Annotated in this window: 52 protein-coding genes and 1 pseudogene (1 of these 53 only partly in view); 34 read left to right on the top strand and 19 right to left on the bottom strand. The window is 59.5% G+C overall.

The window, feature by feature from the left end; translation table 11 throughout:
• A partial coding sequence (locus MRS74_RS10665) for a ribbon-helix-helix domain-containing protein (RefSeq protein ID WP_254580273.1) occupies positions 1-317 on the bottom strand: 317 nt, incomplete at its 3' end.
• Positions 318-579: 262 nt separating this feature from the next.
• Positions 580-1,146: a DJ-1/PfpI family protein gene (locus MRS74_RS10670; RefSeq protein WP_254580274.1), complete on the bottom strand. Its 567-nt coding sequence runs from the start codon at positions 1,144-1,146 to the stop codon at positions 580-582.
• A 592-nt stretch (positions 1,147-1,738) separates the two neighbouring features.
• Here MRS74_RS10670 and MRS74_RS10675 point away from each other — a divergent pair.
• The 3 genes from MRS74_RS10675 (at position 1,739) to MRS74_RS10685 (ending at position 4,944) form a co-directional block, all read left to right on the top strand.
• A complete protein-coding gene (locus MRS74_RS10675) occupies positions 1,739-3,325 on the top strand; it encodes an ABC-F family ATPase (RefSeq protein WP_254580275.1) in 1,587 nt (528 codons plus the stop codon).
• Positions 3,326-3,563: 238 nt separating this feature from the next.
• A complete protein-coding gene (locus MRS74_RS10680; protein WP_254580276.1) occupies positions 3,564-4,430 on the top strand; it encodes a bifunctional methionine sulfoxide reductase B/A protein in 867 nt (288 codons plus the stop codon).
• Between the two features lie 307 nt (positions 4,431-4,737).
• Entirely contained in the window at positions 4,738-4,944 is a 207-nt protein-coding gene (locus MRS74_RS10685; RefSeq protein WP_020683157.1) for a cold-shock protein, read from the top strand.
• 515 nt (positions 4,945-5,459) lie between these two features.
• Here MRS74_RS10685 and MRS74_RS10690 read toward each other — a convergent pair.
• A complete protein-coding gene (locus tag MRS74_RS10690; protein ID WP_254580277.1) occupies positions 5,460-6,815 on the bottom strand; it encodes a uracil-xanthine permease family protein in 1,356 nt (451 codons plus the stop codon).
• A 508-nt stretch (positions 6,816-7,323) separates the two neighbouring features.
• On the opposite strand from MRS74_RS10690, the gene MRS74_RS10695 reads away from it, so the two are divergent.
• From MRS74_RS10695 to MRS74_RS10735, 9 genes are all read left to right on the top strand, one after another.
• Entirely contained in the window at positions 7,324-7,842 is a 519-nt protein-coding gene (locus MRS74_RS10695; protein WP_254580278.1) for an RNA methyltransferase, read from the top strand.
• A 711-nt stretch (positions 7,843-8,553) separates the two neighbouring features.
• Positions 8,554-10,158, top strand: a complete 1,605-nt coding sequence (locus MRS74_RS10700; protein ID WP_254580279.1) for an NAD(P)/FAD-dependent oxidoreductase — start codon at positions 8,554-8,556, stop codon at positions 10,156-10,158.
• 166 nt (positions 10,159-10,324) lie between these two features.
• A complete protein-coding gene (locus MRS74_RS10705) occupies positions 10,325-11,047 on the top strand; it encodes a pseudouridine synthase (RefSeq protein ID WP_254580280.1) in 723 nt (240 codons plus the stop codon).
• 71 nt (positions 11,048-11,118) lie between these two features.
• Entirely contained in the window at positions 11,119-12,081 is a 963-nt protein-coding gene (locus MRS74_RS10710; RefSeq protein WP_254580281.1) for a hypothetical protein, read from the top strand.
• Between the two features lie 151 nt (positions 12,082-12,232).
• On the top strand, positions 12,233-12,874 hold the full coding sequence (locus tag MRS74_RS10715; protein WP_254580282.1) for an alpha/beta fold hydrolase: 642 nt from the start codon (positions 12,233-12,235) through the stop codon (positions 12,872-12,874).
• Between the two features lie 48 nt (positions 12,875-12,922).
• Positions 12,923-13,192 carry a hypothetical protein gene (locus tag MRS74_RS10720; protein ID WP_254580283.1) on the top strand — a complete coding sequence of 90 codons (270 nt, stop codon included), beginning with the start codon at positions 12,923-12,925 and terminating at the stop codon, positions 13,190-13,192.
• 608 nt (positions 13,193-13,800) lie between these two features.
• Entirely contained in the window at positions 13,801-14,388 is a 588-nt protein-coding gene (locus MRS74_RS10725; RefSeq protein WP_254580284.1) for a DUF2726 domain-containing protein, read from the top strand.
• Between the two features lie 105 nt (positions 14,389-14,493).
• Entirely contained in the window at positions 14,494-15,036 is a 543-nt protein-coding gene (locus tag MRS74_RS10730) for a DinB family protein (RefSeq protein WP_254580285.1), read from the top strand.
• A 217-nt stretch (positions 15,037-15,253) separates the two neighbouring features.
• A complete protein-coding gene (locus MRS74_RS10735) occupies positions 15,254-16,087 on the top strand; it encodes a helix-turn-helix domain-containing protein (protein ID WP_254580286.1) in 834 nt (277 codons plus the stop codon).
• Here MRS74_RS10735 and MRS74_RS10740 read toward each other — a convergent pair.
• Positions 16,073-16,666, bottom strand: coding sequence for a LysE family translocator (locus tag MRS74_RS10740; RefSeq protein WP_254580287.1), 594 nt, complete (start codon positions 16,664-16,666; stop codon positions 16,073-16,075). The two genes, MRS74_RS10735 and MRS74_RS10740, sit on opposite strands and share 15 nt — an antisense overlap.
• Positions 16,667-17,361: 695 nt before the next feature.
• Between MRS74_RS10740 and MRS74_RS10745 the strand changes: the two genes are divergently transcribed.
• Both MRS74_RS10745 and MRS74_RS10750 read left to right on the top strand, forming a co-directional pair.
• Positions 17,362-17,637 (top strand): hypothetical protein, encoded by a 276-nt coding sequence (locus tag MRS74_RS10745; RefSeq protein ID WP_254580288.1) that lies wholly within the window; start codon positions 17,362-17,364, stop codon positions 17,635-17,637.
• Positions 17,638-18,001: 364 nt separating this feature from the next.
• On the top strand, positions 18,002-18,355 hold the full coding sequence (locus MRS74_RS10750; RefSeq protein ID WP_254580289.1) for a phasin family protein: 354 nt from the start codon (positions 18,002-18,004) through the stop codon (positions 18,353-18,355).
• A 539-nt stretch (positions 18,356-18,894) separates the two neighbouring features.
• Here the strand turns inward: MRS74_RS10750 and MRS74_RS10755 are convergent.
• Complete coding sequence (locus MRS74_RS10755) at positions 18,895-19,614, bottom strand: TraX family protein (RefSeq protein ID WP_306421986.1); 720 nt, start codon at positions 19,612-19,614, stop codon at positions 18,895-18,897.
• 311 nt (positions 19,615-19,925) lie between these two features.
• On the opposite strand from MRS74_RS10755, the gene MRS74_RS10760 reads away from it, so the two are divergent.
• Positions 19,926-20,378 (top strand): GNAT family N-acetyltransferase, encoded by a 453-nt coding sequence (locus MRS74_RS10760; RefSeq protein WP_254580290.1) that lies wholly within the window; start codon positions 19,926-19,928, stop codon positions 20,376-20,378.
• Positions 20,379-20,425: 47 nt separating this feature from the next.
• Positions 20,426-21,148, top strand: a complete 723-nt coding sequence (locus MRS74_RS10765; protein WP_254580291.1) for an NAD(P)-dependent oxidoreductase — start codon at positions 20,426-20,428, stop codon at positions 21,146-21,148.
• Positions 21,149-21,259: 111 nt separating this feature from the next.
• Here MRS74_RS10765 and MRS74_RS10770 read toward each other — a convergent pair whose 3' ends face one another.
• Positions 21,260-21,619, bottom strand: coding sequence for a rhodanese-like domain-containing protein (locus MRS74_RS10770; protein WP_254580292.1), 360 nt, complete (start codon positions 21,617-21,619; stop codon positions 21,260-21,262).
• A gap of 118 nt (positions 21,620-21,737) precedes the next feature.
• Here MRS74_RS10770 and MRS74_RS10775 point away from each other — a divergent pair, with 118 nt between their 5' ends.
• Positions 21,738-22,172, top strand: coding sequence for a MarR family winged helix-turn-helix transcriptional regulator (locus MRS74_RS10775; protein WP_254580293.1), 435 nt, complete (start codon positions 21,738-21,740; stop codon positions 22,170-22,172).
• Between the two features lie 346 nt (positions 22,173-22,518).
• Here the strand turns inward: MRS74_RS10775 and MRS74_RS10780 are convergent, their stop codons facing one another.
• Positions 22,519-23,532 carry an HD-GYP domain-containing protein gene (locus MRS74_RS10780; RefSeq protein WP_254580294.1) on the bottom strand — a complete coding sequence of 338 codons (1,014 nt, stop codon included), beginning with the start codon at positions 23,530-23,532 and terminating at the stop codon, positions 22,519-22,521.
• Between the two features lie 480 nt (positions 23,533-24,012).
• Between MRS74_RS10780 and MRS74_RS10785 the strand changes: the two genes are divergently transcribed.
• From MRS74_RS10785 to rarD, 3 genes are all read left to right on the top strand, one after another.
• Positions 24,013-25,467 carry a C13 family peptidase gene (locus MRS74_RS10785; protein ID WP_254580295.1) on the top strand — a complete coding sequence of 485 codons (1,455 nt, stop codon included), beginning with the start codon at positions 24,013-24,015 and terminating at the stop codon, positions 25,465-25,467.
• A gap of 117 nt (positions 25,468-25,584) precedes the next feature.
• Positions 25,585-27,111, top strand: coding sequence for an alkaline phosphatase D family protein (locus MRS74_RS10790; protein WP_254580296.1), 1,527 nt, complete (start codon positions 25,585-25,587; stop codon positions 27,109-27,111).
• A 240-nt stretch (positions 27,112-27,351) separates the two neighbouring features.
• Positions 27,352-28,248 (top strand): EamA family transporter RarD, encoded by an 897-nt coding sequence (gene rarD / locus MRS74_RS10795; protein WP_254580297.1) that lies wholly within the window; start codon positions 27,352-27,354, stop codon positions 28,246-28,248.
• 60 nt (positions 28,249-28,308) lie between these two features.
• Here the strand turns inward: rarD and MRS74_RS10800 are convergent, their stop codons facing one another.
• On the bottom strand, positions 28,309-29,013 hold the full coding sequence (locus MRS74_RS10800) for a winged helix-turn-helix transcriptional regulator (RefSeq protein ID WP_254580298.1): 705 nt from the start codon (positions 29,011-29,013) through the stop codon (positions 28,309-28,311).
• 464 nt (positions 29,014-29,477) lie between these two features.
• Here MRS74_RS10800 and MRS74_RS10805 point away from each other — a divergent pair, with 464 nt between their 5' ends.
• Positions 29,478-29,837, top strand: a complete 360-nt coding sequence (locus MRS74_RS10805; protein WP_254580299.1) for a group I truncated hemoglobin — start codon at positions 29,478-29,480, stop codon at positions 29,835-29,837.
• A gap of 406 nt (positions 29,838-30,243) precedes the next feature.
• Here MRS74_RS10805 and MRS74_RS10810 read toward each other — a convergent pair whose 3' ends face one another.
• The 7 genes from MRS74_RS10810 to MRS74_RS10840 form a co-directional block, all read right to left on the bottom strand.
• On the bottom strand, positions 30,244-33,150 hold the full coding sequence (locus MRS74_RS10810) for a valine--tRNA ligase (protein ID WP_254580300.1): 2,907 nt from the start codon (positions 33,148-33,150) through the stop codon (positions 30,244-30,246).
• Positions 33,151-33,312: 162 nt separating this feature from the next.
• The gene (locus tag MRS74_RS10815) at positions 33,313-34,506 is read right to left on the bottom strand and encodes an ABC transporter permease (RefSeq protein WP_254580301.1); all 1,194 of its coding nucleotides are present in this window, start codon (positions 34,504-34,506) and stop codon (positions 33,313-33,315) included.
• On the bottom strand, positions 34,506-35,717 hold the full coding sequence (locus MRS74_RS10820; protein WP_254580302.1) for an ABC transporter permease: 1,212 nt from the start codon (positions 35,715-35,717) through the stop codon (positions 34,506-34,508). Before MRS74_RS10820 ends, MRS74_RS10815 begins: the two co-directional genes overlap by 1 nt.
• On the bottom strand, positions 35,704-36,417 hold the full coding sequence (locus tag MRS74_RS10825; RefSeq protein ID WP_254580303.1) for an ABC transporter ATP-binding protein: 714 nt from the start codon (positions 36,415-36,417) through the stop codon (positions 35,704-35,706). The genes MRS74_RS10820 and MRS74_RS10825 overlap by 14 nt, the downstream gene beginning before the upstream one ends.
• The gene (locus tag MRS74_RS10830) at positions 36,414-37,544 is read right to left on the bottom strand and encodes an efflux RND transporter periplasmic adaptor subunit (protein ID WP_254580304.1); all 1,131 of its coding nucleotides are present in this window, start codon (positions 37,542-37,544) and stop codon (positions 36,414-36,416) included. The genes MRS74_RS10825 and MRS74_RS10830 overlap by 4 nt, the downstream gene beginning before the upstream one ends.
• 383 nt (positions 37,545-37,927) lie before the next feature.
• Entirely contained in the window at positions 37,928-38,362 is a 435-nt protein-coding gene (locus MRS74_RS10835; protein WP_254580305.1) for a DNA polymerase III subunit chi, read from the bottom strand.
• On the bottom strand, positions 38,352-39,860 hold the full coding sequence (locus MRS74_RS10840) for a leucyl aminopeptidase (RefSeq protein ID WP_254580306.1): 1,509 nt from the start codon (positions 39,858-39,860) through the stop codon (positions 38,352-38,354). Before MRS74_RS10840 ends, MRS74_RS10835 begins: the two co-directional genes overlap by 11 nt.
• Positions 39,861-40,098: 238 nt before the next feature.
• Here MRS74_RS10840 and lptF point away from each other — a divergent pair, with 238 nt between their 5' ends.
• A complete protein-coding gene (gene lptF, locus MRS74_RS10845) occupies positions 40,099-41,208 on the top strand; it encodes an LPS export ABC transporter permease LptF (RefSeq protein WP_254580307.1) in 1,110 nt (369 codons plus the stop codon).
• The gene (gene lptG / locus MRS74_RS10850) at positions 41,205-42,266 is read left to right on the top strand and encodes an LPS export ABC transporter permease LptG (protein WP_254580308.1); all 1,062 of its coding nucleotides are present in this window, start codon (positions 41,205-41,207) and stop codon (positions 42,264-42,266) included. The genes lptF and lptG overlap by 4 nt, the downstream gene beginning before the upstream one ends.
• A 64-nt stretch (positions 42,267-42,330) precedes the next feature.
• Here the strand turns inward: lptG and MRS74_RS10855 are convergent, their stop codons facing one another.
• The 3 genes from MRS74_RS10855 to gloA all read right to left on the bottom strand — a co-directional run bounded on the left by MRS74_RS10855 (position 42,331) and on the right by gloA (position 44,274).
• Positions 42,331-42,783, bottom strand: coding sequence for an RDD family protein (locus MRS74_RS10855; protein WP_254580309.1), 453 nt, complete (start codon positions 42,781-42,783; stop codon positions 42,331-42,333).
• A gap of 87 nt (positions 42,784-42,870) precedes the next feature.
• Positions 42,871-43,677 carry a tetratricopeptide repeat protein gene (locus MRS74_RS10860; protein ID WP_254580310.1) on the bottom strand — a complete coding sequence of 269 codons (807 nt, stop codon included), beginning with the start codon at positions 43,675-43,677 and terminating at the stop codon, positions 42,871-42,873.
• Positions 43,678-43,881: 204 nt separating this feature from the next.
• Positions 43,882-44,274, bottom strand: a complete 393-nt coding sequence (gene gloA, locus MRS74_RS10865; RefSeq protein WP_254580311.1) for a lactoylglutathione lyase — start codon at positions 44,272-44,274, stop codon at positions 43,882-43,884.
• A 184-nt stretch (positions 44,275-44,458) separates the two neighbouring features.
• Here gloA and MRS74_RS10870 point away from each other — a divergent pair, with 184 nt between their 5' ends.
• Together MRS74_RS10870 and fldB are read left to right on the top strand one after the other, a co-directional pair.
• Positions 44,459-44,785 carry a phasin family protein gene (locus MRS74_RS10870; protein ID WP_254580312.1) on the top strand — a complete coding sequence of 109 codons (327 nt, stop codon included), beginning with the start codon at positions 44,459-44,461 and terminating at the stop codon, positions 44,783-44,785.
• A gap of 113 nt (positions 44,786-44,898) precedes the next feature.
• Positions 44,899-45,426 (top strand): flavodoxin FldB, encoded by a 528-nt coding sequence (gene fldB, locus MRS74_RS10875; RefSeq protein WP_254580313.1) that lies wholly within the window; start codon positions 44,899-44,901, stop codon positions 45,424-45,426.
• Between the two features lie 40 nt (positions 45,427-45,466).
• On the opposite strand, the gene nhaD is transcribed toward fldB, so the two are convergent.
• Positions 45,467-46,939 carry a sodium:proton antiporter NhaD gene (gene nhaD, locus MRS74_RS10880; RefSeq protein WP_254580314.1) on the bottom strand — a complete coding sequence of 491 codons (1,473 nt, stop codon included), beginning with the start codon at positions 46,937-46,939 and terminating at the stop codon, positions 45,467-45,469.
• A 471-nt stretch (positions 46,940-47,410) separates the two neighbouring features.
• On the opposite strand from nhaD, the gene prfB reads away from it, so the two are divergent.
• From prfB to MRS74_RS10925, 9 genes and pseudogenes are all read left to right on the top strand, one after another.
• Positions 47,411-48,505 carry a peptide chain release factor 2 gene (gene prfB / locus MRS74_RS10885; protein ID WP_254580315.1) on the top strand — a complete coding sequence of 365 codons (1,095 nt, stop codon included), beginning with the start codon at positions 47,411-47,413 and terminating at the stop codon, positions 48,503-48,505.
• Positions 48,506-48,590: 85 nt separating this feature from the next.
• The gene (gene lysS, locus MRS74_RS10890; RefSeq protein WP_254580316.1) at positions 48,591-50,102 is read left to right on the top strand and encodes a lysine--tRNA ligase; all 1,512 of its coding nucleotides are present in this window, start codon (positions 48,591-48,593) and stop codon (positions 50,100-50,102) included.
• Positions 50,103-50,119: 17 nt separating this feature from the next.
• Entirely contained in the window at positions 50,120-50,581 is a 462-nt protein-coding gene (locus MRS74_RS10895; RefSeq protein ID WP_254580317.1) for a hypothetical protein, read from the top strand.
• Between the two features lie 35 nt (positions 50,582-50,616).
• Positions 50,617-51,306, top strand: coding sequence for a uracil-DNA glycosylase (gene ung, locus MRS74_RS10900; RefSeq protein ID WP_438362334.1), 690 nt, complete (start codon positions 50,617-50,619; stop codon positions 51,304-51,306).
• Between the two features lie 181 nt (positions 51,307-51,487).
• Complete coding sequence (locus tag MRS74_RS10905) at positions 51,488-52,201, top strand: GntR family transcriptional regulator (RefSeq protein WP_254580319.1); 714 nt, start codon at positions 51,488-51,490, stop codon at positions 52,199-52,201.
• A 527-nt stretch (positions 52,202-52,728) separates the two neighbouring features.
• Positions 52,729-53,104 (top strand): annotated as a pseudogene (locus MRS74_RS10910) (cytosine permease); the annotation flags it as partial.
• A gap of 189 nt (positions 53,105-53,293) precedes the next feature.
• Positions 53,294-54,442, top strand: a complete 1,149-nt coding sequence (locus MRS74_RS10915) for a cytosine permease (protein ID WP_254580394.1) — start codon at positions 53,294-53,296, stop codon at positions 54,440-54,442.
• Positions 54,443-54,728: 286 nt separating this feature from the next.
• A complete protein-coding gene (locus MRS74_RS10920; protein WP_254580320.1) occupies positions 54,729-55,475 on the top strand; it encodes an aspartate/glutamate racemase family protein in 747 nt (248 codons plus the stop codon).
• A 30-nt stretch (positions 55,476-55,505) separates the two neighbouring features.
• Positions 55,506-56,925 carry the 5' portion of an amidase gene (locus MRS74_RS10925; RefSeq protein ID WP_254580321.1) on the top strand. The gene runs 14 nt beyond the window's last position, so the window shows 1,420 of its 1,434 coding nt (coding positions 1-1,420); the start codon lies at positions 55,506-55,508; its stop codon lies off the right edge, out of view.

Raw genomic sequence — 56,925 nt, forward strand, 5'->3', positions numbered from 1 at the left:
CTGTCGGCATCGAGTTCACGCAGTGCGACTCTGGAATTGCGCGGGATGTCGCCGCTCATCTGCAACGCCAGGTAGCGCGTGGCGCAGACCCGCAGAAAAGACGTGAAGTTGCCCAGATCATGGCCGGCGTCAATAGACTCGTGGTACAGCCGGGTGATCATTTGCGGCACGTTCATGTCATCGCGCCGAGCCACTTCTTCCAGAATGCTCCAGAAACAATTTTCCAGCCGCACACTGGTGACCATGCCATCGATGCGCAGCGAGCGGGTGGAGCTGACCCAGAGCTGGGGATCAGCCTTGATAAATAGTTTGCACATGGTGACTCCTCAGGGATGGGCGCCGCTTAACGCAACACTCGGTTCAGCGTACACAGCGACCGCGAAGAAAAAAAGGCCGGGCGGGCTGGAGGTCCGCCCGGCAAGGGATGCCGCATTGGCGAAAAGCCAATGCGAGCCGGGTGATATGAAGGGCTTTCACAAAACTCGGCCTGACCTCAAAGAGCGGCACAGTTAGGAGCCTTTCCGCAGTAGATCAGTGTTAAGTCCGACAGCCTCCTAGACCGGGCGATCCGGGGCCGCGCTATTGCAGCAGCGTCATGAACTGGGCCAGCCAGGCCGGATGCGCCGGCCAGGCGGGCGCCGTCACCAGATTGCCGTCGGTCACGGCGGCATCGATGGCGATATCGGCGTATTCGCCGCCGGCCTGTTCAACTTCGGGGCGACAAGCCGGGTAGGCCGAGCAGGCGCGGCCCTTGATGACGCCGGCGGCGCTGAGCAGCTGTACACCGTGGCACACGGCGGCAACAGGCTTATTGGTACTGAAGAAATGCTGCACCATGGCCAGTACCGCAGGGTTCAGACGCAGGTATTCCGGTGCCCGGCCGCCAGGAATCACCAGCGCATCGTAGTCCTTTACATCAATGGCATCGAAAGTCGCATTGAGGGTGAAGTTGTGACCGCGCTTTTCGGTGTAGGTCTGGTCGCCCTCGAAGTCATGAATCGCCGTGGCGATAGTGTCGCCGGCTTTTTTACCCGGGCAGACGGCATCCACCTGGTGGCCGACCGCCAGCAACGTCTGGAAGGGCACCATGGTTTCGTAGTCTTCGGTGAAATCGCCGGTGATCATGAGAATTTTTTTATTGTTCATGGCTGTGATCCTGCAAACTGTTTAATGGAAACCCTGTTTTAGCAGTGCTGCGGTTGCAGGTGGTATTAGCTGAGTACTACAGAGTTCATGGCAACGGCGTGGCGGGCAAAAAACAGTGGTGTTCAGATTGTGCACAGCAGGGGCGTCTGTGGCTCTATTTATGGCGCTGACTTATGGAAAAAAGGGCGCCGAATCTCTGCTCACCTTTTGCAGGGCGTCGCCTTCGGCCCAGGGTACTGCGTTTCTATCAGCTCTATTACTCGGTACACACCATTGCTGACCACTGCGGGTATCGCCTGCGGTCAAGGTGGAAAGGGCCAGGCCGATGATGTTTTTTTGATCGCAAACGCATTGGTTGAACTGCCCGGTTGTGGCGCTGTTTGTTGTAGAGAGTGCGCCGAATTTTTGCTCAATTTTTGCAGAATTTTACTCCAGGCCCCAGTGTTGCTGGGCGAAATTTGATCGCAAACGCATTGGTTGAATTGCCCAGTTGTGGCATAATATGCGCCGAATTTCTGCTCACCTTTTGCAGGGCGTCGCCTTCGGGCCGCGGTACTGCGTTTCTATCAGCTCTATTACTCGGTATACACCATTGCTGACAACTGCGAATATCACCATGCAGTTTGGCGCCAAGCCGCTGTTTGAAAATGTCTCCGTCAAGTTTGGCGACGGCAACCGCTACGGCCTGATCGGCGCCAACGGCTGTGGCAAGTCCACCTTCATGAAAATCCTCGGTGGCGACCTGGATCCCTCCGGCGGCAACGTCTCCAAGGATGCCAACGAGCGCGTCGGCAAGCTGCGTCAGGATCAGTTCGCCTACGAAGAGTTCAGCGTGGTGGATACCGTGATCATGGGTCACGACGATCTGTGGAAGATCAAGGCGGCACGTGATGCGATCTATGCCAAGCCCGAAATGACCGAGGAAGACGGCATCATGGCCGGCCACCTGGAGGCTGATTTTGCCGAGATGGATGGCTATACGGCTGAGTCCCGCGCCGGCGAGCTGTTGCTGGGCGTCGGCATTCCGGTGGAGCAGCATTTCGGTCCCATGAGCGCAATTGCGCCGGGCTGGAAACTGCGCGTGCTGCTGGCCCAGGTGCTGTTTTCAGACCCGGACATCATGCTGCTCGACGAGCCGACCAACAACCTGGATATCAATACGATCCGCTGGCTGGAAACGGTGCTCAACGAGCGCAACTGCACCATGATCATCATTTCCCATGACCGTCACTTCCTGAACAGCGTCTGCACCCATATGGCCGACCTGGATTACGGCGAGCTGCGTCTGTACCCCGGCACCTACGACGAGTACATGACCGCCGCAACGCAGTTGCGTGAGCGTCAGTACTCCGACAATGCCAAGAAAAAGGCGCAGATTGCGGATCTCAAGGCGTTCGTCAGCCGCTTCTCGGCCAATGCGTCCAAATCCAAGCAGGCAACATCCCGTGCCAAGCAGATCGACAAAATCACGCTGGACGAGATCAAGCCTTCGAGCCGCCAGAGTCCCTACATCATTTTTGATCAGGACAAGAAGCTGCACCGTACCGCGCTGGAAGTTGAAGGTCTGGCAAAGCGCTTTGACGAAGAGCTGTTTTCCGGCCTGAACCTGCGTGTCGGCGTGGGTGAGCGCATCGCCATCATAGGCCCCAACGGTATCGGTAAATCCACCCTGCTGAAATGTCTGATGGGTGAGCTTGAGCCCAGCGCCGGCAAGATCAAGTGGTCTGAGAACAGCCAGCTGGGTTATTACGCTCAGGATCACGCGTCCGACTTCGAGAAGAAAGTCACGCTCATGGACTGGATGGCGCAGTGGGGCCAGAAAGGCGACGACGAACAGTCGATTCGCAGCATTCTGGGGCGTCTGCTGTTTTCCCAGAACGACATTAACAAGACGGTGAAAGTCATCTCCGGTGGTGAGCAGGGTCGCATGCTGTTCGGCAAGCTGATGTTGCAGCGCCCCAATATCATGCTGCTGGATGAGCCGACCAACCACCTGGACATGGAGTCCATCGAGTCGCTCAACCTGGCGCTGGAAAACTACCCCGGCACCCTGCTGTTTGTCAGCCATGACCGTGAGTTCGTGTCCTCGCTGGCCACCCGTATCATCGAACTGACGCCCACCGGCATCGTCGATTTTCACGGCAGCTACGAAGATTACCTGCGCAGCCAGGGCATCTGATAAACGTCGCTTGACCCACAGGGCTCGGACATTCCGCAGGGATGCCGGGCCCTGTTTCGTTGTGGCTCTGGTATTCTTGGCCGGACGCCGGGAACGACGGCGGACCGGGGTGGTCATCTGATGAGTGCCTGATAAGTGCCCGGGCGGATGCGGGGCACGCGAGAATTCAAGACGAGTGTGGCTGTGCCGCGGGTCATCAGGCCCGGGGCCAGCTCCCTTACAACCTGGAGGTAGCCTTATGACGTTCAACACACTGACACCCGAAGAGCAGCGCGTTATCCAGGACAAGGGCACGGAGCGTCCCTTTACTGGCAAGTTCAACGAGCACTTCGAGAATGGCCTCTATCTATGCAAGCAGTGTGATGCGCCGCTGTATCGTTCGGAACACAAGTTCCCATCCCACTGTGGCTGGCCGAGCTTTGATGACGAGATCGAGGGTGCCGTGGCACGCCATGTCGATGCCGACGGGCGCCGCACCGAAATCGTCTGCGCCCACTGCGGTGGTCACCTGGGGCACGTGTTCGAAGGCGAGATGCAGACCGCGAAAAACATTCGTCACTGCGTCAATTCCATCTCCATGAATTTTGTCAGCGCAGAAGAGCTGGCGCATGAAAGCGGCAGCGAGCTGAACAAGGCCTACTTTGCCGGCGGCTGCTTCTGGGGAGTAGAGCACCTGCTGCAGCAGGTGCCGGGCGTTGAATCCGTGGTGTCGGGCTATATGGGCGGGGCCTCGGAAAATCCCACCTACACCCAGGTCTGCAGCAAGACCACAGGTCACCTGGAAGTGGTTGAGGTCAGCTATGATGCCGGCAAAGTGAGCTACGAAACCCTGGCCAAGCTGTTCTTCGAGATCCACGACCCGACCCAGTTGGACGGGCAGGGGCCTGATCTGGGCTCGCAATACGCCTCCGCGGTCTTTGTTGCCGATGATCAGGAGCGCGAAACCATTGAGGGCCTGATCGATATCCTCAAGGACAAAGGCCATGAGGTCGTCACCCGGGTGCTGCCCATGGCGCCTTTCTGGCGCGCCGAGGAATACCACCAGGACTACTACGCCAAGACCGGAAAGGCGCCTTACTGCCACCGTTACGAAAAGAAATTCTGAGGTTCCGGCGCCTTTGATACGGGGGCCCGACTACGCCGGAGCTCTGGTCGGGCAGGCTTGCGCCGCGGTGAAAAGAGGCTGGGGGCGGGGCATTAAAGTGTGGGTTTTGAAATAAGCAGTTGACGCCGCTGTGTGGTCATGTACAATTCAGCCTTACCTGAAAGTACGACCTATATTTATGCACACATTTTCGATGTCCTGTTTTAGAACTTCGTCCTGTTTTTCATAAGTAAGCGCCACTTTTAGTCCAACGACCTTTTTTTATAAAGGTCATTAAATTACTCTTGAATTATCAGGAAATATTATTATGTCTACTACTACCGGCACCGTAAAATGGTTCAACGAAGCTAAAGGTTTTGGTTTCATCGAACAGGAATCTGGTCCTGACGTTTTCGCTCACTTCCGTGCGATCACTGGTTCTGGCTTCAAGACTCTGGTCGAAGGCCAGAAAGTTGAGTTCACAGTTACTCAGGGCCAGAAGGGTCCTCAGGCTGAGAACATCGTAATTCTGTAAATCACAGAATCACGACTGGCATCGTAGCGATATGATGTCACCCTCGACTCTCTGAGTTGAGCGATAAAAAAAGGCGAAACCTTCGGGGTTCGCCTTTTTTTGTGGGCGCAGGAAAATATTTGGTAATTGCTAACTGCTATCAGCACCGCTCACCCGGTTCGGCTGCGTACCAATCACTATTTACGAATTACAAATCACGACTTGTCATTGATAAATAGTGATTGGTCATTCGTCATTGGTAAGGCGATCACAAATCGCGACTAACGACCTGTCCCTCCATCGTTCGCGGGCCCGGTGCCGGTAACTGTGTAACCATTGGTCGCTCTATCTCCTCCTGTGGGAGCCCGCTCCGCGGGCGAATAACGCCAGAATTCCGCCCGGTTCGCCCGGAGACTGGACTCCTACGCTTTCACCGCACCATCTTCACCTGACGGCGGCATCGGTGTCACAGTCTGAGCCCGCACAGCAAAAAGCCCGCCGAGGCGGGCTTCTGTTCAGGCGTGTGCTCTTAAACGTCAGCTGCTCATCTTGAGTTCGATCTGCCTGCGTTCCTGTTCTTCGTCCGCCAGGGTCTTCTTCGGCAGTATCAGGTTGAGCACTATGGCGACAAAGGCTGCTACCACTATGGGCGATCCGCCCACGACCAGTTTCAGCATTTGGGGAAACTGCTCTATGGCGTCCGGTACCGCGTAGATGCCCATGCTCAGGGCCAGCGCCAGGCTGACGATGGTCACATTGCGCGACGACATCTCTTCCTTGGTGATCAGCTTGATGCCGGTCATGGTGATCATGCCGAACACAATGATGGTGGCACCGCCCAGCACCGGGAAGGGGATGGTGGTAATCAGGGCGCCAAACTTGGGAATAAAACCCGCCACCAGCATAAAGCCTGCCGCCAGTGCCAGTACGAAGCGGCTGATGACCTTGGTCATGGCAACGATGCCGACATTCTGACTGTAGGAGGCGGTGGGCAGCGCGCCGAAAAATGAACCTAGCAAGGTGCAGGCACCATTGCCGAGCAGGCCGCCGGACAGTTCCCGATCAGACAGTTCGCGATTCATGGCGCCCACAGTGGTGGCAGACAGATCGCCGATGGTCTGTACCGAGTTGATTACGCAGATGATGACCATGGAGATAATGGCCGCGGTATGAAACTCCAGCTCGAACTGCATGGGGCTCGGTGCCGTGAACCAGGGCGCGGCGGCGATGGGGCTGAAATCCACCAGGCCGCAGAACACAGACAGCACATAACCCACCGCGATGCCGCAGATAATGGAGGCCAGTTGCAGGAAGCCGCGGGCGAAGTGGGAGACACCCAGCACCACCAGCAGGGTAATGATGGCGATGCCCCAGTTCAGCAGCGAGCCGCGGCTGCTGCTGGCCACGCCGCCGGCCATATAGTTGATGGCGATGTCATACAGCGACAGGCCGATCACCAATACCACTGTGCCGGCCACCACCGGTGTGAACAGACCGCGAATGTGCCGGATAAAGAGCGCAACCAGCATCATGGCAAGGCCGCCTGCGACCTGGGCGCCAAGAATGCCGCTGATGCCGTACTGGGCGCCAATGGCAGTAAGAGTCGGCACATAGGCAAAGCCCACACCGAAGATGGCGGGCAGACGGGCGCCCATTCTGCCGATGCAATACAGCTGCAACAGGGTGGAGATGCCGGAGGCGATCAGGGCAATCTGAATCAGTGCCATTTTTTCGTCCAGGGATGCATTTACCGCACCCACGACGATAATGGGCACGGTAACGGTACCCATCATCATGGCCAGAATATGCTGTAGCGAAAGCGGCAGGGCCTTGAGCAGCGGTGGCCGGCCGTAGAAGTCGAACAGGGAAGTACTGCGGTTGCGCGTAGTCATGGCAAGAGCCCCATGAAGGTCATCGTGATCGAGAGTTAGTACGCCGGCGCGGCTTTAGCTGTTGCGCTGCGTGGTCGCTGCAAGTCGCGAGTGTCCACGGGGTCTGGGCGTCTGCTGACGTCTGTGCTGAGCTCTTTCATGCTGTTCCTCTGGAGTCAGGCACGGCCTTGGCCGTGCCATTTTTATTGTTTGCGTCCCCGCATCTTCGGGGCGCTTTGTCATGCCGCAGGTACGGGCAGGGTAGCCTGAGCCTGCGGCGTCCAAATGCCTCAGGGGCGTATTGTATACATTTTTGCTGTCTGAATTCCAAATTAAAAATTATGTTTTTGTAATTATATTTGTTTGTTATTGGGTACATTCATGTTTTTTGTGATCACCCTGGAGATTTGTCCCGGGGGCAGAGGCCCGTGCTACCGCGATTCTGACGCTCAGCGCAGGCTCTGGTAAACTGGCGGGCCTGTTGCGCCCGGGGTCGGGTGCGTGGATCAACCGCTGCTGCGAACTGACGATGACATACCCGAAACTCTGTATTGGCCTGAGTAATCCCAAGAGCCCCACCAACGTGGGGGCCGTCATGCGTGCGGCGGGCTGTTTCGGGGTGGATGCGGTCTTCTATACCGGCGAGCGCTATCCGCGGGCCCGAAAATTCAGTACCGATACCAAGCAGGCGAGCCGGAGCATTCCACTCAGCGGTGTGGACTCACTGCTGGATGCGGTGCCAGAGGGTGCGGCCATAGTGTGCGTGGAGTTGGTGGAGGGGGCGCAGCCACTGAATGCATTTCAGCACCCCGAAAATGCCTTTTACATTTTTGGGCCTGAAGACGGCACTCTGAGCCAGGCGCTGGTAAACCGCGCCCAGGCGGTGGTCTATATCCCCACGGTGGGTTGCCTGAACCTGGCGGCGACGGTCAATGTTGTGCTCTACGACCGGCTGGCAAAATCACGTGATTGTATCGCCGGCGATGAGCTGATACGTCGCAGTCGTGACAAGAACAATAGGGTGAAGGTAAGGGGCGGGCCCTTGTAAATAAAGAGATTGCATCTGGCCGGTGTAAATAAAGAGGTTATGACGCGGCCTCTTTATTCAGTCGGGTTACAGCAGAAGGTCAGGCATTCAGTTTATTGAACCTGACGGATCAGGAGCCAAAAATATTCTTGGATTCCTTTTTCGATTGCTTGGCTGCCTTTTTCTCCTTGGGAGACATGGCAGGTTTCTTTTTCGATTCCTTGGAACTGCTTCTTTCTTTGGTCATGTCGTGTGCTCCGGCGATCGATGGTTTTCAGGACAATGCGTTATGCATGTCCTGAGTGCTGTCAGGGTGCTGAAAAGTGACAGCTTCCGACACCTTGGCATTGGGTACACTGCAGATTCTGACTTCTGGAGAGAATGTGGGGCCGCTATTGGCAATAGATCAGGCCAGCGCCTGCGGTGAAGTCTAAGTACACCTTACCACGCCAGCATCACAAGACGGCGGATATAAAATCACCCTCTGGGCGGCCTGTACGTGCAGGCCTCTGAGCGGGCTGGCGCCGGGCCGTGCAACGGGCGACATCAAGGCCCGCAATGCAGTAAAATGCCGCCTTTACTATAACCAGGTAACTCCGAAGCCGCTGCTCCACCGTTGCGACCACAGCACCTCGCCTTGCAGCCGCCGGTTTTTCCGTGCCCGGGCCTGCAGCCGAGGCTGATGCCCAGCGGATTCGCTAGCGCGGCTTTTCTGCCGTTCGGGAAATGCACATGATTCGCCTGACCAATATCAAGCTGCCGCTGGATCACGACGACGCTGCGCTCAGAAGCGCCATTCTGGCCACGCTGGAAATCAGCCCGGAGCAGCTGCTGAACTTTGAGGTTCATCGGCGTGGCTATGATGCCCGCAAGAAAACCAGCATCGTGCTGATCTACACCCTGGATGTGCAGACAAGCCTGGATGCGGCCCTGCTGGAAAAGTTCGCCGGCCATCAGCTGATCAAGGCCACGCCGGACATGGCGTACCAATATGTTGCCGAGGCACCGGCGGCGCTTGCCGAGCGCCCGGTGGTGATTGGCTTTGGCCCCTGCGGCCTGCTGGCTGGCCTGGTACTGGCGCAGATGGGCTACAGGCCCATTATTCTTGAACGCGGCAAGGAAGTACGCGAGCGTACCAAGGATACCTTTGGCTTCTGGCGCAAGAAGGTGCTGAACACCGAGTCCAACGTGCAGTTTGGCGAGGGCGGCGCCGGCACCTTTTCCGACGGCAAGCTCTACAGCCAGATCAAGGACCCGAAACACTACGGGCGCAAGGTGCTGAGCGAGTTCGTTGCCGCCGGTGCGCCGGACGAAATCATGTATGTCAGCAAGCCCCATATAGGCACTTTCCGGCTGGTGTCCATGGTGGAGAAAATGCGCGCCAGCATAATCGAACTCGGCGGCGAAATTCGCTTCAGCGCCCGGGTCGATGACCTGCATATCGAGGATGGCCAGGTGACGGGCCTTACCCTGGCCGACGGCGAGCAGATCAAGTCCCGCCATATAGGCCTGGCGGTGGGGCACAGCGCCCGTGATACCTTCCAGATGCTGTATGACAAAAATGTCTATATGGAAGCCAAGCCGTTCTCGGTGGGATTCCGTATCGAGCACCAGCAGTCGCTGATCGACGAAGCCCGTTTTGGCGACAACGCCGGCAACGAAATCCTCGGCGCCGCCGACTACAAGCTGGTGCATCACTGCAAGAATGGTCGTTCCGTTTACAGTTTCTGCATGTGCCCGGGTGGCACAGTAGTGGCGGCGACCTCGGAAGAAAACCGCGTGGTGACCAACGGCATGAGCCAGTATTCGCGCAACGAGCGCAATGCCAACAGTGCCGTGGTGGTGGGCATAGATCCGTCCGATTACCCCGGTCATCCGCTGGCCGGCATAGACTTCCAGCGCCAGCTCGAAAGCCTGGCCTATGAGCTGGGCGGCGCCAACTACGACGCGCCGGCGCAGAAGGTAGGCGACTTCCTCAAGGGCGTTTCGTCGGAGCGGCTCGGCACAGTGGAGCCCTCGTTCAAGCCCGGTATCAAGCTGACGGACCTGTCCAGCGCACTGCCGGACTACTGTATCGAGGCCATCCGCGAGGCGATCCCGGCGTTCAACCGCAAGATCCGCGGCTTTGCACTGGAAGATGCCATTCTCACCGGCGTTGAAACCCGCACCTCGTCGCCCATCAACATCAAGCGCGGTGATGATCTGCAGAGCCTCAACACCCGCGGGCTTTATCCCGCGGGCGAGGGCGCAGGCTATGCCGGCGGCATCATGTCGGCGGCGATTGATGGCATTCGCATCGCCGAAGCCATGGCGCTCAGCATCAACGAAAGTCGTTAGCAGCCTGTCGGACTTGATCGATCGTCGCGAGGGGAAGGCCGTTTTGAGACATTTTTTTGGCCCTTTTGCGGCGAATAGTGGTTCTATTTAACAAAGAAGGGCATGAAAAATGACCACAATCGGCTTTTCCGCAGTAGATCAGTATTAAGTCCGGGAGGCTGCTAGGATGCAATCCAGGGTTGCGCGGCTCGACCGCTTTATCAGCGTGCAGACCGGCATCAACCGCAAGCATGTGCGGCTGATGCTGGCGCGCGGCAGGGTGCTTGTTGATGGCGTGCAGGCTAAGGATATACAGCAGCCCATTGGCGAGTTCAGCCGCGTGCTGCTCGACGGCCAGGTGCTGCAGGCCAATACCCCGCGCTATGTCATGCTGCACAAGCCCGTAGGGGTAGTGAGCGCCACCCGGGATGATGAGCACCGCACCGTGATCGACCTGCTGCAGGCCGACTACCGCCACGGCCTGCATATCGCCGGGCGCCTGGACCTGAATTCCTCCGGCCTGCTGCTGCTGACCAACGATGGCCGCTGGTCCCGCGGCCTCAGCGCGCCGGATTCCGGGGTCAGCAAAAGGTACCGGGTTACCCTGGCCAACCCCATAGACGAGGAATACATCCAGGCCTTCGCCGATGGCATCTATTTCGATTACGAAGGCATCTGCACCCGGCCCGCGGGCCTGCGGATACTCGGCGAACGGCTGGCTGAAGTCACCCTGACCGAAGGTCGATACCATCAGATCAAGCGCATGTTTGGCCGCTTTCGCAATCCGGTGCTGGAATTGCACCGCTGCGCCATCGGCAATCTGACACTGGATGCGGATCTTTTACCGGGGCAAAGCCGTGAACTGACGGCATGGGAAGTCGCGTGCATCGGGGCGTCCATCGGGGACTAGCGCTCGAAGATATTTTTGCCGCAAGAGAATTTGGCGGCATACCCCTCATTTTTGTTTTTCTGGAGACCCCTGTGGTGACCTTAACAACCTTTTTCCGCGAGCTGGGCCGCGAGATTTACAGCGTATCGACCACGCTGTTCAGACTCATGATACCGGTGATTCTGGTGGTCAAGCTGCTGGAGGAACTGGGCGGTGTTGAGCTGCTGGCCGCCGTGCTGGGGCCGCTCATGGGCATGATAGGCCTGCCCGACAGCATGGGGCTAGTGTGGGCGGCGACCCTGTCGGCCAACATCTATGCCGGCATGCTGGTGTTTTTTACCCAGTCGCAGCAGGAAGCGTTAAGTGTTGCCCAGGTCACGGTGCTGGCGGGCCTGCTGCTGACGGCCCACGGCCTGCCGATTGAAGCACGCATTGCCCAGAAAGCCGGCGTGCGCCTGGGCGCCACCCTGCTGGTGCGTATCGGTGGCGGCCTGTTGTTTGCCGCACTGCTGAACCTGATTTACACCCAGGGTGGCTGGCTGCAGAACCCCAACGAACTCTACTGGCAGCCGGACCCTGTGGATAACAGCCTGGGTGGCTGGGCGCTGGCGCAGGTCAAGAGTCTGCTGATGATTCAGCTGGTCATCATCCTGCTGCTCAGCGGCCTGAAGGTACTGCGTCTGCTGGGTATCGAGCGGCTGATGACCTGGCTGCTGCAACCGCTGTTGCGCCTGCTGGGTATCGGTCGCGAAGCCACCTCCATTACCATTATCGGCGTCACTCTGGGGCTGTCTTTTGGCGGCGCGCTGCTGATCCGCGAAGCTCAGGCCGGCCATGTGTCCAGGCGGGATGTGTTTGCCTCCATGGCGTTTCTGGGGCTCTGTCACAGCCTTATCGAGGACAGCCTGCTGGTGATGCTGCTGGGTGCGCACCTGTCCGGCGTGCTCTGGCTGCGCCTGGCGTTCTCGCTCATCACCATTGCCCTGATGACCCGCTGGATGGACAGGCGCAGTACGGCTTTTCATCAGCGCTACCTGGTGCATCCACCCGGTTAATGCCCTGGCTGTTGAAATCCTGGGCGCTGGTCCTCAGGCCTTAGGTGAAAAGAGGGCGCGTCAGTATTGGCCTGGTTTAGGCTTCCTGTTTTCGCACTCTAAGCCGCGCAGTGATATAAACGGCTCTTAGCAGCCGCCAGCGCAACTGAACATGAATGATGAAATCACCATACTGGTGCACGGCTTTAACAGGGGCCGGCGGGATATGGCCTACCTCGAGGCAGGCCTGCGCCGCGCAGGCTGGCAAACCCGTGCCCTGAGTCTGCCGACCCTGTTTGGCGACATGAATGACTGTGTCGCCGCCATGGCGACTCAACTGGATGACATCACCGGCCGCTACCGCCGCGTGCATTATGTTGCCCACAGCCTCGGTGGGCTTATTACCCTGAATTTTATCCGTGAGACCCGGCCGCAGAATGTCGGGCACTGCGTCTTTATCGCTACGCCCCACGGCGGCTCGCCCCTGGCGCAGCTCGCCAGCCGGATCCCAGGCTATGCCCGTATTTTCAAGCCTGTCGCCGAGCTGATGCCCACCGCTGCCTATGATAACTGTCATGCGCAGTCCGACCTGAGCCTGGGGGTGATAGCGGGTTGTCGTAACAGCGCCCTGCTGGGAAAGCTGTTCCTGTCTGGCCAGAGCGATGGCCGCGTTGAAGTGGCATCGGCCTGCGCAGGCGCTGCCCGTGAAACCATCCTGCTGCCCTATGGCCACCAGGACATTCATCACCGGCCTGAAACCTGTGCGCAGGTACTGGCGTTTCTGAGTCATGGCCGTTTTAGTCGCCGCGATTGAAGCCGCCTCGAAGCGACGCAGTACCCCAATGCAGGAGCACGGAGATGCATGAACGCAGAAATCAGTTTTGATGACAGCCAGAGCGGCCGCCTGGATGAGGCCGAGGTGCTGGAGCTGTACCGCGCCAACGGATGGTCCGCCGCCGACAAGCCCGCCGCGCTGATGGCGGGGCCATCGAGTTTTACCGGGCACTGGGGTTTGAGCGTGCCGGGAAAACCGAGCCTATGTGGATTTATGCGGGAACGGATCATTAGGGCCACGCCATCAGCCGGCCTTCGGCTTCACTGCGCGCCGGAATTCTGCTCCGGACGCAGCTAAGAGGACATCCATGTCCTCAAGCTGCGGCTCGACAGTCCCTGTCTTGTCCCTTCGGGTCTGAGCGGAGCATAATTCCGGTGCTCGTCGGCTGCTGAGGGGGATAGAGGGCCGTGCTGATAGTTCTGTAGTGATTCAATGGCTGTTAGATTGCGCGCCCCTGGGGGCCAATGCACTGCATAACCTCAGTGCTCGCCGGCATATGGCCATGGATGGCCGGTAGCCAGAAAATGCAGGAGCAATTTTCTGCTCATAAGGAGGATTGGAGCCGTTCTGGTATTTCAGCTGTTTTTACATGTACATTGCCAGGCTGGATCAGGTGGGAAAATTGTGGGAGCCCGGTCTCCGGGCGAATTGAGGTCTGCACGGTATTATTCGCCCACAGAGTGGGCTCCTACCGGTAGCCAGGAAATGCAGGAGCCATTTTCTGCTTAAGGGGGATCGGAGCTGTTCTGCAATCACGTTAGCAAATGGGATTTAGACTACGGTTTAGTCGTTGAAATTGCTGGGCCTGCTTGGCTTGTACGCCGTATGGATTCGGAGCAAACTGGGTGACTGTCGTGCCAGCCAAACGGCTGATGGACTTATCATCGATACACAGGGATTGAGCTATGGAAGTTCTTGTTCTTGTAGTGCTGCTGGTTCTGGTAGTCGTGTTTTTCCTGAAATTCCTCGCCCGCAATCGCACCAGTTCGGCGCCTGCCGACCAGCTGCAATACCGCCGCCGACCGGCACTCTTTACTCCCGCCGAGCGTTCCTTCGCCGGCGTACTGGATCAGGTACTGGATGCCCGCTACCGCGTCTATGGCAAGGTGCGCGTCGCCGATCTCATTGAGCCGTTGCCCGCCAAAGACCGGCGCATCTGGCAAAAAGCCTTCAACCGCATCAGCGCCAAGCATTTCGATTTCGTCATCTGCAACAGCAGCGACCTGGTGCCCGTCGTGGTGATCGAGCTGGATGACAGGAGTCATCAGAAGGCCAAAAGTCAACAGCGCGACGAGATGCTGCAGCAGATCTGCCAGCAGGTGCAGCTGCCGCTGATCCGGGTGCCGGCACAGAAGGGCTACAAGCTGGCGGAGGTTGAAGACTACCTTAAGCCGTTGCGGGATTTTGAAAGTACAGTCGACTTCGAAACGACGGGGCAGGCCGCGCCGCTGCGGGCCGTGCGGGATGATACTGGCTGGGCGGCGGGGGTGTGAGCGAGGCTTTTCCGTGCTGTACTCGAGTCGTGAAGGGGCTGCCTTTGAAAGTGCTCAGCAGCCTGGCTTTCCAGCAAGGCTGATAATAAATGAAAAAGGATTATCATGGCGCTCAAGCAACACCTTGAACTACTGGCTTCATACAACGCCTGGATGAACGCGAAAGTCTGCGAGGCGGCGGCGCGACTCGATGCGCGGGAGCTTGTCAGGGATAGCGGCGCCTTTTTCGGCTCCGTGCTCGGAACCCTGAATCACCTCGTGGTCGGCGATACCATCTGGCTGCAGCGGTTCGCGACACACCCGGCATGCGGCCTTTCACTGCGCGAAGTCGCCGACTTGCCGAGGCCTGAGTCCCTTGATCAGCAGTTGTTTGCAGATCTGCAAGCTCTGACAACGCACAGAGCCTGGCTGGATGCGCAGATCATCCAATGGATAGCGTCGCTTGCGGAAAGCGATCTGGAGTTTGTACTCCATTACCGCAATACCAGGGGCATTGCGGCAAACAAACGGTATGACAGCCTGCTGCTCCACTTTTTCAATCATCAGACCCACCACCGGGGCCAGGTTTCGACCCTGTTGCACCAGGCCGGGGAGGACATCGGAGTGACGGATCTGCTGGCGTTGATTCCGGATGAAGCCGCGTTATGACTTTGGGGTTCGGTCCGGCGCCGTCGAATCAGGCCCCGGATGCCATTCGGGGAACGAAACCGGGTGACCCTTTCCCGGCGCTGGAATTGTACAACAGGGTCGTCCATCCCATTCGGCGGGTCATCAGCTGGCTTGAACAGGCTGCAGACCGATATCGATGCGGCAATGGCGCTTCAGCATCGAGCCTTGCAACAAAACGCGCAGGTGCATTGGCGAAATGACAGACTCAAGCAAACCCCTGTTCTGGCGGGACTCGCGGATGCCGCACCTGGAGCTGCGAAAGGTGGGTGACGGACGCAAGGCCTGCTATGCGCCGCACAGCCATACCCACTGGTCCCTGGGCGCCATCACCGAGGGCACGAGCACCTTTTGCTACCGTGAAGACCAGCATCAGGTCGGTGCCGGGACCCTCGTGCTGATGAATCCAGACTGGGTCCACGCCTGCAATCCTATCGACAACCAGCCCTGGGCCTACTTGATGCTCTACGTCGACACCGGCTGGCTGACGCAGCTGCGCTACGAAGCTGGGCTGCTGGATGCGCCCCGCTGGCAGGATATCGCCACGCCTGTCATTACGGATGCCGGCTTGTATGAGGGCTACGTTCGCATGGTGGACCGTCTGCTGGATCCGCAGCGGGAGCTGTTGGAAAAGCAGACGCAAGTGGTCGCCTACCTGTCCAGCTTGATGCACGCGCTGGCCGGGCAAACGCTGCAGCCGCTGCCGAGGGCACCGAAAGTCCTGCAGGCAGTGGCGGCTCACCTGGACGAGCGCGCGACAGAGGACGTGTCCCTGGATACCTTGTGTGATCGCTCGGGCCTCAGTCCCGGTCATCTCATCCGGGCTTTCAAGCAGCATTTTGGGCTCACGCCGCACGCTTATCAGATCAACCGTCGGATACAGTTCGGCCAGCAGGAGCTGAAAGGTGGCAGGCCCATCGTAGAGGCCGCGCTGAATGCGGGCTTTAATGACCAGCCGCATTTTCAGCGCACCTTCAAGCGGCTGGTTGCCGCGACGCCGGATCAGTACCGCAAGTCCCTAGTCAAAAAGTAGATAGGCACAGCTGGCCGCGAGCAATGCTGCCAGTACCCGGTTGATCGTTGTCAGTAGCGCCGGCCTGTCGAGGTACTGGCGCAGAAAGGCGCCGGCGTAGACCCAGCTCCCCAGGGATAACCAGCAGATGGGTAAATAGAGCGCGGCGAATACCGTGAGCTGCCCCAGGTCGTGACCGCTGACGTATGCCCCGATGCCCGCGGCTGAAGCCAGCCAGGCCTTGGGATTGAGCCATTGCATCAAGGCGCCGGTCATGAAGCCCGGTGCCGTTCCGCGTTCTCCTTCCGGCAGGCGACCGTCGTCCCGGACCAGCCTGAAACTCAGGTAAAGCAAAAAGGCGACACCGCCCCAGCGCAGTGCCACGTCCAGTCCCGGCATGAGCGCCAGCACCGAATAGAGCCCAAGCCCCACGGCAACGAACAGGGCGATAAAGCCCAGGGTGGCGCCGGTGACGAAGACCAGCCCCCGGGCAATCGGGTAGCGGGTACCGCAGCTCAGGCATACCAGGTTTACGGGGCCCGGTGAAATGGATGCCGCCAGGGCAAAGGCCGACATCGGCAAGATCATGGAAAGGCTCATCGTCATACTCCTGGGTGATAATGGCTGAAGTTTGCAATGTCGGTTGTTCAAGATATTGAAGAAAATTGCGGTGCTGCCGCGGATCCGCGTGTCGGCACACAAAGGCCGCAAGCGAGCCGAGGCTGGGGAATACCTGTAATCGTTGCGGGAACTCGCCGTGGATGAAGGTGCAGAAGCGACTGGAGGGGCTGCACCATTGCGGGGGAGCCCTATAGGGAAGCGGCGGGCAGGGGACGAGCTGACTCTTTCCCGCGTCGGTGACATAGCGTCGAGCACTGTAGGAGCCGCGCCCCGCGGCGAAGCTTGCGGTCCAGGCTCCAGGTGACGGGCAGTCCCTGAGTCGGATGCGCCCGAGTGATTTGATGGTTCGTATTGCGCCTTGCTGGCGCGTTGCAAAGAAAGCACGCCCCAAAAGCCGGCCTGCGGCTTCACTGCGCGTCGTGATCATTCTTCGGGCGCCGCAACGGCACATCCCTGTGCCGATACGGCGGCTCGGCATCCATGCCTCGCCCCTGTCGGGCCTGATCGAAGAATACGATGCTCGTCGGCTTAGAGGGGGGAAAGGGCCGTGCTGATAGTTCTGTAATGATTCAATGGCTCTGCGCAGACTGTCAGGTTGCGCGCCCTGGTGGCCAATTCACTGCATAACCTCAGTGCTCGCCGGCAGATGGCCATGGCCGGCCGGTCGCCAGAAAATGCAGGAGCAGTTTTCTGCTGTGATGTACGCTTTTGACTTAAAAATATTAAAACGCTGGGATCAGAGCTCGTTATTGGTGAGGACTGTTGAAACCTTTGATGCGGTGGTGGTCGTCGTCGTAGGAGTCGTCGCGCCCCGCGACGAAGCCTTTCGCTGTGCTCTGACATCATTGTATGGGCTGCTGGCCTTCAAGGTGAAGAGCCGGCACATCCTGTGCCTAATCTGCGGCTCGACAGTCCCTGTCTTCGCCCCTGCGGGCCTGATCGCACAATGACGCAGTGCTCGCCGGCTTCATAAGGGGGAATGGAAGTCGCTCTGCCACTTGGCGGAGTGGTGTAGAGCACGGATTAGGGCTCTGCACCGCCGGCTGGGATCGTTAGAGACAGCGAGATCCGCTGCATTTAGGATAGATCGAGAATAGGCGGTGTTGGCCCGTTGCAGCCACGTAACGTGACAGCCATCCAGACGCTAGTCCGAATTATTCTGTGGTGCACAAAACCAATAATTTAACATTATATATTTAATTACAGTCAGTTATCATGAATATAAAGGCGTAATAGATTTAATTTGTTGCACTGCAGCATGGCGAGGTATACACTCCTTAACATCAACTACTTTTAACTAACAGGTACACAAACATGTTCAAGAATCTTCCTACTGCTGACTTCTCTGCTTTTGGCGCTCCTGTTCAGAAGCTGATCGACCTGAACACCGCTACAATGACGAAGGCATTCGAGCTTCAGAAAGCGGCTATTGAGAAGCAAATTGCTCAGTCACAGGCTGATTTCAAAGCTGTTTCTGAAATCAAAAACCCTGAAGCTCTGACTGCTTTTTTTACTGCGAAATCTGAAGAAGCCAAGAAGAGCCTTGAGACTTTTCAGGCTGATGCTCAAGTAGCTGCAGAAAGCACCAAGGCTTACTTTACTGAAGTTCAGGCTATCCTGACTGAAAGCAAAGACGTTGTCGTTAAAGCGACCAAAAAATCAGCTTAATGTAAGCTGCTTTTAAAAAAAGCCCCCGACAGCAATGTCGGGGGCTTTTTTGTACCTGATTGTTACGACGAAGAGTCGGTGTGATCGGCCAATGCCAGCAGTGCGATGACACGCACAGTAATCGAAGGGGTAATAATGTATGGCCGGACGACGATGTGACTTGGACAGCCTGCAGTGGTCGCCTGTTGCTCCACTGTGCGTGGAACAAGGGGAATAGTTCGCACATAGGATCGGCGTACCCATCGAGTAACCGCAATCGCAGAGAGACAGAAAACGGGTGTTCGCCTGCGTCGAGGATGGTGCGTGGGTCTGCATTCCCGGCAGCAGAAGCCCGGCGGATCCTGCGGGGGCCGACGGCCGGGGGTCAGGTATTGCCTTTTGCCCCTCGGATTAAAGACGAAAGTAAAAGGCCTGATGCTGCTATCCCTGAATTTGATAGGCTATAAGCCCCCGCGAAGTCGCTTAACACCCGGTCCTCGATTACTGGGATTGATCATCATTAATCACAAATATCCCTCACCAGAATCCGCTACCCCACGCTACCCCCAACCATCCACCCCACTACGAATTAGCCAGATCAGTCCCAGATGCAGCGGGTAGTAGGCGTAGAAGGCCCAGCGCAGGCGGGGTAGCTGCAGATTGAGGCGCGTGGCGGCGAGGATCAGCGGTATGGCGGCCAGCGCCCAGTGGTTGCCGTTGCTGAGCCAGAGGCTCGCGCAGGCGAGCAGGGTGGCAACGGCGGCGGGCGCTGAAGGTCTTTTGCAGTAGAACCAGACGGCCACACCGAGGCTGAGCCCCAGCCAGCTGTATTCGACCAGGCTGCCCGCCACCATGAACAGCACGCCAGCGGTCACCCGGTCGTTGCGCTCGATCAGGTACAGGATAGCGGTCAGTGCCAGCAGTGAAAACAGCACGTTCAGCGGCCACCAGCCGGCGTGCTGCAGGTCTCCCAGGGCGATGAAGGGCACCGATGCAAGGGCACCGAATACCGCCAGGCGCTGCATCGTGCGCGGGTAGGTGCCGCGCTCAAGCTGGCCTGGGCGGGCCAGGTTGTAGGCCAGCACGAACACGAAGATCGGCAGGGCAAGGCGGCCGAGTTCGAACAGAGCCGGCACTGTGCCGTTGAACAGGAAGCGGTTGAGGTGATCCCCCGTCATAAGAATCAGCGCGAGCCACTTCAGGGCTTCGATCGTACCACCCGCCATGACAAGGAGCGGCAGGGAAAAGTTGCGGCTGTGCTGTATGGCGCCGTCAGTCATTGTCTTTTCGGGGCCCTTAAGTTTTAACTCTGAGCTCATTTCAACCCTGGCTACGGCGTCTGTGTCTGTGGGATGAAACAGTAGCAGTTTTGGTATTCGGGCGTCTGGCCTGTCCGCGATTCTTTGAGTAATTTCAGCACCTTCGACAATGTCTGGGCCCAGGGCGACTATGCCGAGCTGATCAGACCCGCGCATTTGGGCTTCAGTCTGTGCAAATGACGAGTGGGCTGTTACGTTCAGGCTGGTGTTTGCTCAGGTCGTGATCTATCTCCTTGGTATCGCCACCTGAACTCAAAACGACAGGAGCCTGTATGGATATTGCGGTAACAGCGCTGCAACCCGGTGACAGGGACCAGTGGGAGTCTCTTTTCAACAGCTACGCGGACTTTTACAAGATGCCAATGAGTGCCGAGATCCGGGACCGGGTCTGGGCATGGATAGCGTCCGGCGAGATGAAGTTTTTTGGCATTATGGCCAAGGACTCCCAGGGCAAGGCGCTGGGGTTCATGCACTTTCGCGAAATGCCCTCACCGTTACGAGGCGCGATGGTGGGTTTTCTGGATGATCTCTATGTCTGTCCGGCAGCAAGAGGCAAAGGCGTGGTGGATGCGCTGTTTGACGGCCTCAATGATGCGGCAGCTGCACAGGGCTGGCCCTTTGTTCGCTGGGTCACCGCCGAGAATAATTACCGCGGGCGGGGCCTGTATGACAAACTCGCCGAAAAAACGCACTGGGTGACCTATCAGAAGCATACCGCGATATAGCAGATTTGATTAATGGGTTGCTCGATCAGGGATCAGAGGGAGCAAGGATGAATGTTTTGGTAATTGGCGCCAGCGGTGCCACGGGGCGCTTGCTGGTGGCGCAGTTGTTGGATCAGGGAATAAGGGTCAGGGCGATAGTGCGCTCGGCCAATGCGTTGCCTGAGGATATCCGGCAACACGCACTCTGCAGCCTGATCGAGGCCAGCGTGCACGATATCGACGTCGCTGAGATGGCGCAGCATCTTCAGGGTTGCGATGCGGTGGCACTGTGCCTGGGGCACAATCTGGCCTTCAAGGGCATATTCGGGCAGCCGCGCATGCTGGTGCGGGATACGGTACGCACCCTGTGTCAGGCGATCAGGCAGAACGGCACTGCGGCGCCGGTGCGGCTGATTTTGATGAATACCAGCGGCAACTCGAATCGTGATCTGGCGGAGAAAACCTCCTTTGGCCAGACGTGTGTTATCACGCTGCTGCGGCTGCTGTTGCCGCCCCATCTGGATAACGAAAGGGCCGCGGATTATCTGCGTACCGAGGTGGGTCAGTCTGACAGCCACATTGAATGGGCGGCGGTGCGCCCCGATCGCCTGAGCGATGAAGATCAGGTCACTCAATATGACCTCCATGCGTCCCCCATTCGAGATCCCATTTTCGATTCCGGCAGCAGCAGCCGCATCAATGTGGCACACCTGATGGCGGAACTGGCCAGCAGCGATAGCCTGTGGCGCGAGTGGAAGGGAAAGATGCCGGTTATTTACAACTCACCCTGAGGTCGCTTTCAGCTTTCAGCTTTCAGCTTTCAGCTTTCAGCTTTCAGCTTTCAGCTTTCAGCTTTTGCCGTTGCCTTGCATCTTGCCCCTCGCTTTCTCCTGCCCGCAGTTTTAAACCGCTGATTTCTCCATCGGATAACCGGCTTCCAGCCAGGCCTGCTTGCCTTCGACGAATTCCATCACGTTGCGATAGCCCGCAGCGGCTAGGGTGCGGGCGGCGATGCTGGAATTCTGGCATTCGGTGCTGGCGCAGTACACCACCATGGTGGCGTCCTTGTCGGGCAGTGCGCTGGGGGCGAGCAGGCGGATTTCGTCATGGGGCAGGTTGATGGCGCCGGGCAGGTGTTCGGCGTCGTAGTAGCGTGCAGGCAGGGCTTCGACGATCAGTGTCGCCTCGCCGGCATCCAGGCGTGCCTTGAGGGCGTCACGCGTAATGGTGCTGTAGCTGAGTTCGTTCATGGGCTTGTTCATGGGTTAGTCCCCCGCTGGGTTATAGAGTGCTTTAGTCTTATTGGTTGTAATTGCAACCTGATTTAATGCTAGGCCCTAATAGTTGTAGATGCAACCGGATGTGACTAGACTTGTTTTCATGAAGCCACGACTGCGCGAACAAACCGTCACGACCTGGGCCCGGCTGGTACGCACCGAAACGACGCTGATCGACCAGGTGCAAAGAGCGCTGAAGGCCGCAAAACTGCCGCCCCTGGGCTGGTACGATGTACTGCTGGAGCTGCGGCGCGCGCCGGGCGGAGAGCTGCGCCAGTATGAAATTGGTGCACAGACCCTGCTGACGAAGTACAACCTTTCCCGCCTGGTGGATCGCCTGCAGCGCGAAGCTCTGGTTGAGCGTCATGCCTGTGCCGAAGATGGCCGCGGCAATCTTGTGCGCATTACGACGGCGGGTACTGAGTTGCTGCAGCGCATGTGGCCGGTCTATGGCGCCGTGCTCGAGCAGCAGTTTGAGAGCCGGCTGAGTGCCGATGACATACTGGCGCTGGAAAACATCCTGAAAAAATTGGGCTAGCGTCCCCTGCGCCTTGCGACGGGGCACTGATCAGGCCAGGGGGGGATTGGGCCTAGAGTGTAAGTCGAACACTGGCGTCATTCGATCTCAGACAGACAACAGGGTAATAACCCATTCACCGCACGGCACCTGGAACCAGCCAGTGCATGCCGCGCCGCGCCCTGTTCCGAGCAGGTTTATCCAGGTGGCCGATATCCCTTTACGCGCACCGGCAAGCGGGTGGAGCTGACGATTCGCAGTGCGCTGGAGGGGCGGCCGGTGAAAAACCTGGGTGTGCAGGCCAACCCCGAGGCGCTGGAACTGTAACGGGACTGCCTGTACTGCTGCCTGAAAGTGGGTCGCAGTATCAGTCGTTATAGGCACTGAATTCGGTGCCGGTGATTTCTCCGCTTTTAACCAGATAGCGGGCCGTGGCGAATACGTCTGGGTGAAACTTATGGGCTTCGTGCTCCATGATGGCGATTGCATCGTTAAAGCTGTGGGCCCTGCGATAGGGGCGCACACCGGCAATCGCCTCCAGGCAGTCGGCCACAGTGACGATGGCGACGCCCAGTGGAATTTCATCTTTCTGCAGGCCGTAGGGGTAACCGGAACCATCCTGGCTTTCATGGTGCAGTAGTACAATATCCTTCACCAGTTTTTCGCAATTGACGCCCGCCAGTATCCTGTGCCCTTTTTCCGGGTGTTGTTTTATGAATTCCCATTCATAGGGTTCCAGCTTGCTGGGCTTGTTCAGTATCTCGATCGGGACTGAAATCTTGCCGATATCATGCAGGCTGGAGCCAAGCGAAATCAGGTCGGTGGTCTTCTGATCCAGTGTCATCAGTTCTGCGATTCGGATCGAAAGCCGTGTCGTACGTGACATGTGTCCGTTGGTATAAGGGTCCCGCTGCTCTATGGCACAGGTGAGGGCGCTGGCGGTCTCATGAAACATGGCGACCTGTGACTGCTGGTAGAGAAGGACGTCTGTCTGGTCAATGAACTCCGCCAGTCTGAATTTTGTGCCGTTGGCCGAAAAGAGGCGGGGTGAAATGATGACGTGCCGTTGTGCGCCGGATTTGGTCAGCAATCGAGAGCTGTAGCGCTCCGTTACGTCTAGCGATAAACGGCTATGCAGGTCGGGTCGAAAATCCACGGCGATCAGGTCACTGGCATTCATGCCATAAAGCTCTTCACGCCTGTAACCAGCCATAAGGGCAAAATTGTGGCTGCAGGCAACAATTTTTCCTTCACAGGTTAGCGCGAAGGAGCCAAAGAGGAATGACAGGCAGTTGATGATGCCTTCGGCACCCTCGCAGGCGAACACGTTCTGCAAAAATTTTTCGAGCTGATCTGAAGTCCGTTCAGTAAGTGCTTCCATTCGGTACTCGTGAATTGGGTGGTGATTGACTGCCCGTATTCGACACATCAGCGTCAGTAAGCAGTTCAGGGCGCTGCGGAGCAGACAGCCGCGTTCGTAGGTATTGTAGCTGTGACCTGCCCCAAAGGCGGTTTCATTAGTATCGGGATAACGATGATTGTACGAGATAGGCGGATCGGCGGCTATCAGGACAGGCGTGAACATGCGATTTCATCCCGCGCGAGCCCGTGTCGCCTTCCGGTTCGCTGCCTGCGCGCCAGAGCCTGCCAGCAGCCGCTATTCAGGTTAAACTGTGGGTAACTCTGAGCAATCCCCCCGACAGGCGGCAAGACAATGAACGATCCCTGGAATGAGGGCCGGAATCAACCCCTGGGTGATCTGCGGCAGAGCCCGCCTGATGTATCCCCTGCTGATCCGCCTGATGAACCTTTAACCTCATGCCTGAGCGCCCCGCAACAGCCGGCGCCGGATCGTGCGCACATGCCCGGATTCTTTGCGTCACTGGTGCATAATCTGGGTGCCGGTTATCGGCTGGCGACGGGGAGGGCACTGGCAGTCGAGGATGTGTCCTGCACGCTGGGGCAGATTGTGGCACTGGTGCTGATACTGCTGCTGCTCAATGCCGGCACCAGCCTTGTCACGACCGAGGCACCGGTGCAGTTCGATGCCTACGGGCTAAATTACCTGGGGGCGAGCAGCCTGTTCAGCCTGCTGATGCTGATGCTGGTCAGCCGGCTGGCCGGCAGCAGTGCGGCCCGGTTTATACCGATGCTGATCGCCTTTGTCAGTGCCTCGGTGCTGATTGATCTGGTGTCGCAGTTGCTGTGGCTGGCACAGCAGTATTTCACCCTGTCGGCGACTCAGGCCTGGGGGCTCTTCGCGGTGCCGCTGTTGTGGCAATGGCTGGTGGTGGTGCGTTTGCTGCGCGGGTTTGCCGGTGCGGGGCCGCTGCGTTCGAGCATGCTGGGGGCGCTTTACAGTCTGGCGCTGTTCGCCAGCTTCTGGATTCTGCCCCGCGCCGAGCTCTGGTATACCGATGAAGCCGCCGATCAGGTGGCGCAGGCCCCTGGGGTTGAGCTGGATGTGGAGGCTGTTTTTTATGCCCAGCCCCGCCTGATGCGGCAGAGTCTGGCGGCGCTCGAACCACAGCGTCCCGGGGTGACGGATCTGTATCTGCTGGCGCTGGGGGGCTTCGGGCTTGAGGATGTGTTCCTGAAAGAAGTGGAGTTTGTGCGCGCGCAGTTCGATCGCCAGTACGATACCGTCGGCCGCTCCCTGATACTGGCCAACAATCCTGCCAGGGTGAGTCAGTATCCCCTGGCCAGCCGGCCCAATCTTGCCCAGGGACTGCAGGGCGTGGCACAGAAAATGGATACGGCCGAGGATGTGCTCTTTTTGTTCATGACCTCCCACGGCAGTCGTGATCATCGTTTTTCGCTGGAATTCGGCACCATCGAGCTGAATGACCTGACACCGCAGCAGGTACGCCAGGCGCTGGATGATGCCGGTATCCGCTGGCGTGTGATTCTGGTGTCGAGCTGCTTTTCCGGTGGCTTTATAGAGGCGTTGCAGAGCCCTGAAACCCTGGTGATTACTGCTGCGGCGGCGGATCGAACCTCCTTTGGCTGTGGTGTCGACAGCGACTTCACCTACTTCGGTACCGCCTACTTCAAGCAGGCGCTGCCCCGGCAGCCACGCTTTATCCAGGCGTTCGATCTCGCCAATAGCTGGGTGAGCGACAGGGAACAGCAGGAGGACATCGGCGCCTCGCAGCCGCAAATCTTTGTCGGTGATAGCATCGCGAAAAAGCTGGACAGCCTCTATCGTGAACCCAAACTGCAAATGGCCTTTAGCCTCGCCGTGCCAGGTGAATTATCGGCCTGTGAAGACAGCCGCACTCAAGTCGAAAGTCCAAGTGACGCCTGCCAGCCCTGAGGCGATTACCGCAGGGCTTTTCGATTGACCGATCGGTCAAAAAACATTCATCTGGCTGTTGTCTGGCCTTCATCTAAGCGGCCTATCCTCATCGATTTGCACCCCAAGGGCAGATAGATGAAAAGACGTAATTTTCTGCAGGGCTCGGCCCTGTTCGGTTGTGGCCTGCTGCTGAACGCGGCCCGGGCATCCGCGGCAGACTCGCGGCCTTTGCTGGAACAGGGCATTCAGATTGGTGATGTACTGAGTGATAGCGCCATCGTCTGGGGGCGCAGCGACCGCCCGGCGCGGATGTGGGTTGAGTGGGCCAGCCGTGAAGACTTTTCCAACGCTGTGGCCGTACGGGGCCCCTGGGCGCTGCCCCAGGGGGACTTTACCAGCCAGGTCGAACTGGTTGGCCTGCCCGCCGGGGAACGCATCTTTGTGCGCCTGGGCTACCGCGATGCTGAAGACCACACTATGTCTGACTGGGTCAACGGCAGCTTCATGACGGCACCGCTGCTGGCAGCACCGGTGCGTTTTCTCTGGTCCGGCGATACGGCGGGGCAGGGGTTTGGCATTAATCCCGAATTTGGCGGCATGAAAATCTACCGCACCATGGCGGATCAGGCGCCGGACTTCTTTGTTCACAGCGGCGATACCATCTATGCCGACGGCCCAATCCCTGAGTCGATTGAGGTGGAAGACGGCAAGCTGTGGAAGAATCTGGTGACGCCGGAAGTCAGCAAGGTGGCTGAAACCCTGAATGAGTTCCGTGGCCGCTACCGTTACAACCTGCTGGACGAAAACGTGCGCCACTTCAACAGTCAGGTTGCCCAGCTGTGGCAGTGGGATGATCACGAGGTCGTGAACAACTATTCGGCCGCCAAGGATCTGTCGGGCGATGAGCGCTATCAGGTCAAGAGTGTGGGCCTGCTGCAGGCACGGGCCAGCCGCGCCTTTTTCGATTACGCACCGCTGCGCCAGACCGGCCCCCAGGGCAGTGATCGTATCTACCGGGCGTTGCCCTTTGGTCCGTTGCTCGACCGCTTCATGCTGGATCTGCGCTCCTACCGGGGCCGCAACAGCGCCAACATGCAGGTGGCCGCGGGTGCCGATACGGTTTTGCTGGGGCAGGATCAGCTGCAATGGCTGCTGGACGAACTGAAAGCCTCAAAGGCGACCTGGAAAGCGGTGTTCTGTGACATGCCCCTGGGCTTGCAGGTGGCGGACGGCGACAACTGGGAAGCCGTGGCCAACGGCGACAACGGTGAAGCCCGCGGCCGCGAGCTGGAAATCGCCTGGTTGCTGAAGGAGATCAAGGCCGCCGGTATCGAAAACGTGGTCTGGTTTACCGCCGATGTACATTACACGGCCGCGCACTACTATGATCCTGCCAAGGCGCGCCAGAATGACTTCTCGCCGTTCTGGGAGTTTGTATCCGGGCCACTAAATGCCGGTTCCTTCGGGCCCAACGCCCAGGACGATACCTTCGGTTTGCAGGTGAAATACCAGAAAGCACCGGAAAAGCCCAATATGTCGCCCTTTGCCGGGCTGCAGTTTTTCGGCCAGGTCGATATAGACCCCAAGAGCCGCGCCATGACCGTGACCCTGAAGGACCTTGAGAACAAGTCGCTCTTTACCCAGGTACTGATACCGGCCTGAAGCTTGAAGCCTTAAGCCTTAAGTGAAAGACGCGAAAGACGGCCCCGGTTCATCCCCGGGGCCGTTACTGTCTCGAGGGCGTCGCGCCCGGCTGGCCGGTCCGGCGCCGGCTCTTGTCCGCACACTGGTCCGTTATGTCTGCCGTGTCTTTCGGTGTGCAAAATGCGCTTGTCCGTAGCGATATCCTGATACACTATCGCGTCATTCCGTGCACAAACTGTTACGCATATTGAGAGATTTATGGACGAAAACACGCGCAAAGGTGTGATTTACGCACTCACGGCCTATACGCTCTGGGCCATAGCGCCGGTCTATTTCAAGCAGATGCAGCATATAGCCGCCCCCGAGATACTGGCGCACCGTATTGTCTGGTCCTTTGTGCTCACGCTGGGGCTTATTGCGCTGTTTAACAAGCGTGACTTGCTGATAGCAACCCTGCGCAACGGCCGTGCGCGCTGGGCGCTGCTGGCATCCACCACCCTGATTGCGCTGAACTGGGGGGTGTTTATCTGGGCGGTGAACAACAACTACATGCTCAGCGCGAGCCTGGGGTATTACATTAACCCGCTGATCAACATTCTGCTGGGCATGCTGTTTTTCCGTGAGCGGCTGGACCGGGTGAGCACTCTGGCAGCGGGGCTGTGCGTCGCCGCCGTGGTCTTCGAGCTGGTGCAGTTTGGCAGTCTGCCCTGGATTGCACTGGTGCTGGCCTGCAGCTTTGCCTTCTATGGCCTGGTGCGCAAGAAGCTGGGCGTCGACAGTTTCACCGGCATGGCGCTGGAAACCGGCTTGCTGCTGCCGGTGGCCATGGGCTATCTGCTGTTCACGACCAGCCCCACCTCGGATCTGACGGCCAACCCTGCCTGGACCAACCTGTTGCTGTTTGCCGCCGGCCCCATCACCATGGTGCCGCTGATGTGCTTTGCGGCGGCGGCCAATCGTATCAGTCTCACGGCGCTGGGATTTTTCCAGTACATAGGCCCCACGGGCATGTTCCTGCTGGCGGTGTTTGTCTACGATGAACCTCTGAGCCCGGAAAAGCTGGTGACCTTTGGCCTGATCTGGACGGCGCTGGCCATCCTGACGTTCGACTCGCTGTACAAACTGCGCCGCCGGCGACTGATCGCGCCGACCTGAGTCTGGCTATCGTCAGCAGCTTTGTGGGCGCTGCAAGGCATCGAAACAGTGGCTATCCTTCTAGGCGTTCCAGGTCAGTTCCGGCAGTTTGTCCAGGGAACCAAGTGTTGCCAGCGGGCTGGACTTCAGCCAGTCCTGGAGTTTGCGGGCAAGGTCCGGATTGCCCAGGACCTTGATATCACCTTTCTTGACGGCGTCATTGAAACTGTATTCGCAGATCCAGACGGCAGTCATGGTTTTCAGGGAACACTTGATCAGGCAGTCAACCTCGTAGCCGTTATCGGTCAGGCAGAGATCAATTTCATTGTTTTCGCACACCAGCCACCAATGACGTGCGCCTTCTGGTGCATCGCTGTATTCAAACTCGATCACTATTCGGTGGGCGGGGAAAACTGCGGAATCCACGGTGCGGCGCATATCCCACATGAGCAGGCCGGCATCCAGATCCTCGCTCTCCAGACTGGAGCGACTCCAGCGATGTCCCCAGACGCCAAGCAGTTCAATAATGGGGCGCAACTCCAGCCCTGCCGCGGTCAGGCTGTAGTCATGGTCGCCCTTTTGCCCATCCATTTTTATGATTCCGGCTTTCAGCATGGTCTTGAGACGTGCCGAGAGTAAAGTCGGTGACATAAGCGGAACACCTTTTTGCAGCTCACTGAAACGCGAGCTGCCGGCGAGTAACTCACGGGCAATCAGCAAGGTCCAGCGTTCACACAGCAGCTGGGTGGCCTGGGCTAACGGACAAAACTGGCCATAGGATTTCATGCTTTTTGCTCCATTTTTTTCATTCTGTGCGGCTGTTTAATGCCCGCTACAGATTCTGTAGTACTTGAGCGGCATGACCGGTGCTAGGCTTGAGCAATATAGCATTTAATAGTAATCCGGCGTGTTAATGGATGACGCCGGGATGCGTCATCATTGGCCGCAGGTCAATGCGAAGCCCGCAAAAAACGGGCGCTTGTCTGCGTATAGGCGCCAGTTATTGTGAAAATCTCGGACAGTTCCTTAGGGAAAACGATCTGTCCACCCGGTTTTATAGTGGCCCCTAGGAGGCTGTCCGAGAATGCTGGCCGTCGCGAGAGCCGGCTGATTTGAGCGGGTTTTTGTGCTTTTTAAAGGCGAATAGTGGTTCTATTTAACGCAAAACAGCACAAAAAACAGCCAAATTCAGGTGGTTCGCAGTAGGTTGAGTATTGTCGGGCAGTCTCCTGGCTTAACGGAGCAGCAATATGAGCGATCTACTTTTTGACAGATTAGGTGGCATAGAAGGCGCAACCCGAATAGCCCATGATCTCGTTGATAATCATTTGAATAATAAGACTATTTCGACCAGATTTACTGATTCTGATATTCCTGCGCTGAAAAATGCCGCAGCCACTTTTCTGATTGCCGGTACCGGCGGGCCTGATGTCTATAAGGGGAAAGACATGCTGGCGGCCCACAAGGGCATGAATATATCCGCGCTGGAGTTCATGGCGGTGCTGGATGATGCACTGGAGGCGCTTGAAAAAAATAATGTCGGCCAGCCCGAGCAGGCAGAAGTGCTGTTCGCGCTTTACAGCATGCGCTCCCAGGTTGTGCTCGTTTGACCGCCCAGGCAAGCACCCGGTTGGCAGATCACAGCCGAGGCACCTGCTAGCAGCCTGTCGGGCTTGGCCGGTCGTAGCGAGGGAACGTCCGTTTTGAGGCAGTTTTTGAGCTCTTTTGAGGCGAATAGTGGTTCTATTTAACACTTGGAACGAAGTGGAAAGAACCGCTTTAGCGGGGTCGCAGACCGAGGAGCCTGCGACGAGTAAAAAAGAGCGCGAAAAATGACCAAAATCGGCTTTTCCGCAGTAGATCAGTGTTAAGTCCGACAGGCTGCTAAAACGCAGGTTTCAGGCCCAGGCTGCCCATGGCCTTGCCATGCATTGAGACGAAAAAGCCCGCGCTCCTTCTGGAGCGCGGGCTTTTTTACAGCCGGCTGATTGCTACTTAGCAGTCAGTAATCACCACTCAGAGTGCTTCGATCTTGGCGTACTGTTCGCTCAGCTTGTCAAAGGCGGACTGGGACTCGGCGATTTTTTCGCGTTCTTTGGCTACGACTTCATCCGGCGCGTTGGCGACGAATTTGGCGTTGGACAGCTTGCCTTCAACCCGCTTGATTTCGCCCTGCAGGCGGTCGAGTTCCTTCTGCAGACGGGTGAGTTCCGCGTCCTTGTCGATCAGGCCGGCCATGGGTACCAGCACTTCCATTTCGCCGACCAGCGCGGTGGCAGCCATGGGCACGTCGTCGCCGGGGTTGAGCCAGGTGACACCGCTGAGCTTGGCCAGCTTCTTCAGGAAGGAGGCGTTGTCGGACAGGCGGCGCTGGTCTTCGCTGCTGCCGTTGGTGAAGAGGACGTCCAGGTCTTTGGACGGCGGAATCTTCATTTCGCCGCGGATGTTGCGGATGCCGGTGATCACGCCCTGCAGCCATTCGATATCGGCTTCGGCCTGGGTGTCGATCTTGGCGTCTTCAGCCACCGGGTAGGGCTGCAGCATGATGGTGTCGCCTTCGGTGCCGGCCAGGGTCTTGATGGACTGCCAGATTTCCTCGGTGATGTAGGGCATCAGCGGGTGCGCCAGGCGCAGCACGGCTTCGAGTACGCGCACCAGGGTGCGGCGGGTGCCGCGCTTGCGCTTGTCTATATCGCTCGTCGCTCCCGGCGTCCCGCCTCCCGCGACGTTAGCACCTCCCTGTGCGTCATCCTCCCACAGCACGGGCTTGGACAGTTCCAGATACCAGTCACAGTACTGGTTCCAGATGAAGTCGTAGATCGTCTGGGCGGCCAGGTCGAAACGGTAGTCGTCCAGCTGCCGGGTGACCGTGGCTTCGGTGCGCTGCAGCGCGCTGATAATCCAGCGATCGGCCAGCGACAGCTCGACGGCATTGCCCGTCTGACCGCAGTCCTGCTCTTCGGTGTTCATCAGCACGTAGCGGGCCGCGTTCCAGATCTTGTTGCAGAAGTTGCGATAGCCTTCGAGGCGCTTCATGTCCCAGTTGATGTCACGGCCGGTGGACGCCAGTGCCGCCAGGGTGAAGCGCAGGGCGTCGGTGCCGTGGGCGGAGATGCCTTCGGGGAACTGCTTTTCGGTGCGCTTGCCGATTTTCTCGGCCTGCTGAGGCTGCATCAGGTTGCCGCAGCGCTTTTCCAGCAGCTCGGGCAGGCCGATGCCGTCGATCATGTCCAGCGGGTCCAGCACGTTGCCCTTGGACTTGGACATCTTGTCGCCGCTCTCGTCGCGGATCAGGCCCGTGACGTAAACGGTCTTGAACGGCACCTGGGGCTTGCCGTCCTCATCTTTCATGAAGTGCATGGTCATCATGATCATGCGCGCCACCCAGAAGAAAATGATGTCGAAACCCGTCACCAGGGTGTCGGTGGGGTGGAAGGTCTTGAGGCGTTCGGTGGCCTCGGGCCAGCCCAGGGTGCCGAAGGTCCAGAGCGCGGAGCTGAACCAGGTGTCCAGCACGTCGTCGTCCTGGCGCAGCACGAGTTCCAGGTCCAGGTTGTACTTTTCCCGTGCCGCCGCGGCGGAGGTGGCCACATAGACATTGCCGGCATTGTCGTACCAGGCCGGAATGCGGTGGCCCCACCACAGCTGGCGCGAAATGCACCAGTCCTGAATGTCGCGCATCCAGGAGAAGTACATGTTTTCGTACTGCTTGGGCACGAACTTGATGTCGCCGTTTTCCACCGCCTCGATGGCGGGCTTGGCCAGGGTCTTGGCATCGCAGAACCACTGGTCGGTGAGCATGGGCTCGATGACCACGCCGCCACGGTCGCCGTAGGGCACGGTCATGGCGTTCTCTTCGATCTTTTCCAGCAGCCCCAGGGCTTCAAAGTCGTCGACGACGCTTCGGCGAGCCGCAAAGCGCTCCATGCCGTGGTATTTTTCGGGCAGGGTCGGGTCGATGTCGTCGTTGACGCTGCCGTCTGCATTGAACACCTGGGCCTGGTCGCGGATATCGGCGTTGAGGGTCAGGATATTGATCAGCGGCAGCTTCTGGCGCTTGCCGACCTCGTTGTCGTTGAAGTCGTGGGCCGGGGTGATCTTGACGCAGCCGGTGCCTTTTTCCATGTTGGCGTAGTCGTCGGCAACGATGGGGATACGGCGCCTCACCAGCGGCAGCTCAACGAACTTGCCGATCAGCGCCTGGTAACGCTCGTCTGCCGGGTTTACCGCCACGCCACTGTCGCCGAGCATGGTTTCGGGGCGGGTGGTGCCCACCACTATGTAGTTCTTGCCATCCAGGGTGGTGGCGCCGTCGGCCAGCGGGTAGCGCAGGTACCACATCTTGCCCTTGATCTCGCGGTTCTCGACTTCAAGATCGGAGATGGCGGTATGCAGTTTGGGGTCCCAGTTGACCAGGCGCTTGCCGCGATAGATCAGCTTGTCGTCGTACAGGCGGATAAAGACTTCCTGCACGGCGTGGTAAAAGCCGGAATCCATGGTGAAGCGCTCGGTCGGCCAGTCGACCGAGTTGCCCAGGCGACGCATCTGTTCGGTAATGGTGCCACCGGACTGCTCTTTCCATTCCCACACTTTTTCGATAAAGGGTTCACGGCCCAGGTCGTAACGGCTTTCGCCGGTTTCGGCCGCCAGCTTGCGCTCCACCACCATCTGGGTGGCGATGCCGGCATGGTCGGTGCCCACCTGCCACAGGGTGTTGCGACCCTGCATGCGACGGTAGCGGGTCAGCGCATCCATGATGGTGTGCTGGAAGGCATGGCCCATGTGCAGGCTGCCGGTGACGTTGGGCGGCGGAATCATGATGCTGTAGGCATCACCCTGGCCGGAAGGCGCGAAGTAGTTGCGCTCTTCCCAGGTCTTGTACCAGGATTTTTCGATTTCGTGCGGCTGGTAAGTCTTGTCCATTACGATTGGCGTCTCTGGAATTCTTGGGAGTCGCTGGATCCGGTTCGCAACCGGGTCAGGCTCGCTGGCATCTGAAAGAATCGGCCGATTATACCCGCTGACCCCGGATCAAGGTAGGGCGTATCGGCGATCCCCGGCACAAGCGGTGATCGCGGCCTGGCGCTATTCCTGCTGCAGTGCATCAACCGGGTTCAGCCCGGCGGCGCGCCAGGCCGGGGATACGCCGGCCAGCAATCCGACGACGGCTGCGAGCAGCAGAGCCAGCAGCAGGTAAAAGGGACTCAGGCTGATCGGCAGGGCGGGAATGGCCAGCGCCAGCACGCCCAGCAGCAGGGCCATGAGCAAGAGTCCGAACAGGCCGCCGGCCAGGGCCAGCAGCAGTGCTTCGGACAGAAACAGCAGCAGAATCTGTCGCCTTGTTGCCCCGAGCGCACGCAGCAGGCCAATCTCGGCGGTGCGCTCCTGTACCGTGGTGACCATGATGGTGACGATGCCGATGGCGCCCACCAGCAGCGAGATGCCACCCAGTGCCCCGACCGCCACGGTCAGCAGACTCAGAATGCGGTTCAGGCTGCTAAGCATTTCATCCTGGGTGGTGAGGCTGAAGTCCTCCACCCCGTGGCGCTGTATCAGACGCTGGCGGATGCGCTCGGCCACCTGCTGGGCGCTGGAGCCGGCACGGTAGGTGATATCGATCTCCATCAGGCCGGGGCGATTGAACAGCGACAGGGCGCGGTCGATCGGGATATAGACGATATCGTCGAGGTCGAAACCGAGCATTTGCCCCTTGCTGGCCATGACGCCGACCACCCGATAGCGTTCGCCGCCGACCCGGATAAAGCGACCGAGCGCACCGGCATCGCCGAACAGTTCGCGTTTTACCCTGGACCCGAGCACGGCCAGCGGCTGGGAGTTGCCACTGATGACCGGCAGGAAGTGACCCTGGGCGATGCCAAAACGCCAGGCCGCGGCCATTTCGCCATTGCCGCCGATGATATCGGTGTGACGCACGCGCCGGCCAAACTCGATCGCGCCGCTGCCCTGTACCACGGGTACGACCCGCTCGACGAACGGCAGCGAGCGCAGGCTGTCGGCATCGTCCAGCGACAGCGGCCTTGTACTGGAGAGCAGGCCGCCGATACCGCCTGTCTGGGTTTTGCCCGGGTTGACGGCGACGATGCGACTGCCGAACTGGGAAAAATTATCCAGTACATAGAGCTGCAGGCCGGCGCCAAGGGTCGTCAGCAGGCTGACGGCGGCGATCCCCACGGCAATGCCCAGGATGGTTAAAAAACTGCGCAGCCGGGCGGTCAGCAGGGCCCGGGTGACCAGGCGCAGGACATCGGCCGTGCGCATCAGCGTGCCAGGCCCTGCAGTGCCAGCACCGGCGGCATGCGCGCAGCACGCGACGCCGGTAACCAGGCGAATACCAGGGCCGTTGCAATGGCGATACCCAGGGCCGCGCCCAGGGCCCAGATCGACACCACAAAGGGCAGCAGCGGAAAGAACCAGTGGCCCAGCGCAAGCAGGCCATAGCCCGTGACAGCGCCGAGCACCGAACCGACCAGGGCCAGCTGCAGGGCTTCGCTGATAAACAGCAGTCGCACGGTGCGGGCGCTGGCGCCCAGCGCCTTGAGCAGGCCAATTTCGCGGGTACGCTGGCTGACGCTGATCAGGGTGATGTTCATGATCAGAATGCCGGCCACCAGCAGGCTGATGGCGGCGATGGCCCCGACGCCCAGCGTCAGCAGCTGCAGAATGTCATCGAAGGCGCCGAGCAGGGCATCCTGGGTGATCAGAGTGACATCCCGCTCGCCGCCGTGGCGCTGCTGCATCAACGCCTGAATATCGTTGCGCGCCTGGGGCATCGGGCTGCCGGGCCGGATCTGCAGAAAAACGCGGAACATGCCCTGGGTATTGAAGATCTGCTGCGCGGCGGCAACCGGAATCAGGATGCCATCGCTCAGGTCCAGTCCCAGGGATTCGCCGCGATCATCCAGAATGCCGATCACCCGAAAACGCCGGTCACCGATGCGCAGCCAGGCGCCCAGGGCCTTCTGGTGGCCAAAGAGCTCGCGGCGGGTGTTTGACCCGATGACGGCGACAGGTTCCGCCCGCTGCAGCGGTATCACCGGCAGCGCCTGACCCTGCCTGACCACCAGCTCGCGCAGGCGGAAAAAGACCGCACTGGTCCCCACCGTCAGCAGCTCGCGGCTGCGTCCGCCGACGTGGGTCTGGGCATTGCCGACGATCAGCGGCGCGACACGCTGCACCGAACCGAGGCGTTCCAGCGCTAGCGCATCCTCGAGGGTAATATCACGGGTACCTTCGCCGGTCAGCGGCGGGATGCCGCCGCTGGTTTCTTTGCGCCCAGGCAGCATGATCAGTACGTCGCTGCCCAGCAGCGAGAATTCGTTCAGCACGAACTGGCGTGCGCCCTCGCCAAGTCCGGTCAGCAGCAGCACGGCGGCAACGCCCACCGCCATGGCCAGCAGGCTCATCAGCGTTCTGAAGCGCTGGCGCAGGAGCAGACGCAGATTGAACTGCAGCAGGTCAGCGGTGCGCATGGCGGCTATCCGCTGAAGGGGGCTGGGTGGCGCCGCTGTCGTCGATAATCCGCCCGTCCTCCATGCGCAGACGGCGCGCGGCACGTTGTCCGATGGCGGGATCATGGGTGACAACCAGCAGGGTGATGCCCTGGTTGTTGAGTTCCTCGAGCAAGGCTATGACCTCGGCACCGGAGTGACTGTCGAGGTTGCCGGTCGGCTCGTCGGCCAGCAATAGCGCGGGCTTGCGGATCACGGCCCGGGCGATGGCGACGCGCTGGCGCTGGCCGCCCGACAGCTGACGCGGCAGGTGGCTGGCGCGGCTGTCGAGATCCAGGCGCTTGATGATCTGGTCGACCATCGGTCGGCGTTCGGCGGGCGCCATGCCGGCGAGTACCAGCGGCAGTTCAATATTTTCCCGTGCGCTGAGGCGCTCAAGCAGGTGATAGGCCTGAAACACGAAGCCAATGCGGCGGTTGCGCTCGGCGGCGCGGGCCTCTTCGTTGAGCGCGTTCATCTCCCGCCCGGCCAGGAAGTAGCGGCCACTGTCGGGTGTGTCGAGCAGCCCGATCATGTTCAGCAGGGTCGACTTGCCGGAGCCGGACGGCCCCATGACCGACAGGTATTCGCCGGCCTCGATAGCCAGATCCACCTGATCCAGCGCCTTTACCGGCTGATCCCCCAGCTGATAGGTCTTGCTCAGATCCACGAGGCGGATCATTCGGGGATGACCTCTGCGCCGTCGCCCACCCCCTCGCGATCTAGGCTCTGCAGGATACGTTGTCCGGGTTCGAGGCCATCCGTCACCTCGGTCCAGTTCCAGTTGGACAGTCCCGGCGTTACCTTTTGCTCGACCAGGGTCCCGCTCTGGGGGTCATACCGCAGTACCCGGTTGCCATCGAGCAGGGTTTCGGTGGGGATGCGCGTGGCCAGGGCGTGCTGATCCAGGATGATTTCAACATCGGCGCTATAGCCCACCAGAAGGTTGGCGTTTTCGGGCACCGGGGCAAAGAGCACGTCGATATCCACGGTGCGGGCCTGCTTCTCGACTTCTGTCACGAAGGCCGCGATGCGGCTTATCCGGCCCGGGAATACCTGGTCGCGAAAGGCATCCAGCGAGATGCGGGCAGGCTGGCCGACGGACAGGCGGGCCGCCTCGATTTCATCGATGGGGGCTCGTACATAGAGACAGCTGTCGTCGATAAGGTCCACGGCCGGCGGTGTTGGAATACCGGGTGGGGAGGGCGTCACGAACTCGCCGGGCTCGCCATTGATCTGGGCCACGATGCCGGCGAAGGGGGCCCGCAGGCGGGTTTCGTCCAGCATGATCTGTTGCAGGCGCAGGGCGGCGCTGGCCTGGTCGGTGGTTGCGCTGGCCTGGTCACAGCTGAGTTTGCCAAGGTGTGCTTCGGTTTCGCGCTGATCAAGCAGTTCGGCTGATGCCAGCTTGCGCTGGGCCAGAGGCTGGGTGCGCAGGTATTCCCGGTTCGCCAGTGCTGCATTATCGCAGCTGCGCTGCTGCTCGACCTGCCGGGCCCGCAGTGTGGCGCTGGCCTGTTGAACCCGAACATCGAGATCCTGATGCCAGAGTTCCAGCAGCACCTGACCGGCCTTGACCCTGTCCCCCTCGCTGACCAGCAGCCGTTCGACGCGTCCACCCTGGGGCATGGACAGGCGCGAGCGCCGACAGGCCCGAATGGTGCCAGCTCGGCTGTTGGCGGCGATCAGTTCCACCGTGCCGCGCTCGACATCAAACAGCGCCACGGGCACGGGATCTTCGCGCTGATACCAATAGATGCCTGCGGCAATAAGCAGCAGCAGCGGTATCAGCAGCAGGCTTTTCTTCATCGTGATCCGACACTCCTGTTGATTGCCTCTCAGTATAGGGAGGCTTCAATCAAAGCAGGGAATTGGGTGAAGTTCGTTGATGTGGGGCAGGGAATGGGTGCGGTTGGGTGTGGGAGCCCGGTCCCCGGGCGAATTGTCTGGGCGGTTTGAAGAGGACCTTTGGGCTATTCGCTCACAGAGTGAGCTCCCACAAGGGTCTCGATGGGTTAGGAGGCTGTCCGAGAATGCTGGCCGTAGCGAGAGCCGGCTGATTTGAGCGGGTTTTTGCGGTGTTTTAAGGCGAATAGTGGTTCTATTTAACGAAAAACAGCACAAAAAACAGCCAAACTCAGGTGGCTCGCAGTAGGTTGAGTGTTGTCGGATAGCCTCCTGGTGGCGTGCCGCTATCCCCGCATATCGGTGCGGTGCAGTTCCAGTCCGTTTTGCTGGCACAGACGGTAGTTGCTGCGGCTGGCCTCGAGTATGGCATCGTCCTGTACCACGATTTCAACGATACGCTTGAACTGCAGCGCCTCGGCGGGAAGCTCCAGCCCAAGGTTAACGTAGACATCGCGGTGCGCGGGCAGCTCAGGGCCCCAGCCGATGGTGATCGGTGCCTCGGGCGTTACGCCCTGCAGGGCATGGGGCACGAAGCTGTCCGGGCGCCAGGACCACAGCTGTGCGTCGAGCCGGGCTGCGCGGATTTCATCCGGCACCTGCACAAACACCTGCAGCCCGAGGCCGAGAATTTTCTCGCTCAGGCGGCAGAAAAACTGCTGGCGGCTGTCCTCGTCGGACGCCGCCAGTATGTAGAAGTCAGCGCGGTTTTTAGTGCTCATGCTCGCTGTCTTCGATCTGGTCCAGCAGGTACTGGCTCAGTAGCGGTACGCAGCGCCCGGTGGCGCCCTTGTCCTTGCCCTTGCTGTTCCAGGCCACGCCGGCGATATCCAGGTGAGCCCAACGCAGCTTCTTGGTGAAGCGGGACAGGAAGCAGGCTGCGGTAATAGTGCCGCCCGCGGGGCCCCCGATGTTGGCAATATCGGCGAAGTTGGAGTCCAGCTGTTCCTGGTACTCGTCCCACAGCGGCAGGCGCCAGGCGCGGTCGGCAGCGAATTCGCCGGCTTCCAGCAGTTCGTTGGCCAGGGCGTCGTCATTGGCCAGCAGACCCGAGGCGTGGTTGCCCAGAGCGACGATACAGGCGCCGGTGAGGGTGGCGATATCCACCACGGTTTTGGGCTTGAAACGCTCGGAGTAGGTCAGGGCGTCGCACAGCACCAGGCGGCCTTCGGCATCGGTATTGAGGACTTCAACGGTCTGGCCCGACATGGTGGTGATGACGTCACCCGGCTTGGTGGCCCGGCCGCTGGGCATGTTCTCGGCCGCGGCGATGATGCCGACCACGTTGATCGGCAGCGCCATTTCGGCCACTGCGTTCATGGTGCCGAGCACGCTGGCGGCACCGCACATGTCGAACTTCATTTCATCCATGCCGGCGCCGCCCTTCAGACTGATGCCGCCGGTATCGAAGGTAATGCCCTTGCCTACCAGGGCGTAGGGCTGGGCATCGGCATCGGAGGCCCCCTTGTATTCCATCACGATCAGCTTGGAGGGCTGGTCACTGCCATGGCCGACCGACAGCAGTGAGTGCATGCCGAGCTTTTCCATTTCGGATTCGTCCAGCACGCTCGTACTGATGCGGTCGTATTCGTTGCCCAGCTGGATCGCCTGCTGAGCCAGGTAGGTGGGGGTGCAAATGTTGCCGGGCAGGTTGCCGACATCCCGCGCCACTGATACGCCGTTGGCAATGGCAACGCCATCCACCAGGGCATGCTCGCCGGTTTCGACATCGTCGTCGGCCAGCAGAATATGCAGCTGTGCCAGCTGCAGCGGATCGGCCTTCTTGCTCTTGGTTTCGTCGTACTGATAGAGCTCGGCGGTGCCCCACTCAACCAGCTGGCGGGTCTGGCGGTACAGATCGTTCTGCTGAGTGGCGGGCACGTCCAGTGCGAAGGTCACGCTGGTGGCACGGATGCTCTTGATGCTGGCAAAGGCGGCCTTGACCAGCTTGCGGTAGCTGCCTTCGCTGCGCTCATCGCTCTTGCCCAGACCCAGCAGCAGGACGCGCTTGGCGGCAACGCCCGGGACGCGCTGCAGCAGCAGGCATTCAGCCAGTTTCCCCTGGATGTCGCCACCGCCAAGGATGTCGCTCAGGTAGCCGTTACTGGCGCCGTCCAGACTGGCCGCCGCGGGGGTCAGGATGTTGTCGGCTTCGACGCCGACGATCAGCAGTTCCGTTTCCAGCGCCGCGATGGCGCCGCTTACAATCTCGAAATCCATGATGGCTCCAAACAAGACTTTAAAGTCGTATTTATGGATAATGCCGCAGCACTCCAAAGTGCATTGCACTATAAACTATTTAAAACTATTTGAATTCATTGAACTTAGGATGCGCTGAGTTATTCACAGATGGCGTCCGCCATGCAACGGGGTTCGCCGCGTCTGCTCGCGCGACCCACAGGCCGTGCCGGGCCCTGCGAATACGCAGTGTTTCCTCTGACCAACAGGGTAAAGCGTCTTGATCGTTTTCCGATACCTGACCCGCGAAGTACTGATCAGCACCGCTGCGGTAAGCACAATTCTGCTGATGATCATCGTAAGTGGGCGCTTTATCAAGTACCTCGGTGATGCGGCGGCGGGCAAGCTTGCGCCCGAGCTGCTGAGTCAGATGCTGCTCTATCGGCTGCCGGGATTTCTGGAGCTAATTCTGCCGCTGGGGCTTTTTCTGGGCGTGCTGCTGGCCTTCGGACGTCTCTATCTGGAAAGCGAAATGATGGTGCTGCGGGCCTGCGGTATAAGCCAGAAGCGGCTGGTGCTTTACGCCCTGGGCCCGGCTGCGCTGGTGGCGCTGGTGGTGGGGCTGCTGAGCATGCAGTTGTCGCCCCTGGGGGCACAGCGCACGGCGAACCTGTACCTGCAACAGGACAATATCAATGCTTTCGATACCCTGGTGCCGGGACGGTTTCAGCCGTTGCCGGGAGGAAACCGCGTGACCTACACCGAATCGCTGGATGCGGCGGCCGGTGGGCTGGAGCGGCTGTTTATTTCCGACAGTACCCAGGGCGGTGCGCCTGTGGTGGTGCTGGCGGAACGGGGCTATCGCTACGATACCCAGGATAACGGCCGCTTCCTGGTATTGCAGGATGGTGTGCGCTACGAAGGCGTGCCGGGGGAAGCCAACTACCGTCGTATCGAATATGGCGAGTATGGTGTACGTCTGCCGGATGCCGCGGCAGAGCTGCAGCAGTCCGAGCTTGAGGCGATGCCGACCCTGGCACTGCTGGCCGATGGCAGCAACGCGGCCCTGGCCCAGTTTCACTGGCGCCTCTCCTTGCCGGTGCTGGCGTTGGTGGTGACGCTGCTGGCCGTGCCCATGAGCCGCACCAACCCGCGTCAGGGGCGCTTTGCCAAGCTGATCCCCTCCATTTTGCTCTACCTGCTTTATCTGACGCTGCTGGGCGCGGCCCGCAGTGCGGTGGAGGATGGCAAAGCACCCGGGTTAAGCCTGTGGCTGGTGCATGGCGGCTTTCTTGCGCTGGCGCTGAATCTGATTTTCGCCGAACAGTTCTGGGAGCGGGTCGGCCAGCGCTTGCCGAGTCTGCTGAGTCTTAAGCGGGGACGCGCATGAGAAAGCTCGACTGGTATATCGCTCAGCACGTCCTGGGCGCCATTATGGTGGTGATGCTGGTAGTGGTGGGGCTGGACCTGCTGTTCTCGCTGGTGGATGAGCTGGATTCCTTTAACGATCGCTACGGCTTGCTGGAAGCGCTGTTCTATCTGGGCATGACGACGCCGCGCCGCATCTATGAATTTCTGCCGCTGAGCTGTCTGGTGGGCTGCCTGATCGGGCTTGGCATGCTTGCCTCCCACAGCGAGCTGACCGTGATGCGTGCCTCGGGCGTGTCTACCGGGCGTATTGTCGGTGCGGTGCTGAAGCCGGTGCTGGTGCTGGTGCTGGCGGCGCTGGTGCTGGGGGAATACGTGGTGCCCAAGACCGAGCAGATAGCCCAGAGCCGCAGGGCCCTGGTGCAGTCCGGTGGCGAGGCGCTGCAGTCGCGCTATGGTGTCTGGCACCGAGAAGGTGACAGCTTCATTCATATCAACGCCGTGCAGCCAGATGGCGTCATTTTCGGCGTCACCCGCTACAAGCTGAATGGCGAACGGGATCTGGCCTCGGCGAGCTATGCCCATCGTGGCGAATTCGTGAACAACGCCTGGCAGCTCGAAGACATCCGTGAAACCCGCTTTCTGGGGGATCATACCGAGGTGCTGGAGCGTCCGAACGAAGTCTGGAAGTCCGGCCTGACGCCAACCCTGCTGTCGGTCATAGTGGTGGAGCCGGTGGATCTGTCGATTACCGGCCTGAGTGAATTCTCGGCCTACCTGAGCGAGCAGGGTCTTAGCAGTGTGGATTATCAGTTGGCGTTCTGGGGCAAGCTGCTGCAGCCGCTGGCGATACTGGCGCTGGTATTGATCGGCATTTCGTTTATCTTCGGGCCGCTGCGCAGTGTGACGGTGGGGCAGCGCCTGATTGTGGGTATTCTGGTGGGTCTGACCTTCAAGTTCGCCCAGGATCTGATGGGGCCGGCCAGCAGCGTTTATGGCTTCGCCCCCTGGCTGGCGGTACTGGCGCCCATTCTGGTGTGTCTGGCGCTGGGCGGATGGATGCTGCAGCGGGCGAAATAGCAGCTAAAAGGAGCAAGGGGAAAGGTTAAAAATACCCCTTGCTCGCTGTACCTTGCACTTTCTATCAGCCTTTCTTCTGCAGTTTTTTCAGCTGCACCACGCGGGTGTCTGAAATACGATCATTCCAGCTTAGTCTCTCGTCGCTTAGCAGCATCCACCAGTAACCGGCACCCAGCAGCAATGCCGAGGGTATGGCCACCATGAAGCGAATCAGCGCCTGCATCCAGCTGATGCGCCCGCCCGCCACGGTTTCAACGCGCAGGTTCCAGGCAATCATTCCCAGGGTCTGGCCGCTGCGGGTCCAGAAGTAGGCGAAGAACAGGTAGCTGGCAATAAAGAGCACTGATTTGAACAGCGGACCTTCCACGGCCTGGCCGTGATTGATGGCCACACCAATGCCGCCCAGTACCATCCAGAGCGCGATGATCAGCAGGCCGTCGTACAGCATGGACAGCAGTCGGCGTACCAGAGTGGCGGAGCGTATGGCCTCGCGGCTGTCGGAAAAGGGGCTATGCATAGGGTCTCCGGGAGCCTCCTGCCAGCCGGCACCGGGTCGCAGCGGGAGGCGATGCGGCCTGATGCCTGGCAGGTGCTCGGGGGCAGGTTACTTGAAGGGACGCACGTAGGTGTCGAGGTACTTCTCGGCCAGCGTCTGGGCGGCCTCGGTCTGGGTGGCGTCGAGCTTCATCAGCAGCCGCTTTTCGATGGCGGCTGCAGTTGCGTTACCCAGCTGGGCCGAGTTGTGCATCCAGGCGTAGGCAATCACGTTGGTGTCAGCACTATGGTCCAGACCGTGGTCGTTGGAGTAGAGAGTGCCGAGAAAGAACATCGCATCCATGTGTCCCTGCTGGGCGGCTTCGCGATACCAGAGCTCGGCTTCGGTGAAGTTTTGCTCCACGCCGGTGCCAAAGTTGTAACAGCGGCCCAGATTGTGCTGGGCGACAACCAGCTTCTGCTCGGCGGCACGCTGGTACCAGCTGTAGGCCAGGTTGGGATCGCGCTCCTGGCCGTAGCCGAACTCGTACATTTCCCCGAGACGGTTCTGGGCGCTGGCATCGCCGGCTTCGGCCTTCAGGCGTACGCTTGTCAGTTCCTGGCGGTATTCGATGTTCTTCAGGCGGCGCAGGCCGTTGACGCTGTCCAGATGGCCCTGGTTGGCACCGCGCTTGAACAGGGCGGAGGCCTTCTCGAGATCCTTGTCCACGCCCCAGCCGTTCTCATACATCTGCCCCAGCATGTTCAGGGCGTCGGGATTGCCTTCCTTGCTCAGCGGCTCCAGGGCGTCGAGCGCGGCGCTGTAGTCCTTGTTGTCAAAGTCGCGGCTGGCCTGGCCCAGGTCTGCCGCCAGCAGCAGCGTGCTGGACAGGCCCGCTAACAGGCAGGCGGCTGCAAGGAGTGTTCTTTTGCTCATTGGAAATGGTGCTCCATTGGATCGCGGAGGTACTTCAGAATGCAGAATGGCGGCCATTATAGCGGCGCACAGCCGTGGATAAAACGTGTGCAGGCGAAGCTGGGTCAATGTCTGCCGACAAAGAGACCTTGGAAAGAGAAAATTGTGCAGATAAAACGGGCAGCTGCGCGGTGCAGGGCATCGCGCAGCGGGTGCTTGCGGCGCTTAATCGAGGCGCTTTGGGTCCAGTAGCTCGATCATGTAGCCGTCGGGGTCCTTGACGAAGGCCAGTATGCTGGTGCCGCCCTTCATGGGGCCGGCCTCGCGTACGACCTGACCACCGCGGGTCTTGATGCTGTCGCAGGCGGCGTAGACATCGTCCACTTCAATGGCGATATGACCGTAGGCAGTACCCAGCTCGTAGCTGGAAGTATCCCAGTTATGGGTCAGTTCCAGCACTGTGGTATCCGATTCATCGCCGTAGCCGAGAAAGGCGAGGGTGAACTTGCCTTCCGGGTAGTCCTTGCGGCGCAGCAGGCGCATACCCATCAGCTCGGTGTAGAAGGAGATCGATTTCTGCAGGTCTGTAACCCGCAACATGGTGTGTAAAATGCGCATATCAACTCCTGATTGCTCGGTTGGCTCAGTGCTTAATGCCGCCCAGCGCTTGCCCAAATCCGGTTCGAGTGCTGTATTATAGAGACTTGTGAGGAATCATCGTATTACTTCCTGTCGTTGTGCGGGGATCGAGGTTCTTGCAGGACTCCAACGACTTGTTTTGCCGCCATTAAGGGTGATCGCCATGTTTCAAGATTTAACCAAGCAATTCGGCTCGTCCATGGAGCCATTCAAGGATCTGATGAATATCCAGACCAAAATGCTCGAAGAGCTGACTCGTCAGCAGATGGAATGTACCAAGTCTTGCATTGAAGCCACCATTCAGCAGACCCGTGAAATGCAGAAATGTCAGAACGCATCGGATCTGATGGAGCTGCAGAAAGCCTACGCCAAGGAGCTTGAAGAGACGCTGCGCAGCGTGGGCGAAAAGAACCTCAAGGCGCTGCAGGATGCGCGCACTGCCATCGACAAGATTACCCAGAGCAGCTTCGAATCCTTTAAGCCCAAGTAACTCCCGCGTTTCCGGCTCTGCCGCAGCCCTTTGGGTTCGGCAGAGCAGACTTGAATCGTCCCGCCTGGCTTCTCACTTCAGAGTCCCGCTTCAGGGCTTCACTGCGGATTTTCATGGTTGCACCCATAGGGCTCTTCTACGGCTCCACGACCGGCAATACGGCGCATGTCGCCGAGCGCCTGTTGCAGCTGGCAGGCCCGGGCCTGATCGACCTGCATGATATTGCCGATACCGCGCTGGCGGCTGTGGATGATTACAGCTGCCTGATTTTTGGCATCTCCACCTGGGACTTTGGCGAGCAGCAGCTGGACTGGCAGGACCTGTGGCCGCAGCTGGATGGGCTTGATCTGCAGGGGCGCGTCTGTGCGCTCTTCGGGCTCGGGGATCAGCTGGGCTATTCGGACTGGTATCTTGATGCCATGGGCTTGCTGCATGAGCGTCTTCAGGCCCGTGGCGCCCATATTGTCGGCGCCTGGCCCTGCACGGATGACTATGACTTCAGGGCGTCGCTGGCGCTGAGCGAGGATGGGCGTTTCTTCGTTGGTCTGGCGCTGGATGAAGACAGTCAGCGCAGCGAAACCGATCAGCGGCTTGGCCGCTGGCTGTCTCAGGTACTGGCGGCGTTCGGCCTGTCAGGCTGAGGGCGCAGGGCGCAAACGCCATACCGTAGCAAGACGCTCATCAGGTTCCGCTTATCCACAGGTGGCAAAGCACGCTCAGGCCATAGCCCAGGGCAATGGCCCAGGTCCAGCGCAAGTGACTCATAAAGGTATAAACGCCGTGGGCCTGCCCCATAAGGGCGATACCCGCAGCCGATCCGATGGACAGCAGCGAGCCGCCGACACCGGCGGTGAGGGTGACCAGCAGCCACTGGGCCATATCCATGTCCGGTGCCATGCGCAGCACCGCCAGCATGACCGGAATGTTATCGATCACCGCCGACAGTATGCCGACGGCAATATTCGCCAGCGTAGGCCCGAGGGTGCCATAGACCTGCTCCGAGGCCAGGCTCAGGTAACCCAGCTGGGCCAGCCCGCCCACGGCCAGCACCACGCCATAAAAGAACATCAGGGTGTCCCAGGAGGCGCGCTCCACCACATGGAAGATATCGAATCGGCGCACGACATCGGTGTGATCGCCCTGGGTGGGTTCCATGCTGGCGATGCTTTCCGCCTGATGCTGGCTCAGGTGGCCGGCATCGCGCAGTGCAGGTTCGCGTCTTGCCAGCCAGTAACCGTAGAGTTTCAGAATGCCCAGCCCCGTCATCATGCCCAGCGCCGGGCTCAGGTGCAGGCTGCTGTTGATCAGCACCGAGAAGGCGATGGTGCCGAGGAAAATGCCGATAATCGCCAGGGCGCCACGGCGCATGCGGGTCTCGCCGTACTGGTCGGCCGCAGGAGGTGCCTTCTCGACCACGCGGTACATCAGCAGGGCCGGCAGCAGCCAGTTGACCAGGGCGGGCAGAAACAGGCGGCCAAACTCGGCGAAGGGCACCAGGCCTTCCTGCCAGACCATCAGGGTGGTGATGTCGCCGAACGGGCTGAAGGCACCGCCGGCGTTGGCGGCGATGACGATATTGATGCTGCCCACGGTGATGAACTGGCGATTGCCGTTGCCGACCGCCAGCACCACGGCGCCCATCAACAGGGCGGTGGACAGGTTGTCGGCTACAGGTGAGAGCGCGAAGGCGAGGGCGCCGGTAATCCAGTACACCTGTCGCAGCGAGAATTGGCGCACGATCAGCCAGGAACGCAGCGCGCCGAACACCTGGCGTTCCTCCAGGGTGGTGACAAAGGTCATGGCCGCCAGCAGGAAGAGGAACATCTCGGCGTATTCCAGAATATTGTGCTGCAGCGCAGGGCCTGCGGTTTCGGTATCGCCGTTCACGGCGTAGGCCAGGCCGGTGAGCAGCCAGATCAGGCCGGCGGCGACGATCATGGGTTTGGACTTGCGCAGCAGGAAAAATTCTTCGCCGATTACGAACACATAGGCCAGCACAAAGATCAGTACGGCCAGCACGCCGTACAGGCTGGTGGTGAGGTCGGGCATGGCGCCTGCCGCCGTAGGCGCAGCCGCCGCAGTGGTGGCAAGAACAGACGGGGCGCTGAACAGGCCGGCCAGGGCCAGCAGCAGGGCGGGGACAATTTTTTGCATGACAGGGCCCGCAGGGCCACCTTCAGATGCTGTGCGTCGTTTCTCGCTGCGGTGTCCCATATGGCCTTCCCTCTGCGCTGATACTGCCTTAAGCCATGGCTTGAAGTGTGGCTTTGTCCTGGCTTTTTCCTGGTTTTGTGCTGGCGTGACGCTGGCGCTGTGGTGCTTCTGTAGTGTTGCACCATGGCGCAAGTATACTTCCAAATTAAGCAGTTAGCTGTGCTAACCCGCGACCGGGGAGTCTGTCCGGCCGGATTCCAGGGCCTGTATTACCGGGCTTGCAGTGTGCCGCAATGGAGGCTCGGAGTGCATTTTCAGCCGAGCTTTGGCGTTGTATATAGGTGGCCAGGCGGCGCCTGTGGCCAGGATACTGCGGCCCTTGGCTCAGACGGCGGTAAAGATCATTTAAAGCCACCGGCGGATCGGTTAAAATACGCCCCTTTTCTAATCTGCGAGTATTAAACGCAAGCGATGGAAATCAACCCGATCATCAACGCCCTGAAGGATATCGGCGAACGCGCCGGCTCCCTGCGTGTTTATCTCGAGTACGACGTCAAGAAAGAACGTCTGGAAGAGGTCGAGCGCGAACTTGAATCTCCCTCTGTGTGGGATGATCCTGCCAATGCCCAGAAACTGGGCCGCGAGCGTTCACAGCTCGAAGACGTGGTACAGACTCTGGAGGCGCTGCAAAGCGGTTCGGCCGATGCCCGCGAGCTGCTGGACATGGCCGTCGAGGAAAATGACGAAGACACCGTCGCCGAGGTGCAGCAGGAAGTCGCTGCGCTGGTTGCGCGGCTGGAAACCCTCGAGTTCCGCCGCATGTTCTCCGGTGAAGCCGATATCAACAACGCCTTCCTGGACATACAGTCGGGCTCCGGTGGTACTGAGGCGCAGGACTGGGCCAACATCATGCTGCGCATGTTCCTGCGCTGGGGTGAGGACAAGGGCTTCAAGACCGAGCTGGTGGAAGTCTCCGACGGTGACGTCGCCGGAATCAAGAGTGCCACCATCCGCTTCGAGGGTGAGTACGCCTTTGGCTGGCTGCGCACCGAAACCGGTGTGCACCGCCTGGTGCGCAAGTCGCCGTTCGACTCCGGCGGGCGTCGTCACACCTCCTTTGCATCCGTTTTCGTGTCGCCCGAGATCGACGACAACGTCGAGATCGACATCAATCCGGCGGACCTGCGTGTCGACGTCTATCGTGCCTCAGGAGCCGGTGGTCAGCACGTTAACCGAACCGAGTCGGCGGTGCGTATTACGCACATCCCGACCAATACGGTGGTGCAGTGCCAGAGTCAGCGTTCGCAGCATCAGAACAAGGACTTCTGTATGAAGCAGCTGCGCTCCAAGCTGTATGAGCTCGAGATGCTCAAACGCTCGGAAGCGGCCCAGATTCTGGAAGATTCCAAGGCCGATATCGGCTGGGGCAGCCAGATCCGCTCCTACGTCCTGGATGACAGTCGCATCAAGGATCTGCGCACCGGTGTGCAGACATCCAACTGCGACCGCGTGCTGGATGGCGACCTGGACATGTTTATCGAAGCCAGCCTCAAGGCCGGTCTGTAAGCCAGACCCCAGAGCCCGCCTGAGTCCGGCGGGCTTTATAGCCAGATTTCCCGGTATTCAACGTTTTACAGATTAAGGTTCCCCGATGTCCGACACTACCCAAGCGCAAGACGAAAACCGCCTTATCGCGGAGCGGCGCGAAAAACTCAATGGCCTGCGCGAGCAGGGCAATGCCTTCCCCAACAGCTTTCGCCGTGACAGCTATGCCGCCGATCTGCAGCAGGCCCATGGCGAAAAGACCAAGGAAGAGCTGGAAGAGCTGGGGCATCGTGTGTCGGTTGCCGGGCGCGTAATGCTTAACCGTGGCGCCTTTATCGTGCTGCAGGACATGACCGGTCGCATTCAGCTGTACGTCAACAAGCCGGCGCGCCCCTTCGCCAAGTCTCTGGACCTGGGCGATATCGTCGCCATCAGCGGCGTGCTGCACAAATCCGGCAAGGGCGATCTGTTTGTCGATATGGAAGAATGCCAGTTGCTCACCAAGAGCCTGCGTCCGCTGCCCGACAAGCACAAGGGCCTGCAGGACACCGAAATGCGCTACCGTCAGCGCTATGTCGATCTGATCACCAATGATCAGTCGCGCCGCGTGTTTGAAGTGCGTTCGGGCATCGTTTCCGGTATTCGCCGCTTCCTCACCGAGCGCCGTTTCCTCGAAGTTGAAACCCCGATGCTGCAGGCGATTCCAGGTGGCGCATCGGCCCGCCCGTTCGTCACGCACCACAATGCGCTGGATATCGGCATGTACCTGCGTATCGCGCCTGAGCTGTATCTCAAGCGTCTGGTCGTGGGCGGTTTCGAGCGCGTGTTCGAGATCAACCGCAACTTCCGTAACGAAGGGCTGTCCACGCGACACAACCCCGAGTTCACCATGATTGAGTTCTACCAGGCCTATGCCGATTACAAGGACCTGATGGATCTGACCGAAGACATGCTGCGCACCGTCGCGCAGGAAGTTCTGGGCACCACCACCCTGGTCAATACAGTGCGCAATGAAGACGGTGAAGTGCTGGAAAGCTTCGAATACGATCTGTCCAAGCCCTTTACCCGGCTGTCGGTATTCGACTCCATCCTGCACTACAACCCGGATATTGCTGCGGCGGCCCTGGCCGATGACCATGCTGCACGTCAGATCGCGCAGCGCCTGGACATCAACGTCAAGGACAGCTGGGGCCTTGGCAAGGTTCAGATCGAGATATTCGAGAAGACCGTCGAGCACCGCCTGGATCAGCCGACCTTCATTACCGAATACCCGACCGAAGTCAGCCCGCTGGCGCGTCGCAACGATGACAACCCCTTCGTGACCGACCGCTTCGAGTTCTTTGTCGGTGGTCGCGAACTGGCCAACGGCTTCTCCGAGTTGAACGATGCCGAAGATCAGGCCGAGCGCTTCCGCGCTCAGGTGGCCGAGAAGGATGCCGGCGACGACGAAGCCATGCACTACGATGCCGATTACATCAATGCGCTGGAATACGGCCTGCCGCCGACGGCGGGCGAAGGTATCGGTATTGACCGTCTGGTCATGCTGTTTACCGATTCGCCGTCCATTCGCGACGTTATCCTGTTCCCGGCCATGCGCCCGGTAAAGTCGCAGGCATAGGCCTGGCGCGCCAAACCATGGGTGTCCCGGATAAGGCCAAGGGCAGCCTGCTGTTCCCGTCGCCCTCACGCAAGCTGCCGGGCAAGCGCTATCTCAACATAGCGCTGCGCAGCCTGCATCTGGTGGGGATTGCGGGTCTTGCCGGCCATTTCCTCTATCAGTTGCCCACGGCGCAATGGCTCGGCTTTCTGTGGCTGGGCTTTGGCGCAGGGCTCACCATGGTGCTGATCGAGCTGTACTGCGACGGTATCTGGCTGCTGCAGCTGCGCGGCCAGGCCATCCTGCTCAAGGTGCTCTTGCTGGGGCTGGTATTGCCCTGGCCAGTCCTGCTGGGCCCGGTCTTTGTGCTGGCCATTCTGATCTCGGGTTTCTTCGCCCATGCCCCTGGCCATCTGCGTTACTACTCGATCTATCACGGACGGGTGGTCAAGGCACTGCGTGATGCCAGCGGCGCCATCAAGGACAGCGGACAGCTCTGATGACCCTGCAATGGCTTGCTACCGACAAAGAACAGATGCAACTGTCGCTGCAGCCGGACTGGCAGACGCTGCTGGGCCCCGAGCTTGAGCAGCCGGACATGCTGGAACTGCAGCGCTTCCTGCAGACCGAGCAGCAGGCCGGCAAGCAGATTTATCCCGCTCCCGAGCACTGGTTGCATGCACTGCAGAGCACGGCGCTGGAGGATGTGAAGGTAGTGATTCTGGGGCAGGACCCCTACCATCAGCCGGGCCAGGCCCAGGGGCTGAGCTTTTCGGTGCCCGCCGGCATCAAGGTGCCGCCCTCCCTGCGCAATATCTACAAGGAGCTGCAGAGCGATCTTGGTATCGAGCCTGCTCAGCATGGTTGTCTGGAAAGCTGGGCGCGGCAGGGGGTACTGCTGCTCAATGCCGTGCTGACGGTGGAGCAGGGTCAGGCGGCGTCCCATCAGGGGCGGGGCTGGGAGCGCTTCACCGACAAGGTGATTCACGCCGTGAATGGACACTGTAACGGTGTGGTGTTCATTCTCTGGGGCAGCTATGCCCAGAAGAAGGGAGCCTTTGTCGATACGCAGCGTCATCTAGTGTTGCAGTCACCGCATCCGTCGCCGCTGGCGGCGCATCGGGGCTTCTTTGGCTGTCGCCACTTCAGCCAGGCCAATGCTTTTCTCAAGGCCCAGGGCCGCACGCCGATCAACTGGCAGTTGCCAGAGCTCGATACACTCTGAGGTTCTGCCAAACGCCGGTTAATACTGCAAGCTGTGCAATAATGTCCGCAGAGATTGTGCTACGACAGGGGACCCGGGCATTGTTGAACGCTATGTACATCTGCTCTGTCGCACTATTGTTACCGCTGTCGTGCAATGACTGCCGATGGCCTATTCGCATTAAGATATTTGATATACAAACATGACCAAAACCAGCATTCGTAAAAGTGACAGCAAGTCCGGCGCAGACGGCGTATATGATCGTATCTGGTCTGCCATCATGGAGCGCAAGCTACAGCCGGGCACCCGCCTCAAGGAAGAGGATCTGTGTGAGGTTTTCCAGACCAGCCGTGGCGGCATCCGCAAGGTGCTGCTGCGCCTGGCGCACCATAATCTGGTGAATCTGGTGCCCAACAGCGGGGCCTATGTTGCCAAGGTCACGGTAAAGGAGGCGCGGGAGGTTTTTCAGGCCCGGCGTCTGATCGAAACCGAGCTGTTGCGCGAACTGGCCCTTGATTTCACCGCCGACAAGCAGCAAGCGCTGACCGAACATGTGGAGTTGGAAGAGCAGGCCCACCACGACGGTGACCTCAATCGTCGGATCCGCCTGTCCGGCGAGTTTCACCTCAAGATTGGCGAGCTGGCGGACAAGCCGGTTCTGACCCAGTTTCTTCGCGAAATCATTTCCAGAACCTCGCTCATCATCGCCCAGTACCAGCGCGCCAGTGCCCGCCATTCCGAGCAGACTGCCACTCACCCCTGCTGCGAGCACCGTGGCTTGATCGAGGCGTTGGAGCAGCGCGACGCGGGCCGGGCGGTAGAGCTGATGATCGAGCACCTCAATCACCTGGAAGAGCAACTCGACCTGACCTCCGGTACCCACAGCGCCATCGACCTGCAAAGCATTTTCAGCTGACCCGTCTGCGATACCCCGTGGTGACCCTGGGTCCGTTGCGGCGTCGGCAACGCCCTTAGTGAGGTTTCGCCTCTTCGCCTATTGTTGACTCTAGTGTTAACGATGTGTGAGACGTCATGCCTGTCAGGTTCCATTATCAAGGCGGTTATACAGCCATTCCCAGGCGCATGCCTGAATGCTGGCGTTGCGGATGAGTGTCGAATTTTTCCTCATTTTTCTGAATATGTATCAATATGGCGGTATTTTGTCCGATTTTAAGGGCTTTTTATCCTTCTGTTCGCCCTCCTGCCTGATCTCGGCTGCATGAAATAGATCCGTTTCAACATTATTGTGAACAATAATGTAAGCATTATCATGTTATTTCTCTTCCGGTTGTGTTTTATTTGTATCGTTAACGTTTGTGTTTGAGATCTATTCGAGGCAGAGCGATCGGGATGATGGTTCAAGTCCGCTACGTCGGCACAGGATGGCCGGGGCTGGTATCTGCCAGCAGAGGTAGCGGCTCCTAACAATAACGGTGAAAAACCATGCGTGAAAATCTAACAATTAAAAATATCGACAGCAGTTTGCACAACGAAGATCTGGCACCCATTGCGATGGAAAAACGCACCTGGGGCTGGTTCGAAATTTTCAACGTCTGGTCCAACGACATCCAGAGTCTGTTTGGCTATACCCTGGCGGCTTCGCTCTTTATTACCTACGGCCTCAATGGCTGGGCGGTGTTTGCCGCCATTATCCTGGCGGGCTTTATCGTCATGGGACTGGTGAATCTTTCAGGCAAGCCCAGCGTGCGTTACGGCATCCCCTATCCGGTGATGGCGGATAGCCCTGCCCTTTACCCGCAAGTCCGCCTCAGCGAGTCGCCAAGGGGTCAGCCGCACGACGCATTTTTGAAGGCATAGCGGGCCTATGTCGAGAAAATGCAACATAGCGGATGGCTCCTTGGCGGCTCGCCCGAAGGGAGTCCCCCAACTCGTCCTCAGCCGTGTTGGCGTTCTTGGCAAGAGCCCCACTTTTCCCTGCAAACGCCGCCTTGCCGAGGACGAATTGGGGGGCTCTGAGGGGGACTTGCGGGTAAAAGGGCAGGGCTTGATGGGCGTGCGCGGCGCCAACTTTCCCGCTGTGATCCGCGGTATCGTCGCCATTTTCTGGTATGGCGTGCAAACATACTTTGCCTCTACAGCCATAGCGCTGCTGATCAATACGCTCTTCACTATCGAAAGCACCGCGACCTTCCTTGGCATGACCGCCGTCGACTGGACCGCCTTTGTGCTGGTCTGGCTGTTTCAGATTTACCTGTTCTGGCAGGGCATTGACTGGATTACCCGCTTCCTTAACTGGGCCGGCCCGCTGGTGTATCTGGTGATGTTCGCGCTACTGGCGGTGATCTGGTACAAGGCCGGCGGTGGTCTGCTGGACGCCGTCGGTACCATTTTCAGTGGTCAGTCCGACTACGAGGGCAGCAGCTTTTCGGCCTTCGTCGCCATCGTCGGCACCATGATTGCGTATTTTGCCGCGGTGGTGATCAACTTCGGCGATTTCTCGCGCTTTGTGCGCAGCGAGTCGGAAATGAAGAAAGGCAACCTGCTGGGGCTGCCGGTCAGCCTGGCAATATTTTCCTTTATTGCCCTCTTTGTTACCGCGGGCACCGTGGTGCTGTTCGGCGAAGCCCTGACCAACCCAACCGATATCATTGAGCGGGTGGATAACACCTTCCTGACCGTGATCGCTGCCATTACCTTCTTTGCTGCCACCATCGGCATCAACCTGGTGGCCAACTTTATCCCGCCTGCCTACGACATCGCCAACCTGGCGCCGAGCAAGATCAATTTCCGCATGGGCGGGCTGATTACTGCGGTGATTGCCTTCTTTATCGGCGGTCTCTGGGTGTCGGTGGTCAGCCAGGTTGGTATCGCTGGCTTTGTGGATACCCTAGGGGCGGTGCTGGCACCGGTGTATGGCATCATGATTGTGGATTATTACCTGATCAAGGGTGGCAACCTGGATATTCAGGATCTGTTCTCGGCCGACCCCAAGGGCAAGTACTACTTTGATGGCGGCTGGAACAAAAAAGCCATCCTGGGCTTTTGTGTTGCGGGTGTCTTCTCCATCGGTACCGTCTGGGTACCGGCGCTGGAAGCCCTGTCCGGCTACGGCTGGGTCATTGGCGCGCTGCTGGGTGGCTCAATCCACTGGCTGCTGATGCGCGGCGACGCTTTGGCGGCCGCACAGCGGGCCTGATTCAAGGCCGCATAGTTCAAGTTCGCACCTATTAGGCCCGCAGCAATGCGGGCCTTTTTTATGTGCGCGCCAGGCGTGACGCGGGCGCCGCCGGCAATGAACTATTGGCTGTTGATGGGGTTCGCCACGCCACGCCCATGCCACGGCTAGTGCAAAGTTGGCTGGCCGCGTACCGGGTACAGGCAAAAAACGCATAGTCCTAGAACTGTAACTCATAACAAAAAATATTGAATTATGAATTATATGGTGGCAGTATCATAAAAAAACACCCGCTAAAGGGGCGCTTATGAAAATCCTTTTGCTCAACCCCAATACCTCTGAAGTTCTCACCACCCAGCTCACGGAAGTGGCAACGCGCTATGCCGCAGTGGGGACCGAGATCGTACCTGCCACCGGAGCTTTCGGTGTGCCCTATATCGCCAACCGGGCAGAAGCCGTGATCGGCGCCAGTGCTGCGCTGGAGATTCTGGCGCAGCAGCATGGCCAGGTGGATGGCGCCATTCTGGCCGCCTTCGGTGATCCCGGGCTCGGCGCCGCGCGCGAGCTGTTCGATATTCCCATCGTGGGTCTGGCCGAGGCCGGCATGCTGACGGCCTGCATGCTGGGCAAGAAGTTCGCCATCGTGACCTTTTCCACCGCGCTGGGTGCCTGGTACCAGGAGTGTGTTGAATGGAATCAGCTGCAGGATCGCTGCTGCGCCATCCGCATGCTGGATCAGCCGTTCAAATCCATCGGTGCGGTGCGGGAGGAGAAGGAAGACCTGCTGGCCGAACTGGCACTGGCGGCGGTAAAGGAGAATGGCGCCGATGTCATAGTGCTGGCCGGTGCGCCGCTGTCGGGCCTGGCGGATCGCATCCGTCACCGGGTGCCGGTGCCGATGATCGATTGCTGTGCCGCGGCCATCAAGCAGATTGAGGGGCTGGTCAGCCTGAACCTCAAGGCGCCGGAAACCGGGACCTATTGCCGCCCCGGCGCCAAGGATACGACGGGACTCAGCGCTGCTCTGGCGGCCCGTATCGAACACCGCAGTTGATCACCAAGTCCCAGGATAAAGGAGCCGGCGATGAGTAAATTATCCGACAGCCTGCCGATGCTGGATGCTACCAGCCTTGCGGCGACTGTGGCCAGAGGTGACGTCAGCGTGGCTGAAGTGGCTGAAGCCTTTATCGAGGCAGTGGATGCGCGTAACCCCGGGATCAATGCCCTGATTCGCTTCGATGCCGATGAGGTGCGCCGCCAGGTCGGTGAGCTGGAGGCGCTGCAGCGTTCGGGCAGGTCTGCACCGCTGCTCGGCGTACCCTTTAGCGTCAAGGATACTATCTGGGTGCAGGGGCAAAAGGCCTGCCAGGGTTCCAGGCTGTTTGCCGATTTTGTCGCCCCGCAAGATGCACTGGCGGTGCAGCGCCTGCGCCGGGCCGGCGCGCTGATCCTCGGGCACAGCAACAGTTCCGAATTTGCCTGCAAGGGCGTTACGACCAACAAGCTCTATGGCCCAACCCGTAACCCCTGGAGCCGTAACATGACCCCCGGCGGCTCGTCCGGCGGGGCGGCGGCGGCCGTGTCAGCGGGGCTCGGGCCTTTCGCGCTCTGTACCGATGGCGGTGGCTCCACGCGCCGGCCGGCATCCCATACCGGCGTCGTGGGTTTCAAGCCCTCCGCGGGCCTGATTCCCCACCCCGTGGGCTTTCAGGAACCGCTGTTTGGCAATGGCGTGATAGGCCTGATGAGTCGAAGCGTCGCCGATCTCAACCTGCTGCTGCCGGTGCTGGCGGGGGGCGATGCACAGGATCCCGATGCGCCTGAGGGGCTGCCTGCTTTTGATGCGGCTGCGGCACTCGCGCCGGTAACGGGGCTGCGCATCGCCCTGAGCCCGCGCTTCGGGTTGGATGTGCCGGTGGAGCCGGAGGTTGCGGCGGCACTCCAGCAGGTGGCGGCGGTTTTGCGCGACGCCGGCGCCATTGTTGAAGAACGCGATCCGGTCTGGCCACCGGGAGCAGGCGAAGTCGCCTTTGCCACCTTGCAGTTTGCCGGCCTGGCCGCGCTGTACGGCGAGCAGTGGCGCCGGAATCCCGAGCTGTTTGACGCCGATATCGGCGCCCAGATAGAGCAGGGCATGGCACTGTCCGGTGCGGCTGTGGCGGCGGCCTATTTTGAGCGGGCAGAGATTTACCACGCCATGGCGGATCTGTTTGCATCCTGCGATGCGATCCTAACGCCCACCACGCCCTGTACGGCCTGGCCCTTCACGGAGCTTGGCCCCAAGACCATAGACAACTGCGCGGTATCGCCCCGCGGCCATGCGGTCTTTACACCGATGATCAATCACAGCTTTCATGCCGCCATTTCGGTGCCCTGCGGCCTTGCCGCCAACGGCTTGCCGATGGGGGCTCAGATTATCGTGCCACGTTTTCAGGATGCCCGCGCCCTGGCGCTGGGCAGCGTAGTAGAAACGGCGTTTGGCCATGCCTTCGCCGCGCCCAAAT

It is taken from the genome of Marinobacterium sedimentorum, from assembly GCF_024267675.1.
Lineage (GTDB): Bacteria > Pseudomonadota > Gammaproteobacteria > Pseudomonadales > Balneatricaceae > Marinobacterium_A > Marinobacterium_A sedimentorum.

Coding starts and splice junctions, on each gene's coding strand:
- MRS74_RS10670 (WP_254580274.1), bottom strand. CDS start 1,146: ATGAACAATAAAAAAATTCTCATGATCACCGGCGATTTCACCGAAGAC.
- MRS74_RS10680 (WP_254580276.1), top strand. CDS start 3,564: ATGACGTTCAACACACTGACACCCGAAGAGCAGCGCGTTATCCAGGAC.
- MRS74_RS10685 (WP_020683157.1), top strand. CDS start 4,738: ATGTCTACTACTACCGGCACCGTAAAATGGTTCAACGAAGCTAAAGGT.
- MRS74_RS10690 (WP_254580277.1), bottom strand. CDS start 6,815: ATGACTACGCGCAACCGCAGTACTTCCCTGTTCGACTTCTACGGCCGG.
- MRS74_RS10695 (WP_254580278.1), top strand. CDS start 7,324: ATGACATACCCGAAACTCTGTATTGGCCTGAGTAATCCCAAGAGCCCC.
- MRS74_RS10700 (WP_254580279.1), top strand. CDS start 8,554: ATGATTCGCCTGACCAATATCAAGCTGCCGCTGGATCACGACGACGCT.
- MRS74_RS10705 (WP_254580280.1), top strand. CDS start 10,325: ATGCAATCCAGGGTTGCGCGGCTCGACCGCTTTATCAGCGTGCAGACC.
- MRS74_RS10715 (WP_254580282.1), top strand. CDS start 12,233: ATGAATGATGAAATCACCATACTGGTGCACGGCTTTAACAGGGGCCGG.
- MRS74_RS10720 (WP_254580283.1), top strand. CDS start 12,923: ATGAACGCAGAAATCAGTTTTGATGACAGCCAGAGCGGCCGCCTGGAT.
- MRS74_RS10725 (WP_254580284.1), top strand. CDS start 13,801: ATGGAAGTTCTTGTTCTTGTAGTGCTGCTGGTTCTGGTAGTCGTGTTT.
- MRS74_RS10730 (WP_254580285.1), top strand. CDS start 14,494: ATGGCGCTCAAGCAACACCTTGAACTACTGGCTTCATACAACGCCTGG.
- MRS74_RS10735 (WP_254580286.1), top strand. CDS start 15,254: ATGACAGACTCAAGCAAACCCCTGTTCTGGCGGGACTCGCGGATGCCG.
- MRS74_RS10740 (WP_254580287.1), bottom strand. CDS start 16,666: ATGAGCCTTTCCATGATCTTGCCGATGTCGGCCTTTGCCCTGGCGGCA.
- MRS74_RS10745 (WP_254580288.1), top strand. CDS start 17,362: ATGCAGGAGCAGTTTTCTGCTGTGATGTACGCTTTTGACTTAAAAATA.
- MRS74_RS10750 (WP_254580289.1), top strand. CDS start 18,002: ATGTTCAAGAATCTTCCTACTGCTGACTTCTCTGCTTTTGGCGCTCCT.
- MRS74_RS10755 (WP_306421986.1), bottom strand. CDS start 19,614: ATGACTGACGGCGCCATACAGCACAGCCGCAACTTTTCCCTGCCGCTC.
- MRS74_RS10760 (WP_254580290.1), top strand. CDS start 19,926: ATGGATATTGCGGTAACAGCGCTGCAACCCGGTGACAGGGACCAGTGG.
- MRS74_RS10765 (WP_254580291.1), top strand. CDS start 20,426: ATGAATGTTTTGGTAATTGGCGCCAGCGGTGCCACGGGGCGCTTGCTG.
- MRS74_RS10770 (WP_254580292.1), bottom strand. CDS start 21,619: ATGAACAAGCCCATGAACGAACTCAGCTACAGCACCATTACGCGTGAC.
- MRS74_RS10775 (WP_254580293.1), top strand. CDS start 21,738: ATGAAGCCACGACTGCGCGAACAAACCGTCACGACCTGGGCCCGGCTG.
- MRS74_RS10780 (WP_254580294.1), bottom strand. CDS start 23,532: ATGGAAGCACTTACTGAACGGACTTCAGATCAGCTCGAAAAATTTTTG.
- MRS74_RS10785 (WP_254580295.1), top strand. CDS start 24,013: ATGCCCGGATTCTTTGCGTCACTGGTGCATAATCTGGGTGCCGGTTAT.
- MRS74_RS10790 (WP_254580296.1), top strand. CDS start 25,585: ATGAAAAGACGTAATTTTCTGCAGGGCTCGGCCCTGTTCGGTTGTGGC.
- rarD (WP_254580297.1), top strand. CDS start 27,352: ATGGACGAAAACACGCGCAAAGGTGTGATTTACGCACTCACGGCCTAT.
- MRS74_RS10800 (WP_254580298.1), bottom strand. CDS start 29,013: ATGAAATCCTATGGCCAGTTTTGTCCGTTAGCCCAGGCCACCCAGCTG.
- MRS74_RS10805 (WP_254580299.1), top strand. CDS start 29,478: ATGAGCGATCTACTTTTTGACAGATTAGGTGGCATAGAAGGCGCAACC.
- MRS74_RS10810 (WP_254580300.1), bottom strand. CDS start 33,150: ATGGACAAGACTTACCAGCCGCACGAAATCGAAAAATCCTGGTACAAG.
- MRS74_RS10815 (WP_254580301.1), bottom strand. CDS start 34,506: ATGCGCACGGCCGATGTCCTGCGCCTGGTCACCCGGGCCCTGCTGACC.
- MRS74_RS10820 (WP_254580302.1), bottom strand. CDS start 35,717: ATGCGCACCGCTGACCTGCTGCAGTTCAATCTGCGTCTGCTCCTGCGC.
- MRS74_RS10825 (WP_254580303.1), bottom strand. CDS start 36,417: ATGATCCGCCTCGTGGATCTGAGCAAGACCTATCAGCTGGGGGATCAG.
- MRS74_RS10830 (WP_254580304.1), bottom strand. CDS start 37,544: ATGAAGAAAAGCCTGCTGCTGATACCGCTGCTGCTGCTTATTGCCGCA.
- MRS74_RS10835 (WP_254580305.1), bottom strand. CDS start 38,362: ATGAGCACTAAAAACCGCGCTGACTTCTACATACTGGCGGCGTCCGAC.
- MRS74_RS10840 (WP_254580306.1), bottom strand. CDS start 39,860: ATGGATTTCGAGATTGTAAGCGGCGCCATCGCGGCGCTGGAAACGGAA.
- lptG (WP_254580308.1), top strand. CDS start 41,205: ATGAGAAAGCTCGACTGGTATATCGCTCAGCACGTCCTGGGCGCCATT.
- MRS74_RS10855 (WP_254580309.1), bottom strand. CDS start 42,783: ATGCATAGCCCCTTTTCCGACAGCCGCGAGGCCATACGCTCCGCCACT.
- MRS74_RS10860 (WP_254580310.1), bottom strand. CDS start 43,677: ATGAGCAAAAGAACACTCCTTGCAGCCGCCTGCCTGTTAGCGGGCCTG.
- gloA (WP_254580311.1), bottom strand. CDS start 44,274: ATGCGCATTTTACACACCATGTTGCGGGTTACAGACCTGCAGAAATCG.
- MRS74_RS10870 (WP_254580312.1), top strand. CDS start 44,459: ATGTTTCAAGATTTAACCAAGCAATTCGGCTCGTCCATGGAGCCATTC.
- fldB (WP_254580313.1), top strand. CDS start 44,899: ATGGTTGCACCCATAGGGCTCTTCTACGGCTCCACGACCGGCAATACG.
- nhaD (WP_254580314.1), bottom strand. CDS start 46,939: ATGCAAAAAATTGTCCCCGCCCTGCTGCTGGCCCTGGCCGGCCTGTTC.
- prfB (WP_254580315.1), top strand. CDS start 47,411: ATGGAAATCAACCCGATCATCAACGCCCTGAAGGATATCGGCGAACGC.
- lysS (WP_254580316.1), top strand. CDS start 48,591: ATGTCCGACACTACCCAAGCGCAAGACGAAAACCGCCTTATCGCGGAG.
- MRS74_RS10895 (WP_254580317.1), top strand. CDS start 50,120: ATGGGTGTCCCGGATAAGGCCAAGGGCAGCCTGCTGTTCCCGTCGCCC.
- ung (WP_438362334.1), top strand. CDS start 50,617: ATGCAACTGTCGCTGCAGCCGGACTGGCAGACGCTGCTGGGCCCCGAG.
- MRS74_RS10905 (WP_254580319.1), top strand. CDS start 51,488: ATGACCAAAACCAGCATTCGTAAAAGTGACAGCAAGTCCGGCGCAGAC.
- MRS74_RS10915 (WP_254580394.1), top strand. CDS start 53,294: ATGGGCGTGCGCGGCGCCAACTTTCCCGCTGTGATCCGCGGTATCGTC.
- MRS74_RS10920 (WP_254580320.1), top strand. CDS start 54,729: ATGAAAATCCTTTTGCTCAACCCCAATACCTCTGAAGTTCTCACCACC.